General features: G+C 69.7%; 58 protein-coding genes, 1 pseudogene and 1 riboswitch (1 of these 60 running past the window's edge). Of the genes and pseudogenes, 33 read left to right on the top strand and 26 right to left on the bottom strand.

Translation table 11 applies throughout. The annotated features are described in order from the left end of the window. The 3 genes from IE172_RS25400 to IE172_RS25390 all read left to right on the top strand — a co-directional run. Window positions 1-513: the 3' portion of a peptidoglycan recognition protein family protein gene (locus IE172_RS25400; RefSeq protein WP_190099617.1), read on the top strand. Its footprint begins 255 nt before the window's first position; 513 of the gene's 768 nt are visible here — the last part of the coding sequence; its start codon lies off the left edge, out of view; its stop codon occupies window positions 511-513. A gap of 280 nt (window positions 514-793) precedes the next feature. After that, window positions 794-1651 (top strand): caspase family protein, encoded by an 858-nt coding sequence (locus IE172_RS25395; RefSeq protein ID WP_190099616.1) that lies wholly within the window; start codon window positions 794-796, stop codon window positions 1649-1651. A gap of 140 nt (window positions 1652-1791) precedes the next feature. Then, window positions 1792-2229: a VOC family protein gene (locus tag IE172_RS25390; protein ID WP_190099615.1), complete on the top strand. Its 438-nt coding sequence runs from the start codon at window positions 1792-1794 to the stop codon at window positions 2227-2229. A 12-nt stretch (window positions 2230-2241) separates the two neighbouring features. Here the strand turns inward: IE172_RS25390 and IE172_RS25385 are convergent, their stop codons facing one another. From IE172_RS25385 to IE172_RS25375, 3 genes are read right to left on the bottom strand one after another with little or no spacing between them, the layout of a single operon-like run. Next, the gene (locus IE172_RS25385) at window positions 2242-2937 is read right to left on the bottom strand and encodes a response regulator (RefSeq protein WP_190099614.1); all 696 of its coding nucleotides are present in this window, start codon (window positions 2935-2937) and stop codon (window positions 2242-2244) included. After that, the gene (locus IE172_RS25380) at window positions 2934-4061 is read right to left on the bottom strand and encodes a sensor histidine kinase (protein WP_190099613.1); all 1128 of its coding nucleotides are present in this window, start codon (window positions 4059-4061) and stop codon (window positions 2934-2936) included. Before IE172_RS25380 ends, IE172_RS25385 begins: the two co-directional genes overlap by 4 nt. Before the next feature lie 47 nt (window positions 4062-4108). Beyond that, window positions 4109-5332, bottom strand: a complete 1224-nt coding sequence (locus tag IE172_RS25375) for an RNA-guided endonuclease InsQ/TnpB family protein (protein ID WP_190099612.1) — start codon at window positions 5330-5332, stop codon at window positions 4109-4111. A gap of 27 nt (window positions 5333-5359) precedes the next feature. Here IE172_RS25375 and tnpA point away from each other — a divergent pair. From tnpA to IE172_RS25360, 3 genes and pseudogenes are all read left to right on the top strand, one after another. Then, window positions 5360-5691 (top strand): annotated as a pseudogene (gene tnpA / locus IE172_RS25370) (IS200/IS605 family transposase). 295 nt (window positions 5692-5986) lie between these two features. Then, window positions 5987-6358 (top strand): DUF6223 family protein, encoded by a 372-nt coding sequence (locus IE172_RS25365; RefSeq protein ID WP_190099611.1) that lies wholly within the window; start codon window positions 5987-5989, stop codon window positions 6356-6358. A gap of 464 nt (window positions 6359-6822) precedes the next feature. Further along, window positions 6823-7107 (top strand): hypothetical protein, encoded by a 285-nt coding sequence (locus tag IE172_RS25360; RefSeq protein WP_190099610.1) that lies wholly within the window; start codon window positions 6823-6825, stop codon window positions 7105-7107. A 38-nt stretch (window positions 7108-7145) separates the two neighbouring features. Here the strand turns inward: IE172_RS25360 and IE172_RS25355 are convergent, their stop codons facing one another. Continuing rightward, window positions 7146-8102 (bottom strand): zinc-binding dehydrogenase, encoded by a 957-nt coding sequence (locus IE172_RS25355; protein ID WP_190099609.1) that lies wholly within the window; start codon window positions 8100-8102, stop codon window positions 7146-7148. 299 nt (window positions 8103-8401) lie between these two features. On the opposite strand from IE172_RS25355, the gene IE172_RS25350 reads away from it, so the two are divergent. Both IE172_RS25350 and IE172_RS25345 read left to right on the top strand, forming a co-directional pair. After that, complete coding sequence (locus tag IE172_RS25350; RefSeq protein WP_190099608.1) at window positions 8402-8935, top strand: 2'-5' RNA ligase family protein; 534 nt, start codon at window positions 8402-8404, stop codon at window positions 8933-8935. Between the two features lie 128 nt (window positions 8936-9063). Further along, window positions 9064-9642, top strand: coding sequence for a dihydrofolate reductase family protein (locus IE172_RS25345; protein ID WP_190099607.1), 579 nt, complete (start codon window positions 9064-9066; stop codon window positions 9640-9642). Here IE172_RS25345 and IE172_RS25340 read toward each other — a convergent pair. Then, the gene (locus IE172_RS25340; RefSeq protein WP_190099606.1) at window positions 9624-10334 is read right to left on the bottom strand and encodes a helix-turn-helix domain-containing protein; all 711 of its coding nucleotides are present in this window, start codon (window positions 10332-10334) and stop codon (window positions 9624-9626) included. The genes IE172_RS25345 and IE172_RS25340 overlap by 19 nt on opposite strands. 189 nt (window positions 10335-10523) lie before the next feature. Then, window positions 10524-11309 carry an HAD family hydrolase gene (locus IE172_RS25335; protein ID WP_190099605.1) on the bottom strand — a complete coding sequence of 262 codons (786 nt, stop codon included), beginning with the start codon at window positions 11307-11309 and terminating at the stop codon, window positions 10524-10526. Between the two features lie 535 nt (window positions 11310-11844). Between IE172_RS25335 and IE172_RS25330 the strand changes: the two genes are divergently transcribed. From IE172_RS25330 to IE172_RS25300, 7 genes are all read left to right on the top strand, one after another. Then, entirely contained in the window at window positions 11845-12558 is a 714-nt protein-coding gene (locus tag IE172_RS25330; protein ID WP_190099604.1) for a ScbR family autoregulator-binding transcription factor, read from the top strand. 312 nt (window positions 12559-12870) lie between these two features. Next, window positions 12871-13920, top strand: a complete 1050-nt coding sequence (locus tag IE172_RS25325) for a zinc-binding dehydrogenase (RefSeq protein WP_190099603.1) — start codon at window positions 12871-12873, stop codon at window positions 13918-13920. Window positions 13921-14045: 125 nt separating this feature from the next. Further along, a complete protein-coding gene (locus IE172_RS25320) occupies window positions 14046-15032 on the top strand; it encodes an alpha/beta fold hydrolase (RefSeq protein ID WP_190099602.1) in 987 nt (328 codons plus the stop codon). 255 nt (window positions 15033-15287) lie between these two features. Then, the gene (locus tag IE172_RS25315) at window positions 15288-16742 is read left to right on the top strand and encodes a serine/threonine-protein kinase (protein WP_229886367.1); all 1455 of its coding nucleotides are present in this window, start codon (window positions 15288-15290) and stop codon (window positions 16740-16742) included. 252 nt (window positions 16743-16994) lie between these two features. Beyond that, complete coding sequence (locus tag IE172_RS25310) at window positions 16995-18047, top strand: PP2C family protein-serine/threonine phosphatase (protein WP_229886365.1); 1053 nt, start codon at window positions 16995-16997, stop codon at window positions 18045-18047. 141 nt (window positions 18048-18188) lie between these two features. Next, on the top strand, window positions 18189-19127 hold the full coding sequence (locus IE172_RS25305) for an ion transporter (RefSeq protein ID WP_190099600.1): 939 nt from the start codon (window positions 18189-18191) through the stop codon (window positions 19125-19127). 75 nt (window positions 19128-19202) lie between these two features. Further along, window positions 19203-19550 carry a VOC family protein gene (locus tag IE172_RS25300; protein ID WP_190099599.1) on the top strand — a complete coding sequence of 116 codons (348 nt, stop codon included), beginning with the start codon at window positions 19203-19205 and terminating at the stop codon, window positions 19548-19550. A gap of 68 nt (window positions 19551-19618) precedes the next feature. Here the strand turns inward: IE172_RS25300 and IE172_RS25295 are convergent, their stop codons facing one another. Continuing rightward, window positions 19619-20020 (bottom strand): alpha-amylase inhibitor, encoded by a 402-nt coding sequence (locus IE172_RS25295; protein WP_190099598.1) that lies wholly within the window; start codon window positions 20018-20020, stop codon window positions 19619-19621. Between the two features lie 407 nt (window positions 20021-20427). Here IE172_RS25295 and IE172_RS25290 point away from each other — a divergent pair, with 407 nt between their 5' ends. After that, window positions 20428-21018: a VOC family protein gene (locus IE172_RS25290; protein WP_190099597.1), complete on the top strand. Its 591-nt coding sequence runs from the start codon at window positions 20428-20430 to the stop codon at window positions 21016-21018. Here IE172_RS25290 and IE172_RS25285 read toward each other — a convergent pair. Both IE172_RS25285 and IE172_RS25280 read right to left on the bottom strand, forming a co-directional pair. Further along, window positions 20979-21590 (bottom strand): hypothetical protein, encoded by a 612-nt coding sequence (locus IE172_RS25285; RefSeq protein WP_190099596.1) that lies wholly within the window; start codon window positions 21588-21590, stop codon window positions 20979-20981. The genes IE172_RS25290 and IE172_RS25285 overlap by 40 nt on opposite strands. Window positions 21591-21835: 245 nt before the next feature. Next, complete coding sequence (locus IE172_RS25280; RefSeq protein WP_190099595.1) at window positions 21836-22834, bottom strand: helix-turn-helix transcriptional regulator; 999 nt, start codon at window positions 22832-22834, stop codon at window positions 21836-21838. 158 nt (window positions 22835-22992) lie between these two features. On the opposite strand from IE172_RS25280, the gene IE172_RS25275 reads away from it, so the two are divergent. From IE172_RS25275 to tpg, 6 genes are all read left to right on the top strand, one after another. Then, complete coding sequence (locus IE172_RS25275) at window positions 22993-23415, top strand: VOC family protein (protein WP_190099594.1); 423 nt, start codon at window positions 22993-22995, stop codon at window positions 23413-23415. Window positions 23416-23794: 379 nt separating this feature from the next. Beyond that, on the top strand, window positions 23795-24751 hold the full coding sequence (locus IE172_RS25270; RefSeq protein ID WP_190099593.1) for an ankyrin repeat domain-containing protein: 957 nt from the start codon (window positions 23795-23797) through the stop codon (window positions 24749-24751). A gap of 349 nt (window positions 24752-25100) precedes the next feature. Beyond that, window positions 25101-25448, top strand: coding sequence for a hypothetical protein (locus IE172_RS34790; protein ID WP_229886363.1), 348 nt, complete (start codon window positions 25101-25103; stop codon window positions 25446-25448). Beyond that, window positions 25445-25642, top strand: a complete 198-nt coding sequence (locus IE172_RS25260; RefSeq protein WP_190099591.1) for a hypothetical protein — start codon at window positions 25445-25447, stop codon at window positions 25640-25642. The genes IE172_RS34790 and IE172_RS25260 overlap by 4 nt, the downstream gene beginning before the upstream one ends. 685 nt (window positions 25643-26327) lie before the next feature. Beyond that, on the top strand, window positions 26328-28583 hold the full coding sequence (gene tap, locus IE172_RS25255) for a telomere-associated protein Tap (RefSeq protein ID WP_190099590.1): 2256 nt from the start codon (window positions 26328-26330) through the stop codon (window positions 28581-28583). Between the two features lie 11 nt (window positions 28584-28594). Then, window positions 28595-29152 (top strand): telomere-protecting terminal protein Tpg, encoded by a 558-nt coding sequence (gene tpg / locus IE172_RS25250; protein ID WP_190099589.1) that lies wholly within the window; start codon window positions 28595-28597, stop codon window positions 29150-29152. Here the strand turns inward: tpg and IE172_RS25245 are convergent, their stop codons facing one another. Beyond that, the gene (locus IE172_RS25245) at window positions 29153-29830 is read right to left on the bottom strand and encodes a helix-turn-helix transcriptional regulator (RefSeq protein WP_190099689.1); all 678 of its coding nucleotides are present in this window, start codon (window positions 29828-29830) and stop codon (window positions 29153-29155) included. Window positions 29831-29914: 84 nt separating this feature from the next. Between IE172_RS25245 and IE172_RS25240 the strand changes: the two genes are divergently transcribed. After that, on the top strand, window positions 29915-30352 hold the full coding sequence (locus IE172_RS25240; protein ID WP_190099588.1) for a DoxX family membrane protein: 438 nt from the start codon (window positions 29915-29917) through the stop codon (window positions 30350-30352). A 126-nt stretch (window positions 30353-30478) separates the two neighbouring features. On the opposite strand, the gene IE172_RS25235 is transcribed toward IE172_RS25240, so the two are convergent. The 5 genes from IE172_RS25235 to IE172_RS25215 form a co-directional block, all read right to left on the bottom strand. Next, entirely contained in the window at window positions 30479-30718 is a 240-nt protein-coding gene (locus IE172_RS25235) for a hypothetical protein (protein ID WP_190099587.1), read from the bottom strand. Continuing rightward, window positions 30715-31137 (bottom strand): DUF1622 domain-containing protein, encoded by a 423-nt coding sequence (locus tag IE172_RS25230; RefSeq protein WP_190099586.1) that lies wholly within the window; start codon window positions 31135-31137, stop codon window positions 30715-30717. Before IE172_RS25230 ends, IE172_RS25235 begins: the two co-directional genes overlap by 4 nt. 165 nt (window positions 31138-31302) lie before the next feature. Beyond that, on the bottom strand, window positions 31303-32967 hold the full coding sequence (locus tag IE172_RS25225) for a RecQ family ATP-dependent DNA helicase (protein WP_190099585.1): 1665 nt from the start codon (window positions 32965-32967) through the stop codon (window positions 31303-31305). A gap of 158 nt (window positions 32968-33125) precedes the next feature. Beyond that, a complete protein-coding gene (locus IE172_RS25220) occupies window positions 33126-33962 on the bottom strand; it encodes an alpha/beta fold hydrolase (RefSeq protein ID WP_190099584.1) in 837 nt (278 codons plus the stop codon). 259 nt (window positions 33963-34221) lie between these two features. Next, complete coding sequence (locus IE172_RS25215; RefSeq protein ID WP_190099583.1) at window positions 34222-34737, bottom strand: ATP-binding protein; 516 nt, start codon at window positions 34735-34737, stop codon at window positions 34222-34224. A 194-nt stretch (window positions 34738-34931) separates the two neighbouring features. On the opposite strand from IE172_RS25215, the gene IE172_RS25210 reads away from it, so the two are divergent. The 7 genes from IE172_RS25210 (at window position 34932) to IE172_RS25180 (ending at window position 41621) form a co-directional block, all read left to right on the top strand. After that, window positions 34932-35153 carry a hypothetical protein gene (locus IE172_RS25210; protein WP_190099582.1) on the top strand — a complete coding sequence of 74 codons (222 nt, stop codon included), beginning with the start codon at window positions 34932-34934 and terminating at the stop codon, window positions 35151-35153. Between the two features lie 332 nt (window positions 35154-35485). After that, on the top strand, window positions 35486-36466 hold the full coding sequence (locus tag IE172_RS25205; protein WP_190099581.1) for a ferric reductase-like transmembrane domain-containing protein: 981 nt from the start codon (window positions 35486-35488) through the stop codon (window positions 36464-36466). 25 nt (window positions 36467-36491) lie between these two features. Next, window positions 36492-36682: riboswitch (cobalamin riboswitch) on the top strand. 42 nt (window positions 36683-36724) lie between these two features. After that, window positions 36725-37129, top strand: coding sequence for a (2Fe-2S) ferredoxin domain-containing protein (locus tag IE172_RS25200; protein WP_190099580.1), 405 nt, complete (start codon window positions 36725-36727; stop codon window positions 37127-37129). Between the two features lie 293 nt (window positions 37130-37422). Continuing rightward, on the top strand, window positions 37423-38178 hold the full coding sequence (locus IE172_RS25195) for a (5-formylfuran-3-yl)methyl phosphate synthase (RefSeq protein ID WP_190099688.1): 756 nt from the start codon (window positions 37423-37425) through the stop codon (window positions 38176-38178). A 5-nt stretch (window positions 38179-38183) separates the two neighbouring features. Continuing rightward, window positions 38184-39587, top strand: a complete 1404-nt coding sequence (locus tag IE172_RS25190) for an aldehyde dehydrogenase family protein (protein ID WP_190099579.1) — start codon at window positions 38184-38186, stop codon at window positions 39585-39587. A 2-nt stretch (window positions 39588-39589) separates the two neighbouring features. Continuing rightward, window positions 39590-40696, top strand: a complete 1107-nt coding sequence (locus IE172_RS25185) for an NAD(P)-dependent alcohol dehydrogenase (protein ID WP_190099687.1) — start codon at window positions 39590-39592, stop codon at window positions 40694-40696. Window positions 40697-40715: 19 nt separating this feature from the next. Further along, the gene (locus tag IE172_RS25180) at window positions 40716-41621 is read left to right on the top strand and encodes a class I SAM-dependent methyltransferase (protein WP_190099578.1); all 906 of its coding nucleotides are present in this window, start codon (window positions 40716-40718) and stop codon (window positions 41619-41621) included. A 105-nt stretch (window positions 41622-41726) separates the two neighbouring features. Here IE172_RS25180 and IE172_RS25175 read toward each other — a convergent pair whose 3' ends face one another. Then, on the bottom strand, window positions 41727-42260 hold the full coding sequence (locus IE172_RS25175) for an EF-hand domain-containing protein (RefSeq protein WP_190099686.1): 534 nt from the start codon (window positions 42258-42260) through the stop codon (window positions 41727-41729). A gap of 842 nt (window positions 42261-43102) precedes the next feature. On the opposite strand from IE172_RS25175, the gene IE172_RS25170 reads away from it, so the two are divergent. The 3 genes from IE172_RS25170 to IE172_RS25160 all read left to right on the top strand — a co-directional run bounded on the left by IE172_RS25170 (window position 43103) and on the right by IE172_RS25160 (window position 47040). Continuing rightward, a complete protein-coding gene (locus IE172_RS25170; RefSeq protein WP_190099577.1) occupies window positions 43103-44734 on the top strand; it encodes a multicopper oxidase family protein in 1632 nt (543 codons plus the stop codon). A gap of 239 nt (window positions 44735-44973) precedes the next feature. Continuing rightward, on the top strand, window positions 44974-45780 hold the full coding sequence (locus tag IE172_RS25165; RefSeq protein ID WP_229886360.1) for a hypothetical protein: 807 nt from the start codon (window positions 44974-44976) through the stop codon (window positions 45778-45780). Window positions 45781-46134: 354 nt separating this feature from the next. Continuing rightward, window positions 46135-47040 (top strand): MerR family transcriptional regulator, encoded by a 906-nt coding sequence (locus IE172_RS25160; RefSeq protein ID WP_190099684.1) that lies wholly within the window; start codon window positions 46135-46137, stop codon window positions 47038-47040. Between the two features lie 19 nt (window positions 47041-47059). On the opposite strand, the gene IE172_RS25155 is transcribed toward IE172_RS25160, so the two are convergent. The 10 genes from IE172_RS25155 to IE172_RS25105 all read right to left on the bottom strand — a co-directional run bounded on the left by IE172_RS25155 (window position 47060) and on the right by IE172_RS25105 (window position 55008). Continuing rightward, entirely contained in the window at window positions 47060-47656 is a 597-nt protein-coding gene (locus IE172_RS25155) for a hypothetical protein (protein ID WP_190099576.1), read from the bottom strand. Further along, window positions 47653-48903 carry a hypothetical protein gene (locus IE172_RS25150; protein WP_190099575.1) on the bottom strand — a complete coding sequence of 417 codons (1251 nt, stop codon included), beginning with the start codon at window positions 48901-48903 and terminating at the stop codon, window positions 47653-47655. The genes IE172_RS25155 and IE172_RS25150 overlap by 4 nt, the downstream gene beginning before the upstream one ends. 56 nt (window positions 48904-48959) lie before the next feature. After that, a complete protein-coding gene (locus IE172_RS25145) occupies window positions 48960-49754 on the bottom strand; it encodes an ATP-binding cassette domain-containing protein (protein ID WP_190099574.1) in 795 nt (264 codons plus the stop codon). A gap of 23 nt (window positions 49755-49777) precedes the next feature. Beyond that, a complete protein-coding gene (locus IE172_RS25140) occupies window positions 49778-50578 on the bottom strand; it encodes a zf-HC2 domain-containing protein (RefSeq protein ID WP_190099573.1) in 801 nt (266 codons plus the stop codon). Then, entirely contained in the window at window positions 50575-51123 is a 549-nt protein-coding gene (locus IE172_RS25135; RefSeq protein WP_190099572.1) for an RNA polymerase sigma factor, read from the bottom strand. Before IE172_RS25135 ends, IE172_RS25140 begins: the two co-directional genes overlap by 4 nt. A 228-nt stretch (window positions 51124-51351) precedes the next feature. Further along, the gene (locus IE172_RS25125; RefSeq protein ID WP_190099570.1) at window positions 51352-52242 is read right to left on the bottom strand and encodes a DUF1963 domain-containing protein; all 891 of its coding nucleotides are present in this window, start codon (window positions 52240-52242) and stop codon (window positions 51352-51354) included. Between the two features lie 139 nt (window positions 52243-52381). After that, window positions 52382-52810, bottom strand: coding sequence for a hypothetical protein (locus tag IE172_RS25120; RefSeq protein WP_190099569.1), 429 nt, complete (start codon window positions 52808-52810; stop codon window positions 52382-52384). 171 nt (window positions 52811-52981) lie between these two features. Beyond that, the gene (locus tag IE172_RS35485; RefSeq protein WP_435804259.1) at window positions 52982-53572 is read right to left on the bottom strand and encodes a zinc ribbon domain-containing protein; all 591 of its coding nucleotides are present in this window, start codon (window positions 53570-53572) and stop codon (window positions 52982-52984) included. Then, the gene (locus tag IE172_RS25110) at window positions 53508-53939 is read right to left on the bottom strand and encodes a VOC family protein (RefSeq protein ID WP_190099568.1); all 432 of its coding nucleotides are present in this window, start codon (window positions 53937-53939) and stop codon (window positions 53508-53510) included. Before IE172_RS25110 ends, IE172_RS35485 begins: the two co-directional genes overlap by 65 nt. Before the next feature lie 256 nt (window positions 53940-54195). Beyond that, a complete protein-coding gene (locus tag IE172_RS25105) occupies window positions 54196-55008 on the bottom strand; it encodes an alpha/beta fold hydrolase (RefSeq protein WP_190099567.1) in 813 nt (270 codons plus the stop codon). Window positions 55009-55804: the final 796 nt, after the last annotated feature.

Raw genomic sequence — 55804 nt, 5'->3', positions numbered from 1 at the left:
GTCGAGAGTGCCTCCGACACAGAGAACAGCGACCCCTGGACTCCCCGTCAGGTCGACACGCTGGTCGGGATCATGGTGTGGGCGCACCGGACGCACGGCATCCCGGCGCACGTCTGCCAGTCCGACACCGACCCCGGTTTCGGGATCCACCGCATGTTCAGGAAGTGGTCCCTCGACGGGACCGAATGCCCGGGAAACGCACGCGCCAGGCAATTCACGGGCACGGTGTTCCCCCAGTTCTTGGAGTCCTTGGAGGGCACCCCCGTGTCCGCCGTCCCCGCCGTGGAACTGGCGAACCTGAGCTACGGACAAACCAACGGAGACGTCGCCGATCTCCAACGGGCCCTCCTCGAAAAGGGGGAGAAAATACCCGCCGGAGTGACCGGGTACTACGGGGACCAGACCAGGGCGGCCGTCGCTTCGTTCCAGAGGAAGCAAGGCTGGACCGGTTCCGACGCGGACGGCATCCCGGGCGTCGAAACCTGCGTACGTCTTGGTCTCAGGGTGGTGTAGTCAGGGCAGGCAGCTGAGTGGGTACCGAGGGCAGCATGACGCCGTTGGAAATCGGCTACCGATAGGTGTTGAACGTTTCAGTGGCGACTTTTCCCATCACGGATCTCCTTGCCTTGCATCCGGTGAGATCACCCCTCTCACCAGACTCGGCCGAGCGGAGTGCCGGCGCGCGTCAACAGCGCGGGAGGGACGCCAATCGGGGAGAAAATGGTTAGAATTGGAGCGAATGGATTGTCAGTTCAGGCTCGGGGATCCGCTCCGCCAGGAAGGGGACCATCCCATGGCCCACGGCATGTCACTCCACATCGGACTCAACCGTGTCGACCCCGCCAAGTACGGAGGGTGGGACGGAAAACTCAACGCCTGCGAAAACGATGCTCGCGACATGGAGGAAATCGCCAGGACCACCGGCTTCGACGACCGCACGATCCTGCTCACGGCAGAGGCGACAGTCGACAGCGTGACCGCGAAACTGCGTGAGGCGGCCAGGACCCTGACCGCCGACGACATCCTGCTCCTCACCTACTCGGGCCACGGCGGACAGGTGCCCGACAGGAACGGACCCGAGGACGAGCCCGACCGCCTCGACGAGACCCTGGTCCTCTACGACCGCGAGTTCATCGACGACGAGCTGTACAAGGAACTCGAAGGGTTCGCCGAAGGGGTCCGCATCTCCGTCTACTTCGACTGCTGCCACAGCGAAACGGCTGTCCGAGCGGTACGGAACCTCCTCACCTCGGACGCGATGGAAGATCAGTACCAGACACGCGACCCGGACCGGATCGAAGTCACCTCCCGAGTCATGCCGCCGGACACGCAGCATGAGACATACGAGAGGGACCAGACCCTCTACGACACGATCCAGCGCGACCTGCGGCCGAAGGACAGCCTCGACCTGTCGGCCGGCGTCCTGCTCATCTCCGCCTGCGCGGACAACCAACTGGCCGCGGACGGCTGGGAGAACGGGCTCTTCACCGGCACGCTCCGCGAGGTGTGGAACGAGGGCAAGTTCACCGGCGGACACAAGTCGTTCCACCGCGAGATCCTCCGCAGGATGCCGCCCAACCAGAGCCCCGGCCTGTTCGTGACCGGCAGGGCCAACAGCGTCTTCCTGCGGCAACGCCCCTTCACCGTCTGAGGTGGCCCCGCTCGGCCGTACGCGTGGCGCGCGCCGGCGAGGAGCATGCCGGGCCGCACCGGCCGGGGGCGGGGGCCGACCGGCTGGGCGACAAGCCCGAAAACGCCGATAGGCAACGGGCAAGCTCTAGCATGCGACGCATGGCCATCAAACTCGAGAACGTCGGCATCGCCGTTCGCGACCTGGAAGCAGCGATCTCCTTCTTCACCGATCTCGGCCTTACGGTCGTCGGCCGGGACACGGTCAGGGGTGAGTGGACCGACACCGCCGTCGGGCTGGACGGCAACCATGCGAACATCGCGATGCTCCAGACGCCGGACGGCCAGGGGCGCCTCGAGCTCTTCGAGTACATCCACCCCGAAGCGATCGAGTCGGAGCCCACCCGTCCCAACGACATCGGCATGCACCGCGTCGCCTTCTCGGTCGACGACATCGACGAAGCCCTGAAGACCGCCGCACGACACGGATGCCGTCCGCTGCGCGGTGTGGCGACCTATGAGGACGTCTACAAGCTCACCTACCTCCGCGGCCCCAGCGGCATCCTCGTGATGCTCGCCGAGGAGCTGAAAAAAAGCTGATGGGCTGATCGGTCAACCGGTCTCACGCTCGCCCGAAGCGTCCGCAAAGGTGGGGCGCGGGACTGCCAGGCCGGTTTCGTAGGCACGCACCACGAGTTGCGCCCGGTCGCGGGTGTGCAGCTTGGCCATGGCCCGGTTGATGTGCGTCTTGGCTGTCGCCGGGCTGATGACCATGCGGTCGGCGATCTCGTCGTTGGACAGGCCCTGGGCGGCGAGGGCGACCGCCTCACGCTCGCGGCTGGTCAGTTCCTCGAGCGCGCCACCGGTGCGGGTGAAGGGCGGCTGGGTGACATACCGGTCGATGAGCTTGCGGGTGATCGCGGGGGCGAGCAGGGCGTCGCCACGGGCGGCGACGCGTACGGCGTGCAGGAAGTCCTCCGGCAGGATGTCCTTGACGAGGAACCCGGCGGCACCGGCACGCAGCGCGTCGAAAACGTACTCGTCCATGCCGTAGTTGGTCAGCATGACGACGTGCACGCCGGCCGACGCCGGGTCCGCGGCGATGCGCCGGGTCGCTTCGATGCCGTCCATGACGGGCATCTGGATGTCGATGAGCGCGACATCGGGCAGATGCTGTGCGACGAGGGCCAGACACTCCTGGCCGTCGGCGGCCTCGGCCACCACCTCGATGTCGTCCTCGAGGTCGAGCAGCGCGCGGAAACCGCTGCGGATGAGCGGCTGGTCGTCGACCAGCAGGACCCGGATCACGTAGCTCCGTTCGTGGGAAGTTCGGCCTGGACGGTGAAGCCACCGGTGCCGCGCGGTTCGGTTCGCAGACGCCCGCCCAGGGCGGTGACGCGTTCACGCATGCCGAGCAGTCCCAGACCGGGCGTCGGCGGGGGGAGCGGGGGCGCCATTCCGTCGTCGTCGACGCGGATGGCGAGGGTGTCCGGCCGGTAGTCGATCAGCACCGTGGCGGAGGTGGCGGCGGCGTGCCGGGCGACGTTGGTGAGTGACTCCTGAACGATGCGGTAAGCGGTCCGGCCCACCGCGGCCGGCACGGCGTGCCGCTGACCCTCGACCGTCAGCGTCGTCTCCAGACCGGTTGTCCTGAACCGCTGCACCAACTGCGGGATGTGGTCGAGGCCGTGCGGTGGGGCGGTGTCGTCGTCGCGCAGGGCCTGAAGGGTCACACGCAGCTCGCGGCTCGCTTCCCGGCCGGCTTCCTGAATCGCCAGCAGCGCCTGCGGCACCGGCTCGCCTCGCCGCCGCGCCACGTGGACGGCCACCTCCGCCTGCACTTTGATGACGGAGATCTGGTGGGTGAGCGAGTCGTGCAACTCCCGCGCGATACGCAGCCGCTCCTCGTCCGCCCGGCGACGCGCGGTCTCCTCGCGGGTGCGCTCGGCTTCCGCCGCCCGCTGCTCGGCCTGCCGCACCGCCTCCCCGGCGGCGAACGCGGCGATCAGCCAGGCGATCTCGAGCGTGCTCCGGGCCTGGGCCAAAACCTCACGCGCGGGCCCGCCCCCCGTCAGCAACGCGGTGAGGGGGAGCGAGGCCAACAGGCCCACGGACGCGGCCACTACGGTCCTGCGGTGCCCGGAGCGCACCGCGCCGTAGACCGCCACCAGATAGGAGACGGCGAGGACGTCGAACCCGGCCGCCTGGTGGCCCACCGCGGCCAGCCCGGTGACGACCAGGACCACGAGTGGAGCCCGTCGGCGAGCGGCCAGTGCCAGCCCGCCGGCCGCCAGAAACGCGGCGCCGACCACCTCGCGACCCCCGGCGGGGTGCGGCCCGGACAGCCCGGTGCCCAGCAGCAAGGCCGCCACACCCGCGGCGACCGCCCAGTCGGTGACCCCCGCCGGGACAGGGAACCGCCGTTTGTCCATACGGGCACCTTGACGTGCTCCCCGGTCTCAAGTCCAGGGTTTCCGGCCTAGGTCGTGTGACCTTTCCGGGGGCTTCCTGCTTCACCGCGCTGTGCGGGCACATGTGCCCGTCTTACCGGCGCTCCACAGGCGTTTATCGTCTCCGCCCGTCCGGCGGCGACGATTCGGCGTCCCTCGAACAGGACGTTGCGGGCTGCGTTGTGGTCGCGGTCGTGCATGATGCCACATTCGCCGCACGTCCACTCCCGGACGTGCAAGGGCTTGGGGCCGTCCGGGAATCCGCAGGCCGAGCAGACCTGGGACGACGGGAAGGCCCGGTCGACCCTGGCGAAGGTACGGCCGTGCAGAGCCGCCTTGTACTCCAGCATCCGTACGAACGCGGACCATCCCGCGTCGTGCACGGACTTGGCGAGCCGGGTACGGCCGAGGCCGGACACCGCGAGGTCCTCCACATACACCGCTTGGTTGTCGCGAATGATCTGCGTGGAAGCCTTGTGGTGCCAGTCCCGGCGCCGGTCGGCCACCTTGGCGTGCTGGCGTGCGACCTTGATGCGGGCCTTGGCCCGGTTCTTCGACCCTTTCTGCTTGCGGGACAGCTCCCGCTGACGGCGCTTGAGCTTCTTCTCCGCCCGACGCAGGAAACGCGGGCTGTCGATCTTCCTGCCGTCGGACAGGACCGCGAAGGCGGTCAGTCCGAGATCGATACCGGCGTCGGTCTCCACCCCGGGGAGGGTGTCCGGTTCGGTGTCCACGACGAAGCTGACGAAGTACCGGCCGGAGCTGTCCTTGGTGACGGTCAGGGACGTGGGTGCGGCCGGCAGCGGGCGGGACCACTTGACCTTGAGGTTGCCGACCTTGGCCACGTACACCGTGCCGTTCGCCGTCAGGGTGAAGGCGTTGGTGTTGAGCCGGATCGACTGCCGGGTGTCCTTCTTCGACTTGTAGCGGGGAGGACCGACTTTGCGGCCCTGCCGTTTGCCCTTGACCGAGTCGAAGAAATTTTTGAAAGCGGTGTCGAGGTCCCGGAGCGACTGCTGGAGGACGACCGCCGATACGTCGGCGAGCCAGGCGCGTTCGGCGGTGCGCTTGGCCTGGGTGATGCGAAGCCGGGACAGCTCCGCCGACGTCACATACGGCAGCCCCGCCGCGTGTGCTTGTTTCCGGTCGCGCAGGCAGTCGTTCCACACCACGCGGGCGCACCCGAATGCACTGGCCAGCGCACCGCGCTGGGACGCGTCCGGGTAGGCCCGATAGTTGTAGCGGAGCTGCACATCCGAAATCCTACTCGGATTAGTCTCATGGAGGGACCGAACGATTACAGGCGTGGAAGACACATAGTTTCGGCGGTACATGTGCACTTGATCTGTGTGCGGGGCTGAAGGAATTCAACGGCGAACGCGATCACGTCCACCTGTTGGTGCACCAACTGCCCAAGTTCGCCGTCTCCGAGCTGGTCAACAGCCTCAAGGGCGTCTCCGAGCGCCGGATACGGCAAGAGTTCACCGGCCGGATCAACCGCGCCATCCTGCCTGGGCACCTGTGGTCGCCCTCATACTTCTCGGCATCGTGCGGCGGAGCACCGTCGGTGATCGTCCGCCAGTACATCGAGCAGCCAAAGCGTGCCCTCTGACGTGCACGTCAGTGCAGTCTTGAGATGCATTCATCCCCGACGTGAACGCCGGAGCTTTCTGCAAGAGCACGGTAACCGGGCGCAGCCGCGGGCGAGTCCGGCTCGTGGACGAGTTGCCGGCTACTGCGAGTGCGGTACTCCCGGGCAGCCTGCGGCGTCCGCGGTATCCGGATCCCGCGGCGGCGGCAGCGGGAAGTGCCCGCGCCTGCTGGACGACCGCCAGGGGCACCGGCGCGCATGCTCGACGGCACATCGAACCTCACCCGGATCAGTGACGGAAATGGACAGGAGCAGCATGAGCGCAACTACAGTGCTGATGGCGGCCGCCGAGGGCGGGATCATTGGCGACGGGCGGACCGGGGCCAACCTCGCCCTGGGCGTGGGGCTGGCCGGCCTGGCCCTTGGTTGGTTGGCCCGGGCCCGTGCGGGCGGCCGCATCACGGGCAACGCGCGTGTCGGCGGGTGGTCGGCCATCGCGGTGGGGCTTGCCGGCACGGTCCTCGCCGCGCTGCACCTGGCCACCGCCGACGGAGGGCCGGGCACCGGCAACGGACTCGTCGGCGCCATCGTGGCCCTTCCCCTCGGACTGGGCGCCGTGCTGCTCGGCCGCCGGGCGCTGACCCGTGACCACAGCGCCGACCGGACGACCGATCAGACCACCGCCTGACCGACGTGTTCACCACATCCGCCTACGCCCGCCGGATCGTCGTCCTCGTGACGCGCGACCAGGACCCTTGCTCCACGGCCACGCACTGCACCGCACCGAGCACGCCGAGAACGACTACCCCCGCCTGCCGGTCCGCACCGGAGAGGACGTCCGGGTCCGGTTCGGCCCGTCAGAACCACCGCCCTGGCCGAACCGACGACTACGGCTGGAACCGGTCACGGCCCGGTAGTTCCCAGCACCTCGTCCGAGCGTGGGGGGCGGCAGCCGCCACCTGGAGAACGGCGTCCTGGCATCCCGGAGGCTCCTGGCCGAGGACGGGCCGGCCAGGAGGGCCGGAGACCGCCGTTCGGATCACCCGAGGTGGCCCTTCAGGTGATTGCCGGACGCCTCCTGAGCCGAACAGCCTTCGCACGGGTACGACGTCTCGGCGAGAACGAACCCGGAGCGCCGTGAGGAGCATGAGGATGTACGCAGCAGTCCGCCGGTACGAAGGGGTGACCGACACCGCCGAGGCGGCACGGCTGGTGAACGAGGGGTTCGTGCCGCTCATGCGCCAAGTCGCCGGCTTCGTGGCCTACTACTGGATCGATGCCGGCGACGGCGTGATGGTCTCGACCAGCGTGTTCCAGGACCGGGCCGGGGCCGAAGAATCGATCTTGAGAGCCGCGGGCTTCGTGCGGGACAACCTCGCGTCACTGCTTCCCAACCCTCCCGAGATCGCGGCCGGGGAGGTGGTGGCGACCGCGTGACGGCGTGGGGACCAGCCGCGTGAGGAGGCCGGTCGCCGTCACTGCTCGTACAGGGCGATGATGCGGCCGACGACCCCGCCCTTGCGAAGCCTCTCCAGTCCCTTGGGGATCCGGTCCGGTGTGATGCTGTTCAGCGGCGGGTTGAGGTCGCCCGAGCGCATGAGGTCGTAGAGCTCCTCGAGATCCTGCTTCGTGCCCGACTTGGAGCCGAGGACCCGAAGCTGTTTCAGGATGATCGCCCCGGTGCTGATCGTGGCCTCGAGGCGGCCCATGCCGACCTGCACCAGGGTGCCGAACTCACCGAGAGTCTCGAGCGCCTCGGCGGTGGTGGTGCCGAAGCCCGCGTAGTCCACGATCAGTTCGAGGTTCCCGTCCGCGAACTCGGTGATCGACTCGGCGACACCCGTCAGGCCGATCTCGGCGGCGAGCTCCCGAGTGGCCGGGTTCACCTCGGCCGCGTACACTTCGGCGCCCTTGAGGATGGCGGTGCGGGCGCCGATGTAGCCGAGGCCACCGAGGCCGATCACACCCACCCGCATACCTTGCTTCGCCCCGCCGAGCGTGACCATCGCGTGGTACGAGGTGAGGCCCGCGTCGGTCGCCATCGCGCCCAGCTCGAAGGACACCTCGTCCGGCAGTCGCACCAGATTCGCATCGGTCGCGCGCACCTTGGGTCCGTAGCCGCCGTCCCAGGCGCCGTAGCCGATGGCGTCGCCGTCCGGCATCATCGGAGAGAGGCCGACGCGGTCGCCGATGTTCCAGTGGCCCATTCCCTCGCCGACCTCGCTGATCACGCCGGCGTTCTCGTGCCCGAGCGTCATCGGGATGCGCGGGAACATCGACATCCAGCCGGCGTCGTCCAGCGCGCTGACGTCGGAGTGGCACAGCCCGGCGGCCTTGACGTCGACGACGACCTCACCCGGTCCGGCGTGCGGCGCTGCCACCTCCTCCAAGGTGAGCGGTTGGTTGGTTCCGTGGAAGCGCCAAGATTTCATGGTGTCGCTGTCCTTGCCTACGTGCGCCGGGGGCGATGCAGGGTGACGCCGTCCGCCCGGGCGGAAGGGGCTTTCTCCGACCCGGCACCGCACCGTGGCGACCTATTCCCGGAAAGCCCGACTCAGGTCGTTTCCTCCTCATATGCTATGTCGGCGTTTCGTCCCGCGGGAACTCGGACCGAGGGGATCGCGCATGGCCGGACGTCGTCGGCCTTGCCACTGTCTCCCCGCCACGCTCCTGGAGCCGTGCTGCCTGTCGGACGACGTGCTCCCTCACAGAGGGCCGGTAGGCTGCGGCGGTGCGCACGGTCGAGCTTCTGTTGGACGAGGCGGCGGATCTGGTGGTTCGGGAGGCCTGGCGGCGCCTTGCGGACGCCGGGCTGCCCAGTCAGGCACGTCACCCCTCACCGACCAACAGCCCGCACTTGACCCTCGCCGCCTGCCCGGAGCTGACCGCCCCGATCCGCTGGGAACTCGCCGAGGTGGCGGCCAGTCTGCCGCTACCGGCGCGCATCACCGGCTTGGTTCGCTTCGAGCGGCCCACGACGGTGCTGGCCTGGTCGCTGGAGCTCGACTCCGTGCTGGCCGGCCTGCACCGCCGGGTATGGGAGGCGGTGGCCTCGGACAGCCCGCCCGGCAGCCTCAGCCCTTTCCACGAGCCCGGGCGCTGGAGCCCTCACATCACCCTCGGTCGTACGCGGCGGGCGGGCGCGTTCGCCGGCCGGCGCGTCCCCGAACTGCTGCCGACGCCGCCGTTGTCGGTCCGGCTCGCCACGCTGCGCAGCTTCGACACGGAGACAGGCGCCCTGGAGGTATGGGAAAACCCCTCTTGAGAGGTGCACGTCCGTCGTCCGGCGGTCACCGGTCGTTCGCACCGGCTGTCGTTTTCGTCCAAGACGGCCGTCGTGGCCGCGGCTTACGGTTCGATTGGCAGCTTGCGAAGGCACGAGGAGACAGCACCATGCGTGACTTGGTCTACACCGGTTTCATGTCGCTCGACGGCGTCGTGGACTCGCCCGGCGGCGGGCCGGGGGAGGAGCACCGCGGCGGTGGCTGGGTGTTCAAGGACCTCGAGTTCGTCCCGGAGGCATGGTCGCTCAAGGGCGAGGAGCTCACCGACACGACGGCGCTGATGTTCGGCCGCCGCAGCTACGAGGCGTTCGCTCCCGTCTGGCCCGGCTCGGAGGATCACGCCGGCTACAAGGAACTGCCCAAGTACGTCGTGTCGACCACGCTGACCGACGACGCCCTCGTCGACGGGTGGGGGGCCACGACGATCCTGCGCTCGACCGAGGACGTCGCCGCGCTCAAGGACGGCGAGGGCGGCGCGATCTTCATCCACGGAAGCGCGGAACTGGCCCGGCGGCTGTCGGACGCGGGCCTGATCGACCAGTACAACCTGCTCGTCTTCCCCGTACTGCTCGGCGCGGGAAAGAGCCTGTTCGGGCGGGCCGACCGGGACAAGCAGATGCTCACCCTGCGAGAGTCGGAGAGGTACTCGAACGGCATCATGAAACTGATCTACGACGTCGAGCGCTGAAGCACGTCGAGGGAGAGCGCGCCGCCGGTGCCGTCACGCAGCTGCCCGGCGGTCCGTCCGACGTAGCGGCGCAATGCCCGCGCCAGGTGTGGCTCGTCGAAGTAGCCCAGGCCGGCGGCGACATCCGTGGCCGGAGCGCCGGCGGCCAACAGTTCCGCCGCCGTTCGAGCCCGCTCGATCTGCCTGATGCCGCCCCGCGTCAGTCCCGTCGCGGCCCGGAACCTGCGCTCGACCGTGCGCCCCGACACCGCCGGGCGATGACCGCGCAGGACCTCGGCGACGAGCGGGTCACGAACCACGACCCCGGCCTGGACGAGCCGCTCGACCAGGCTTTCGGCGTCGTCGGGGCCGGGCGTGGGCCAGCGCGCGCCGTCCAGCCGGAAGGTTCGCCGTGAGGTGTCGGGGAGCACGATGCCGCCGTCGGTCAATGCCGGCGCGGGGACGGTCCGCAGGTGCGTTCCCACGGCGAAATCGATGCCCGTGAAGATCGCGCCCTCCGGCACCGGGGCCGTCCCGGCCCGGGTCTCGGGACCGGTGACAGCCGCGTGAGCCCTGCCGTCCCGCTCCCAGAACACCAGGCCCCAGCGCACCCCCGCGACGGAGGTCATCGCCGTGACCTGCTCGCTCGTGCACGTCCACACGGTGTCGACCCATGGTGAGTCGGAGAGGCGCGTCTCGAACTGCAGTCCCACGGGACGCAGGATAGCGACTGATCCAGAACGCTGCCCGCCTGAGCGTCGGCAACGTGGAAGGTATCCCGCTCGACGAGTACGTGCTCCCTTCCCGTCGCCGGTGTGCAGTGCTGACGCCACCGATGGGCAGTGCCCACGCCACCTCCCCACCGGCCGCGACATGGCCCGGACGAAGCGCGAGGCGAACTCTCACAAGGGATCGTGGCGTTCGCGATCCCGTCCGGCGCCCGGTGACGAGGCGCTCAGCCAGCCCTGCACCCACCCCAGCACCTCCTGGCGGTCCAGAGCCATGACCCAGGCATCCGCATGCCCGGTGTTGTCACCGTCCGGCAGCGGACCTACGCCGAGCACCCGTAGGCCGGCCCGCCACGCCGACTCGATCCCGGTGAGGGAGTCCTCGACGGCCAGGGCGGCTTCCGGGCGGACTCCGCACAGACGCGCCGCCGTGGCGTACACGTCGGGCCACGGCTTGGGCCGTACCACCTCCGACCGCTCGCCGTCCTCCACCCGTTGCGGGGCGTCCGGCTTCTCCGGCGGCTCCGTGGGTACGACGATGTGGCTGAAGTGCCGGCGCAGTCCGGCGCGGCGGAGGCTTTCCTCCACCACCTCCAGCGGGCAGTTGCTGGCGACGGCCAGCGGCAGCCGCCCGGAGAGGAGACGTACGAACTCGGGGGCGCCCGGCATCGTCAGCGGGGCCTCCGCCACCAGGGAGAGGAAATGTCCGAGCAGCGCCGCGGTCAGATCCGCGGCCAGTTCGGGCTTGTGCGTCTCCTCGGCCATCAGGCGGCCGCAGTCGACGTAATGCACGCCTTTGGCGCGCTCGGCGAATCCCGGCGGAGGCATCAGCCCGAACTGACGGAAGGCGCGGTTACGTGCATCCTGCCAATGGCGTTCCGTGTCCATCAGCGTGCCGTCGCAGTCGAAGACGACGGCTTCGGGCAACCAGTTCGACAGGGCTTCGGGCGTAGGCGTCATGGAGGCCTCCTGGGGGGAGAGAAGTGCGGTCACGCGCGTCGTGGGAGCGCGGGGGCGGGCTGAATGTGGGTGCGGCCCCGATGACGGGCCGCAGGGGAAGTCGGCGTTCCTCCGCCGGTTCCACCGACAGGGCGGCTCGCATTTCAGGGCATCAGCCGCAAAGAGAAAACATTGCGACGGCTACGATATTTAGGCCCGGAAAAGCGGCGCAATCACTACTTCGAGTACTCGACCATCAGGTGATCAAGGTGTAAGCGGCCGCCTCGGCAGACCGCCACCGTTCGCTGACACGCCACCACTACTGCCTGCACAGAGCCGCATTTCGGCATATCCGCCCGGCAAGAAAGTCGAGCATCGGCACAGGGTGACGACTTCGGCAGGCGAACCAGGAACGCCACTCAGGAAGCCAATTTCCACTCGTGGGTGTTCAGATTCGAAAGAAATGTGCAATCACCGCGCGAGGCCGACGATTCATTGCTCCAGGCGTACGCGGGCGCACTACATTTTGGGTCGTTCACTACGGAGCCGAACTGAGGTGCACGAGATCTTGCAGGAACGGGCCAGAGCAACCCGCAGATCACTCCTGGAGGCAGCCGCCTGCCTCTTCGCCCAGCAGGGTTACGCGGGCACGAGCGTCAACGACATAAGCGCCCGGTCCGGAAGAACCAGCGGGTCCGTCTACTTCCACTACGCCAGTAAGGAAGGCATCGCCCTGGCGGTCGTCCGCGACGGCTTCGCCACCTGGCCGGCCCTCGTCACGCGGTACGGCGACCGGAGTGTGCCGCCACTGGAACGTCTGGTCGCGCTGAGCCACGACATCGCCCGCGCTCTCGCCGAAGACTCCCTGACGCGTGCGGGTGCCCGCCTGTGGGCGGAGCGCCACACCATCAACGTGGATCTTCCCGACCCCTTCGTCCTCTGGACGACCGCGGCCACACGTCTGCTCGCCCAGGCCCAAGCCGGGGGCCACCTGGCCGCCGAGGTCCGCCCGGCCCCCACCGCCCGCACCCTGGTCCGGGCCTTCTACGGCTTCTGCACGCTCACGGAGGCGCTGGAGGGCCCCGCCGCTCTCCCCGGCCGCCTCTCCGACTGGTGGCGGCTGGTTCTGCCCTCCCTCCAACGCGACCCGCGCTCCCGTCACATCCCGGAGCAGCCGACACCCGTCACTCGTCCTGCGGAAGACGGAACCAACCGCACGGTGGCCGACCGGGCCGGTGCGGCCGGTGACCGGGGCCGGACGAAGTGCTAGGCCACCTCGTTGGCGGCCCGCCGGGACGGGGCCGGAGCGCTTGAGGACATACCGGCTGTCCGGCCCGGCCCGCCCGACGTGAGACCCGTCGACGGCGTCGACCGGATGCCGGCCCGGGGAGGGCGAGGATAGCCTCCTGCCAGGGTGCGCTGCGGGATCACACCGATGGATGCGGTTCGCAACGATCGGACGGACGCCGTCCAGCGCACGGACACGTCAAGCACCCGGCATGTGTCGGGTAGGTGGCAGCAGGCCGCCGAGCGCACGCAGACCGACGGGCGACGGCACCCCGCCCGTGCGGAGGCACGAGTGGTGGCAGTACCCGACTCCATGCGCGCGATGCGCATCACGGCGCACGGCGGGCCGGAAGTCCTCGAACCGGCCGAAGTGGCCGTGCCCGTCCCACAGGCGGGCGAGGTGTTGGTCAAAGTCAGTGCCGCGGCGTTGAACAACACCGACCTATGGACCCGGGAGGGGGCGTACGGCCGTCCGGGAGAGCCGGGGGCGCTGTCGGGCTGGCGAGGCCCGATCGACTTTCCGCGCATCCAGGGCGCCGACGTGGCCGGCGGCATCGTGGCGCTCGGTGCCGGCGTGGACCCGCGGCTTGCCGGGCGCCGCGTCGTCATCGATCCAGCGATCTACGACGCCGAAGGGCCCCATGCCAACCCGGTGGGCCTGATGGGGAGCGAACGCGACGGAGGATATGCCGAGTACGTGACCGCGCCGGTGGAACGCGTGCACGACATGACGCAATCCCCCCTCACCGATGATCAGTTGGCCGCGTTGCCGACGGCGTACGGTACAGCGCTGGGCATGATCGAGCGGGGTCGGCTGCGCAAGGGGGAGACGGCCCTCGTCTCGGGGGCGTCCGGCGGTGTCGGCCTCGCGCTGGTGCAGATCGCCGTTGCGCGCGGAGCGCGGGTGCTCGCCATCAGCAGCGGGCCCAAGACCGCTGCCGTGCGCGCAGCGGGCGCACACGAAGTCCTGGACCGGGCGCGGGACTTGACCGGCCAACTGCGCGCCGCCGCCCCGAGCGGCATCGATGTCGCACTCGATGTCGTTGCCGGGGACACCCTCACCGAGGGTTTGCCGTTGCTGCGCGAAGGTGGCCGGTGGGTCGTCGCCGGGGCCCTCGGCGGCTATGACGTGGCCTTCGACGTGCGCCGCCTCTACCTGCACAACATGCAGGTGATCGGCTCCTCGATGCACACTCCCACGCACTTCGCCCTGCTCATGGACATGGCCCGCCGGGCGGAGGTCCGGCCCGTCGTCGCCGCGACCTTCCCACTGGACCAGGCCGCCCGGGCGCAGGAGGAACTCGCCGCCAGGAGACACGTGGGCAAGATCGTCCTGTGCCCCTGAAGGCCTTGCCCCGTGCGGCGGCTGATGCGGCGTTTGCCGTAACGGCAACACCGATCGCGTGGGGCGGGTGTCGGGCCGCATGATCGATGGGCACCTCCGCATCCGCCGCGACCGAGGAGAAGTCTGTGCAGCCCGAGTCGACCGCCGAGCTCCGCCACCGCACCGTCGAGGCCCCGGCCGGGCGCCTGCACCTGGTCGAGCAGGGCACCGGACCGCTGGTTCTGCTGGTCCACGGCTTTCCCGAGTCCTGGTACTCCTGGCGTCGCCAGCTCCCGGCCCTCGCCGCGGCCGGCTACCGGGCGGTGGCGATCGACGTGCGCGGCTACGGACGCTCCTCCAAGCCCGCGGCGATCGAGGCCTACCGGATGTTCGACCTGGTGGCGGACAACGTCGCCGTGGTCCACGCCCTCACCGAGGAACGCGCGGTGGTCATCGGCCATGACTGGGGTTCCAGCATCGCCGCCGCCTCCGCCCTGCTCCACCCGGAGATCTTCCGCGCCGTCGGCCTGCTGAGCGTCCCCTACGCACCGCCCGGCGGCCCCCGCCCCACCGACGTCTTCGGCCGGATCGGCGGCCCGGAGCAGGAGTTCTACGTCTCCTACTTCCAGGAGCCCGGCCGTGCCGAGGCAGAGATCGAGCCCGACGTCCGCGGCTGGCTGGCCGGCTTCTACGCGGCGCTGTCCGCCGACACCATGCCCGCCCACGGCGAGCCCGACCCGCACTTCGTGGCCCGCGGCGGCCGGCTGCGCGACCGCTTCCCCGCGGCGACTCTCCCGGCCTGGCTGACTGAGGACGACCTCGACGTCTACGCCGGAGAGTTCGAGCGCACCGGGATCACCGGCGCACTCAACCGCTATCGCAACATGGACCGCGACTGGGAAGACCTCGCCCCGCACCGCGGAGCCCCGATCGAGCAGCCGTCCCTGTTCATCGGCGGTGCCCTGGACGCCTCCACCACATGGATGTCCGACGCCATCGACGCCTACCCCGTCACCCTCCCCGGCCTGTCGGCCTCCCACCTCCTCGAGGGCTGCGGCCACTGGGTCCAGCAGGAGCACCCCGACAAGGTCAACCGCCTGCTGACCGAGTGGCTCATGACCCTCCGGGGCTGAACCACGCGAACCACCTGGGCCGGCGGCCCTGCCCTGCGAACGCCGGCTCGCCCAGCGCCTCACTGCGCTTCCAGGTTCCCGCACGAGTGCGGCCCACGTGCCCTGGCCGCTTCGTTTTCCCCGGTGCAGGCAGGAGTGGTTCCGTCCGGTCCGGCGAACCCAAGCGTTGTCCGGCTTCAGAGGGGTACGTGTGTCCGGCACCCCGTGGGCGACGAGCGCCCGTACGGACACCTCTTCGAAGCAGTGGGAGATGACGTGAGGCTCCGCGAGTCGGCTGTGGCACTGGCCTCCCGGTATTCCGCCGACGTACTGGCCGGGCGGTACCGCCTGGACGCGTTCATCGGCTCGGGCGGTGCCGCCGATGTCCACCGGGGTTTCGACCTGCGTCTACGACGACCGGTGGCCGTCAAGGTCTTCCGGCCGGGCGCCGACGGCGACATGGAGGCACGCTTCCACAGCGAGGCGGTCATCCTGGCCAGGCTGCAGCATCCGGGGCTCGTCACGGTCTACGACGCCGGACGGCACAACAACCGTGCCTACCTGGTCATGCAGCTGATCGAAGGCCCCACGCTGAAAGGCCGCATCGCCGAAGGTCCGTTGTCCTCCGAGGAGACGGCCGCGCTCGGCGCCGGCCTTTCCAAGGCTCTCGCCCACGCGCACGAAGCGGACATCGTCCACCGTGACGTGAAGCCGTCCAACATCATCCTGGACCCGTCCGGGCGTCCTCACCTGACCGACTTCGGCATATCCCGGCTGATCGATGCCACCACGCACACCGCCACGGGCACACTCATCGGCACGGCCGCCTATCTGTCCCCCGAGCAAGTACTCGGCCAGCCCGTCAGTCAGGCAGTCGACATCTACGCTCTCGGTCTCGTTCTCCTCGAATGCCTCACGGGCAGGCTCGAGTACGGCGGCGGCCCACTGGAGGCCGCGATCGCGCGCCTTCACCGTCAACCCGAACTGCCCGTCTCCCTGCCCGGGGACTTCGCGGACCTGCTGCGGGACATGACCGCCCTGGACGACTCGAACCGCCCGTCGGCATACGAGTGCGCTCGGGCTCTGACCGCTCTCACCGGTCAGAGCGGTCGGACCGGTTCGGCGAAGCCCGTATCCATCCCTTCTGCCGCCCGGATGCCGGGCGCCGCACCGAATCCGCAGCCGGCGCGGGACGCCGAGGCCACGCACCTGAACCCGTTGCCCGCGGTCGGCACGACCGGGCCGAAAATCGCGGCCTCACGACGCCACGCGGTGATGGCCGGCGGAGCTGCCGCACTCGCGGCCGTCCTGACCACCGCCCTTGCCGTCTCCGACAGCTCTTCACACCAAGGAGACGTCGACAAGGCGACACACTCCGTCAACCGCCCCTCCGCGGCGGCCGACCCACCGCACACCGCCGCCGAACGGAAGGAGGCGACACCGGCGGCCCCCTCCTCGTCCCTTCCCGACGCCCCGGCCGAGGCTCCCCGCGTCGCACCTCCGGAACGGGACACCCGTTCCGTCGAGGTGGACCCGAACCGGAAGCCGGCCACCGACGCAACCCCACGAGGCACCGCTGCCTCCACGCCACGCCCCGATCCGCGTGGCACTCAGAAGGACCTGGCCAGGGGCTTCTCCGATCCGAGGAACAAGACGGGACCGAAGGGCCCGCGCAGCGAACGCGGCAAGCCCGAGGCGCCCGGGGAGAACGGGAACAAGGGGAGGCGCTGACTTTCCGCCGCTGCAGGGGCCCGCGGGAGCTCGCTCAACTGCCCTGTCAGGTCCGGCAGCGCCGTCAGGGAGCCACTCCACCCGCCCTGCTGTTCCGCCGCGCCGGAGGTCTGTGCGACCGGATGATCGCCGGACAGGACCACCTGCGCTGTCGCGAGTCCACGTCCGTATCCTCCCTATAAGCTCCTGTATGTGATTCGGTCAGGAAGGCTCCGGCGTCGCCATCGTCCCCGCGGCGGCCAGCGCGAGGCCGTGCTGCTGTCACCCGTGCTCATCACGATCCTCATCACCGGCCTGGCGGCCTCCACGCCGAGGGAGATCGCTTTCAGCCGCCTGCTGCCCGCCGCCCCCGCCCTCGCCGCCGCACTGTGGCCAGTGCTTCCGACGGTCCTGCTGGGGACGTTCTGCCTGCTGGTCATGGTCGGTCTCAGCTTCATCTACTCCGACCTGGGGACGCCGTACACGGCCGCCGCGATCGGCGCCGTCACCTTGGCGGCCGCGTACGCGAGCCACCTGCGACTCCAGCGTGAAGAGACCCTTTTCCAGGTCCGGCTCGTAGCCGACGCGGCGCAGAAGGTCCTGCTGCGGCCGTTGCCGCACCGAATCCGCAGCATCGAGATCGAGTCGCTGTATCTGGCGGCCCAGGAGCAGGCGCGGATCGGAGGCGACTTCTACGAGGCCGCAGACACGCCGTACGGCGTCCGGCTGCTCATCGGCGACGTGCGAGGAAAGGGCCTGTCAGCGGTGGGGGCAGCCTCCGCGGTGATCAACTGCTTCCGGGAGAACGCGTACGACCAGCCCGACCTCGGAGCCGTCGTCCGACGGATCCAGATCACCGTGTCCCGCTACAGCGCCAGTGTCCCCGCCGACGACCAGTCGGAGCACTTCGCCACCGCCCTGATCGCCGAGATCCCGCCCGGCGGCACACACATCAGCATCCTCAACTGTGGGCATCCGCCCCCGGTGTTCCTGCGCGGCGGGGAGGTCCAGGTTCTCGAGCCGACCCTCACCTCGACCCCCCTCAATCTCTCGTCCCTCCTGGGAGACCACTACCACGTGGACACCGTCGCGTTCGCGCCGGGCGACCAGGTGCTGCTCTACACCGATGGGGTGACGGAGACGCGCGACCGGGCAGGCGAGTTCTTTCCGCTGGCGGACTGGGCGCGACGCCACAACCAGGCGCCGCCTCGGGAACTGCTGGACCGGCTCCACGCGGACCTGTTCCACTACGCCCGCGGAACGCTCGACGACGACATCGCGGCCCTCGCCGTGCGCTGTCGGGACGCCGACGTTCTGGGGCGGTAGCCCCGATTCACCGGGGTGCTCGCCCACGGGTAACTACAGTGTTGTAGAAGTCTCATCTGGAGCATGATCGTTCAGCGGTCCCGTCCCGGCCGACCCGGCCGGGACGGGCCGCCGCAGGCACGGAAGAGACATGGCAGCAGCATGCAAGACGACATAGCCGAATCCACCGCCCCGTCCGGGCGCCGACGACTCGCACGCCGCTGCCGTGACATCACGGAGGCCCGCTGGTTCGCCCTCACCGTCTTCACGTTGATCCTCACCAACGCCGCCCTCCTGGGCCTGGAGACGTACTCCGGTGTCCTCGAGCAATGGCACCGCTGGTTACGGCTGGCCGAGCACACCTGCCTGGCCGCGTTCACCGTCGAGATCCTGCTGCGCATGGCCGCGCACGCCGATCGCCCACGGGACTTCGCCAAGGATCCGTGGAACCTCTTCGACCTGGCCGTGGTCCTGTGCGCCTTCCTGCCCGTCGTCCGTGAGAACACCACGGTGCTGCGACTGCTCAGGCTGGCCAGGGTTCTGCGCACAGCCCGCTTCCTGCCCCAACTGCGCGTCGTGCTCGTCGCGGTCGCCCGCAGCCTGCCCGGCACCCTGAGCTTCCTGCTCGTCGGCGCACTGCTGCTGTACGTGTACGCCATGGTCGGCTGGGTCTTCTTCGGCCACCACGATCCCGAGCACTACGGCTCCATCGGCCGCGCCGTCCTCACCCTCTTCCTCCTGATGATGCTCGACGGAATCGGCGACGCGATCCACGCCGGCCTGGAAATATCGCGCTGGAGCCTCCTCTACTACGCCTCCTACGTCCTGCTCGCCTCCTTCGTCCTGGTCAACGTCCTCATCGGCGTCGTCCTCACCTCCCTCGAAGAGGCCAGGGACCTGGGCGAGGAGGCAGAGGAGACGCCGACGGCACGCCACCCGGCCGTGCACCGGCCGGACCAGCAGGATCTGCGCCGACGCATCGATGCGGCCCGCAGGGCCCTGGACGACCTGGAGCGCGACCTTGCCGCCCGGGCAGGGCTGCCCGGGCGCGACGAGACAGAACGGGGCCGCGCGGCGCAGAACACGGAGCCTCACAACTGAGTCCTCGGGCGCATCACAGCGCCTTCCGGGAGAATCAGGGACACGTCCGCCGTCGTCTGTCAGCAGGAGGAGCCCGTGTCCGTCCGCCGGGTCGTGCCCGACATCCGATCAGAGGCCATGGAGGAGAGCCGGGACTTCTACGGCCTCCTGGGTTTCGAGGAAGTCATGAACCATGGTTGGGTCGTGACGCTCGCCTCCGCTTCCCGCCCCACCGCGCAAGTCACCTTCATGAGCCACGACAAGACCGCGCCGGTCGTACCCGACTTGAGCATCGAGGTGGACGATGTGGACGCGGCCTATGCGGTGATGCGCGAGAACGGCGCGGAGATCGTGCACCCCTTGCAGGACGAGGAGTGGGGGGTGCGCCGCTTCTTCGTCCGTGATCCCAATGGCCGGGTGGTCAACGTGCTGGGCCACCGATGAGCCCACGTGCGTTCAAGCAGGTCCGGGACCGGGTTTCCTGCTCGCGGGCGCTGCCGGGCCGACAGGGCTCACATGGCATCGGACGGCAGGACAGCCTCATCCGCTCGGCGTAGTTCCCCGGCTGCCGCGACGGCGACACCGTCAGCCGAGGTGGGCGAGGCGCAGACGGCGACGTGACGCAGGTGCCCGTGCCGGCCGAGGTATCCCTCGCCGATGGTGGTGACGTCGCCGGGCCGCACGGTGTGGCACGGCCCCTCGGCACCGTCCTGGTGGACGACCTTCACGGTCACCGTCCCCGCACAGGTGTTCTCGGCCTGCGTGTACCGCCAGCTCTCGTACACGACGACGCAGGAGGGGGCGGGCTCCGTGGCCGGCACCGCGGCGGAAGCCGGGTCGGTAGCCACGAGCGCCAGGAGGAGCGCCCCTCCCGCGCCTGCGACGGCCCTTCGAGGAAGGTCTTGCTCACGCATGACTGATTGTTTCCTTCTCCGATGAAGTGTCACTTCCTGTACGCACTCGCGCATGTGGAGTGCGCTGTGCGTTCAACAGTCGAAAGTTCTCAGGATGAGGGGAAGGACGCAACCAGCTGCCCCTGCTTCCAGTCAGGTGCGGGATGACAATCCCGCACCCAACTGACCGGCATGAACGCGGCGCGGACAGGGGACCGGTCAAGGTGACCGTTCAACCATTTCGTGTACACAAGAAAGACATGCGTGACAACCCGCAGGTCGCGACGTCGTATGCGGGCAAGGAGCCGTCAGGTTCTGCAAGAAATCGGGTGATGCATCAGTCCGGTTCTCTCTGTGCGTCCGCCCGGGCAAGCCGGCTTCCCCCGCGTGTTCCGTTCGGGCTGGGCCCGGCCGGGCACCTGACGTCCATGACCGACGACGCAAGCCGCATCCGCATGGTGCAGACCGTGCTCCACAGCACCGACGCCCGCCGACTCGCGGAGTTCTACCGGTCCCTGCTGGGGTTCACCTACGCCGAGGGCGATGAGCCGCCCCCGGCCGGTCAGCCGGACGAGCACGGCAGGGACTGGCTCGTCCTGCGCGATCCCCGTGGGGAAGCACAGCTCGCCTTCCAGCAGGTGGAGCGACTGCGTGCACCTGACTGGCCCGACGGCCCGGTGCCCCAGCAGATGCACCTCGACCTGAGCGTCGACTCGCTGGAGGAACTGCGCAACCAGCACGAGCGCGTGCTTGCCCTCGGCGGCCGCCTGCTCGACGACCGGGACCGGCCGGATCCCGACGACGACGAGCGCTTCCGCGTCTACCGGGATCCCGAAGGGCACCCGTTCTGCGTCTTCGTCGCGGAACGGGACCATGGACACCCTCGCCGCCCTGAAGGACGGCTGTTCCCACCTACCCGTGGTGTCGGTGGGTTCCTGCTTCGCCGCCCGGTGCCGGGTGAGGTCTCCCGGGCGACGAGCTACAGCCGACGGCCGCATCCACCCCAGTGCGCGGGGTGATGTGATGACATCAGGTGAGTGGCGGAGCGCGCCCGCTGCCACATGCCGTGCATCTGCTCGATCGGGCGCTGCTGTTCGCCGTGCAGGGCGTTGAGGACCACCAGGCATCCGGTCAGGGCCGGTACCGCCCACTGCGCGTACGCCAGTTGCTGGCGAGTCTTGTCGAGGTCGATCGGGTGCTTGTCCGCCTTCTCGGCGTCGGCGGGGTCGGAGGACGAGGCCAGCTCGACCTTCTTGCCGAGAACGCGGGCGTAGGCGGTGGCGGCCAGGGCGGCGGCCGTGACGAGGGTCTTGGCCGTGGTGGATGCGGCCACGCCCTGCTGTGTGGCGACACGCTTGGCGTTCACGGCGAGCAACCCGCCGCCGCCAAACAGATGCGCGCCGATGGCGGCTGCGTTCACCGGCGTCCACTTGCTCCAGCCCGCCGAAGAGATCCGGTCTCGGGTCGTCTCCGTACCGCCTTCGGCCCGGGCCGCCCCGTTGAGGCCGATCGCTCCCATCAGCGAGCCTCCGAACCAGGCGGCCAGGCCGAGATCGTGCAGGCTGCGGATGGCGGTGTTGCGTTCAGACATGGTGAACCCCTTCGCGGGAGGTTGGTTGACCTGGACGGGGCAGACGCCGATCCCGCCCTCCACCCTCACCGGACTTCCCGCGCCTCGCCATCACGGCAGGCCCAGACGGGTGCATGTCGTGAGGCGTCCTTCAGGCGGTCGGGCTCCAGGGGGCGGGATGACCAACCGGCCGGCGAACGGGTGGGACGGGCATGCGGGTCAGCGCTCTCTCAGGACCGCACCGGGCGGGGCCGGCCGCCAGGGAGCTACCAGCGATCACCCAGCCGCACGCATGAGGACTCCGCGGCGCGGGCGTAGCGGGCCGCGAGGTCCGCGCATGCGGTGACGAGCTGGGGCGGGCCGATGACGTCGATGTCGGTGTCGAAGCGGCCGAGGGAGGCGGCGAGTGCGGTCCACGACCAGGAGCCGAGGGTGAGGCGACAGTGGTGGGGGCCCAGTTCTTCGACGATTGCTTCTTCGGCGTGGGGGGCGACGTCCGCGGCGGGGAGGGGGAGGATGACCTCGCCTTGGCAGGGCCAGTCGGTGGAGGTGCCGTCGTTGCCGCGGAACCGGCCGGTGACGAACTTGGAGACGTCGCCGCCGGGCAGCCGGCGTGGGGTGAAGCGGGGGCCGGTGGGTGTGCGGGGGCGGATCCGGTCGACGCGGAAGGTGCGCCAGTCCTCGCGGTCGAGGTCATAGGCCACCAGGTACCAGCGGTGGCGCCAGGTGACCAGGTGGTGAGGTTGCACGCGGCGGGGGGCATCGGACGAGGCGCTGGGGCCCGAGGTGTGGTCGAGGCGTAGTTCATGGCGGGCGTGGATGACGCGGCTGAGCTCCATCAGGACCTCGGGGTCCACCTCGGAGGTGTCGCCGGCCGCGGGTGGTCGGACGGCGGTGACACGCAGGAGGTCGATGCGGTGACGCAGGTGGGCGGGCATGACCTGGCTCAGGGTGGCCAGTGCGCGGGCGGCGTCCTCGGCGACGGCGGTGCCCGTGGCGGCGGTCCGCAGCGCGACGGCCAGGGCGACGGCTTGACCGTCGTCGAACAGCAGGGGCGGCATGCGCGTGCCGGCTTCCAGCCGGTAACCACCGGCCGGCCCCTTGACGGTGGTGATCGGGTAACCGAGGTCGCGCAACCGGTCGATGTCGCGGCGCACGGTGCGCGAGGCGACGCCCAGACGCCGGGCCAGATCCCTACCGGACCAGTCACGGGGGGTCTGGAGCAGCGAGAGCAGCGTGAGCAGCCGGGAGGACGTTTTCTGCATGCGACCCATGGTCCCCGAAGTACAGGACGCATCCTGTCCGGTACTCCTGACACTGTGGCGAGCGAGCCGGTCAGGAGGCATCACTCCTGGTCACGGCAGCCGCCACCCGGATCGGCCGGGTCGGCGGCGCATCCATCGGGCTGAGCAAGGAGCACACCATGTCCGTCACGACCACCACGCACCTGAACTTCCGGGGCGCCGCACGTGAGGCACTGGACTTCTACCGGTCCGTCTTCGGTGGGCGCGCTGTCGCGGTCACCTACAAGGACGCGGGCGCCGTGCGGAACGAGAGCGAGGCGGACTGGGTGATGTGGGGCGAGGTGGCCGGTGACAACGGCTTCCACGTCATGGCCTACGACGTCCCCTCGCACCTGCCCTGGAACCAGGGCGAGAACCCGTTCTTCGTCTCCGTGCGCGGGGACGACGCCGAGGAGATCAGCTCCCTGTGGGGCAAGCTCGCCGAGGGTTCGGCCGTCGTACGTTCGCTGGAGCCCGCGCCGTGGGCGCCCCTGTACGGCATGCTCACGGACCGTTTCGGCGTCACCTGGGTCCTGGACGTCACCGCCCCGTACAACGGCTGACCGGGCCGGCACGACATGATCCGCGCCGTCCGGGCCACCGCGGCACCCTGTGCGGCCCGGAGGGCAGCGTCCCGCCAGTGGCGATCAGAGCGGAGCGGACCCGGCCCTGATCGCCCGCGGGGTCACGGATTCCAGGACGTGGTGGCGTGGACACCGGTCGAAGCGCGCCACGGCCGGGTCCTGCCGGGCTATCAACCATGAGGAGAGGGCCATCTCCAGGCCGTCGATCGTCCTCGACGGGTGTACCCGCCGGGATGCGGAAGGGTGACCACCGCCGAGCTGACCGGAACTGCTGCGCGCACGCGTGCACCACCGCCCCGTCTGTCAGACCCGTGTGCGAGCGTGTCAGGCCGACGATCCTGGGACACAAGGAGGAGCGATGGCGCCGGAAAGCGACGGCTGGAGCGGCATGGGGTGGGACTGGACGGACGTGGCCGAAGTCCGTCGGCGTCTCGACCGGGGCGCTGATCCGGAGCACTGGGGCGGGGGACGCCCGTTGCACCGCGCCGCGGCGTTCGGGTCCCCCCAGGTCGTCGCCGAGTTGGCAGACCGGGTCTCGGACGTGGACGCGACCCAGCACGGCGTGACGGCACTGTGGGAAGCCGTGGTCTCCCGGAAGCCCGACAACGCCCGGACGCTCGCCGCCGCCGGAGCCGACCCCTGGCGCCCGTCCCCCGGCGGCTGGTCACCGGGGCGGCTGAGCCTGGCCGGTCCGACACCGGACCTGTTCCCGGTGCCGGACGGCGAGTACCTGACCGACGCCGAGCGCACGGTGGCGCAGGAAGCCCATCGGCTCATTACGGCGCTGGGCACGTTCTACTACGACGGCACCGGGCTGGCCTGCGTCGCCGGCATCGACGCGGCCGAGGCGGTCCGGCGTATGGAAGCGGTGCCGGTGGCGGACGAGGTCATCGCCGAACTGCTCGAAGACGTGTACCGGTACGACGCCGCCGAGAGCCTGCGGATCGTCGGCGTCACCTCGGTGCCGGGCGGCTGCGTCGTCACGCAACCCTGGGGATACGCACCGCACATGCCGGGTGTTCTGACCCGCCTGTCCACCGGCACCGTCTGCTACGGGATGTACGCCAATCCCAAGAGCGGCAACCAGGGCAGCATCGTGCGTGATGGCACCGTAGAGGGATGGGACCTGCACCCGGGCGGCGGACCGGACCCGTACGACACCCCCGAGCAGATACTGGTCTCGTACCTCTACCAGGGCAACCCCGTGGCCTATTGCTGCGCCTTCGCGGGCCTGCGCCCGACCGACGCACGCGGGGTGGTCGGGCCCCCCGACATCTGGGTCCAACTGCCCCGGCGCGACTACTGGAATCACTGACGCCGGCGGGAAGCCGTCGTGCGACGTCTTCCCCGTGCGACGGCAGGGGTGCCGGCGGCCGACTGGGGTACCGGTCCAAGACACGGGAGACATAGGAGGGCTGGGCATGCCCGGAACTGCCGGTGCGGCGCGCACAGGTGCGGGACGCACGAGCACGGTGGGGCCCCTCCTTGCCGTGTTGCCGGCAGCGGCAGCGGCGGGCTTCCTGCTGGGGTCGGTCATCGGTGACGACGAAGTCGACGCGCATCGAGGACTACTGTTTGCCGCGGTCTTCCTCCTGCTGAGTCTCGGTGCGGCCGCCGGAGCACTGTGGTGGACCCGGCGCCGTGCGGCTGAGTTCGGACTGGGCGTGAGCCGGTATCTGCGGGTGGGCCGCGGCATCCAGCGGGGCGAGCTGCCGGAAGACCCCGCTGAACTGCCCGCCGCGATCGACATCGTCGCCCGCCGGCGTCGCGCCCTGAACAACCAACAGCGCCGGTGGGTGCGTTGGATGACGGGAGCCGCCGTGCTGCTGTGGCTGGTGAGTGCCGTCATCCAACTCCTCACCGCCCACTACGGGTACGCCTGCTGGCACCTCCTCGCGGCCTGCGGATTCCTGGCCAGCCTCCTGGGCGCACGCCGGCAGCGGCGGCGCCTTGAGGCTGTCGAACAGGCCCTCCGCGACCAGCAGGCGCCGCAGGACGCCCCGCGAGGGTGAGGGAAGGGCCACTCGGAGTCGCGGCCTCCGGCACCGTCGACCCCGCCATGGAAGGGGCGGGGCAGCCCTCCGTCACCGCGGGCTGTGTCTCCTACTTCCTGCGCCCTGTCGACCGGTGGCTGCGTTGGCCGGAGTGCGCCTTGGAGGAGGAGCCGGCCTGGGCGTCCCGTTGCCTGGACGACTCGGGGGACTGAGGTGTGCCTGCGGGGCGTGACCTCGAGTGCTGGGCGATCAGTGCCTGCGTCTCTGCCGGGATCTGCCAGTTGGACACAGCGACCTGCCCGACTTGGCCGGCTTCGACCTGAGCCTGTCGTTGTCGTGAACCCGCGTCCAGGAAGGCGAGAGGGTTGGGTGCGCCCGCGTACGCCGGCGGCTGATCGGTTCGTGATCGCGCGGGCGCGTCTTGTGTCATGGGGTTGATCTGCCCGCGTTCGATCTCTGCCTGGCGCTGCCGGGACTCCGGATCGAGGAACGTCAGGGGGTTGGGTGTGCCCTCGTACGCCGGCGGCTGTGCTTGTGCACGCTCGATCGATTCGTGCAGTCCCCGCGATTCCGGGTCGAGGAAGGACAACGGATCGGGGACATGGCCTTCGTAGGGCGGCGGCTGCTCGTTCCCGGACGACGCTCCGGATGAGCCGTGGTCTGGCACCTTGATACCTCCGTCTCTCGGGTGGCAGGGGCTCCGTGGTCGTTCCCCGCCAGCAGTCAGCAACGGGCTGGACTCCGGGACGGTTCAAAGATCGACGTCTCGCCGTTCGCGTCGACGGTGTTCCGGGGACCGATCGGTGTACTCCGTGAACGCGCATCGCACGCTTTCCGTACGCTGAATGTCCGCCGTCAGTGCGGTTGTGGGTTAGGCTGCTGCTCAGGAGGTGCCGCATGTCCGAGTTGTTCGACGCGGTCGACGCCCTGGTGGCATCCCGTGCTCCGCTGCCGTCGGCGCAGGAGCGCAAGCGGCTGCGCACGGCGCACGGTCTCACGCTGGACGAGGTGGCGGGCGCGCTGGGGGTGCGTCGGGCGACGGTGTCGGGCTGGGAGTCGGCCAAGAAGACGGTGGAGCCGCGTGGCCCGGAGCGTGAAGCGTATGCGCGACTGCTCAGCAAGCTCGCCGAGCTCTACCCCGCTCCCGCGGCGCCGGAGGAGCCGGCCGTGCGGGCGCCGGCCTCACGTGCGGGTGCGCCCGCCCCGCAGAGGGCGCAGACCGTGTCTCCGAGCCCGGAGCCCGAACCGGCGGACGGGACAGCACCTGAGGACGCCCGGACCCATGCGCCTGCGTCCGCCGCCGCGCCGGCGGACGCGCCGCGTTCGGCGCGTCCGGCCAGGTCGTCCTCGGTGTCGCGTCGGGCAGGTGTGCAGAAGGCGGCCCCGGCCGCGACCTCGGTGGCCGCGCCGACGCGAGGCAGCGACCCACGCTTCGCCAACGGCCCGCTGGCGGTCGTCGATGTCGACGCCGACGGCCAGGTGTCGGCGTACTGCACGGGCGGCCTGGTCCTGGAGGTGCCCGCCAAGTCCCTCGCGGCTCTCGTGGAATGGGCGCTGAAGGAGGCGAAGCTCGGGCAGCCGAGACTGTCCGGTCCGGGTAAGGACGCCGACCCGCTCCTGGTGCTCTGCGAAACCGCGCTGGAGCGTTACGGCCTGCCCGCCACCCTCACCGACGAGGAGCGGCACGCCGGACGGATCCCGGAAGGCCACAAAGTCGTCAAGCAGTTGACGCGTGCCCAGTGGAAGCTCACGAAGCGCGGGTTGGGGCCTTGGGCACGGATCTACCGTCCCGCGCAGGGTGGGGAGCGGGCCTGCGTGCAACTGTGCATCCCGTCCTGGAACGCTCTCGATGCCCGCCACTGGGGCCACGCCGCGCAGCTTCCGCCGGCGGAACTCGCCCGGGTGCTCGGGCTGTACGCCTCCCGCGTGATGACCCCGCGCGGCTCGACCGCCGTGACCGGTCTGGAGCTGATGACGGCACTGCACCCGCCGACCCGCGCGTCCCGGCCCGACGCCGACGGCAGGAGGCACTCCGAGCGCAACCCCGGCTCGCTGGGCAAGGACCCGGTCGACCCGGCGCCGTGCGAGGCACCCGACGGGCACCCGCTGCTGGCGGACTTGCCGCGCTTCCACGTCCGGGGCCCCGACGAGAAGCTGTTCGAGGAAGCGTACGACTGGGCGCGGCCCATGACGGATGGCGAGTGCACCCTGCGGCATCTGGTCGGCATCGACGTGAACATGGCCTTCGCCGCCGGAGCCAACGGCCTGCTCGTCGGCCTGGGAGCACCCACCCACGTCAAGAATCCCGCGTTCGACCCGAAACTGCCGGGGAGCTGGCTGGTGGACCTGTCCCACGTCGACCTGTCGAGAGTGAAGGTCGGCAAGGAGTGGGCACGGCTGGACGGCAGCCTGTTGCCCAGCCCGTTCACGCCGAAGGGCGAGCGTCCCGAGGGACCGGCCTGGTATGCGACGCCGACGGTCGCCTACGCCGTCGAGCTCGGCTACGAGGTACGTCCACTTGAGGCGTACGTCCGGTACGAGAACGGCCGCTACCTGGACGGCTGGTACCAGCGGCTGCGAGACGCCTACCTCGCCACGATGGCCGACCTCGGTGTCCGCACCGACCTCGCTCCGGCGGACTTCCTCGCCGCCATGAACGGTCACAAGGAAGGCGACCCCGAGCTGGCGATCGTCGCCTCGGCGATCAAGGCGACCGTCAAGGGCGGCCTGGGCAAGCTGCGCGAACGCCCGCGCGGGGAGGGCTGGCGGCCCGGACAGCCGTGGCGCGCGCTGTCCCGCCCGACGTGGCGGCCCGACATCCGCGCCGCGGTCATCTCCCGCACCCGCACCAACCTGCACCGCAAGATCGTCAAGCACGCGGCGTTCACCGGCCAGTACCCGGTCGCGATCCTGTCCGACTGCGTCGTCTACGCGGCCGGCGGACCCTCGCCGCTGGACTTCCTGCCCTACCGGGAGGACAAGCCGCTGCCGGGCGGCTTCAAGCTCGGCATCAACCCCGGCCTGGTCAAACACGAAGGAACCCAGACCGTCCTGTGGGGCGAAGAGGTCCGCGAACGGTTCGACGCCCCCGACCTCAACCTCGCCCGCTACATCAAGGACGGCACCGTCACCGACATCGACAACGGAGAGTAGGCGAGGCGACGATGAGCGTGTTCGGAGACGGCCTGGACGCCGCGGTGCAACGCTCCTTCACCCGCCCGGCACCCAAAAGCGCACCCGCCCAGATGCGCTACCTGGTCAGACAGCTCAAAGGAACCCGTGCCGTCGCGCAGATGCTGCGCATCTCCCAACGCACCGTCGAACGGTATGTCAAGGACCAGATCAGAAAGCCCCGTCCGGACCTCGCCGCGCGCCTGGACCGCGAAGTGAAGAACCGATGGCAACCGCAGGTCCGGGCCAGAGCCCGCCAGAAAGCGGCCACCACCGGCGGCATCGTCATCGACACCCGCGCCCGCCTCGGCTACACCGCCCCCATCGGGTCGACGGACGAGTCCCGCATCCGGCACCTGACCGTCGCCCTGCCCCCGCAGCACGCGGCCCGCCTCTTCGACGCCCAGCAGGCCGGTGCCGACGACCGACAGCTCCAGCAGATCACCGCCGAGGCGCTCAAGGACGTGTACTTCCAGGACGGCGGCCGCCGCGCGGGGAGCCTGGAGGAGGTCCGCTTCACGGACATCGAGCACGTGGAGTTCGAGCTGTAGTCAGGAAGCCGGATCCAGGCGGACGCAGCAGTGACCGGGCCTGGGCGCCAGACGCGCCTCGAGTCCGGACTCGGCGAGCCCGTCCAGCACGCCGCGCAGCAGGTGAAGGTTCATCCCGCACACCGTCTGCGTGTGTTCACGGGCGAGTGCGTGGAAGGGACAGTTGCCCAGAACGACGGCCTCACCGTCCCGGCGAGGTTCGAAGCCGTTCGCTTCCAGCACGGCGAGCGCATCCGCCTGCTCCGGTCCGGCGAGCCGCGCGCCCCGTTCGTGAGCCTTTCGGTGCAGGACGGAACGCACCGGTTCACCGGTGGCCTCGGATTCCTCGATCGCCTGGGCGAGGAGTCGTCCGGCCAGTTCGTAGTGTCGTTCGGGCAGGCTCACGGCCACCTGCTTGGTGGAGCGCTTGTAGAGCTTGGCCGGCCTGCCCGCGCCGGGGCCGGTGCGTCCGCTGCGCCGTTCGTAGACGACGTCGAGCAGCGATTCGTCGGTCAGGCGGTCCAGGTGAAAGGCAGCGGTCTGGCGGGCGAGACCGAGGGCCTCGGCGGCCTCGTCGCGGCTGACCGGCCCCGGCTGACGCACCACGTGCTCGTAGAGCCTTCTGCGGTTCGGCTCGTCCAGCGCGGCGACGGCGGAGATGTCGGCACGGGGTGCTTCCTTCGAGTGGTCCACGAACACCAGTGTAAAACCCATGGCGATTGACTAAAGAGGGGCGGGCGCGCTTCTATTGTCAATGAGAGTTGTCGATAGAAGGAGGGCGTCATGTCGTCCCCAACCTCCACCACCCCGTCCGTCGCCTCCCGGCGCGCCGTACTCAGCGACCCCGGCTACCAGGCGTTCGTCATCCTGCGCGCCGGGTTCGCCGTGGCGCCCATCCTGTTCGGGCTGGACAAGTTCGCCAACCTGCTCGTGGACTGGCCCGCCTACCTCGCGCCCTGGATCAACGACATCGTGCCCGGCAGCGCCCAGCAGGCCATGTACGCCGTCGGAGTGGTCGAAATCGTCGCGGGTCTGGCCGTCGCGCTCGCCCCGCGCCTCGGGAGCTGGCTGGTGGCCGGCTGGCTCGCGGGCATCATCGTCAACCTGCTGACCATCCCGGGCTACTACGACATCGCGCTGCGCGATGTCGGCCTGCTGCTCGGCGCCGTCGCTCTCGCCCGGCTGGCCCAGCGCTACCACGGCAAGCGGCAGACTCACTGACGGCAGGCGACAGCCACGGCAGGTGGCGAGGCAGGTGGGCTTATCCCTCGGCCCGCCTGCCGGGTGTGAGGGGGTTCCTCCGTCCCGACCGTCGGCCGCGGACCACTCGCGTTCCCTCGCACCGCCCTACCTGGAGAGGCGCAGGCCCGCGGTGACGAGCTTGCGGACGGCGATCACGGCGGCGGCTGCCGCCACGGCATCCCAGCTCGGCTCACCCGTCAGCCGCAGCAGCCCCGCGGCGGTGAGGAAGTCCAACAGGACGGCCAAGGCGGCCCGCGGCCGTCTCGCCGCCACGAGTACCACCGCGGAGGCGACGAGCCCGAAGGCGGTGGTGGCGAGGGCGGCCAGGTGCAGGGCAGCGGTCACGCCGACTCCGCCCGAGGACGGATGTCGTCCGCCTCCTTGTGGCGCTCGCGCTCGATCTCGGCGCGCTCTTCGGCGATCTCCCGGCTGAGGAAGTAGTTCAGGGCCGTACGGATCGCGGCGATCGCGGCGAGCTGCCCGATCTCGGTGAAACTGGGCGCGATGGCGGTGCGCAGCACGTCTCCGGCGAGTTGGAACTCCAGGCCCAGCGCCAGGAACCGGCCGAGGGAGAGCCGGATCTTGTTGAACTCACGGCCCACACCACCGCCGCGGACCCCTACCAGGAGGAAGCGGCCGAACGCCCAGACGGCTCCCAGGAAGATGATCAGGGCCCCGGCCGCCTCCACCAGTCTCACCATCAGGTCCACCACGTCACGGAGCGTGGACTCGGACAGCACTTCCACCGACAGGAAAAGGTTCATGGCCGGCTGTGTACCCCACCTGACCTGGCACGCACGGCAGGCGCGAGCACCGCAGGCAATCGTTCACACCGCCCTGCAACCGGGCGGCGAGCAGCGGAGCCGGTTCGGGCCGCTCAGGGCCTGCTGATCAGCCCGGTCACGGCCTGCCCCGACAGCCGGGGCGCATCAGGTGCCGGTGAGCAAGTCGCTCTCCTGCACCGCTGTCAGCGACAGTGTCTTGTAGCCGACCTGCTCGAACAGCACGACGAGGCGGTCCTCCCCCGTGCGCATCACGGTGCCCGCACCCCACTCCGCATGGCTCACCCGGTCGTTCGGCTCATAGGGCCCGCCGATCCCGGGCGGGGGAGCGGTGTCCTGGTGCCGGGCCCCGGTGCCGGGGCGCACCTCCCCGCGGTCACACACGTCGCACCGTCCGCACGGTGTGTCCAACTGCTCGCCGAAATAGCCCAGAAGGAACTGGCGGCGACAGGTGGGCGTCTCGGCGTAGCCGCGCATCATCTCGATGCGCGAGCGGTCGACGCGCTGCCGCCGTTCGAACACCTGTGCCGCCTCTTCGGTGGCCTGGTCCGTCGTGCGGCCGGGCAGCGCCCGGACTGCGCGGCGCCTGCCCTCGACGGTCACCGCTCCCGCCTCTTCCAGCAGGTTCAAGAGCTCGCTGGTCTTCCGGCGCGACAGGCCGCACAACTGGGCGGTCCGGCTGCGGCTCTGCGGGGCGTCCTGGTCGCGCAGCGTGGTCATGACGCGGCGCAGCGCGTCGACGTCCAGGGTCCGGGCCGTGAGGAACTTCTGCAGTCCCAGATCCTCGGGGCGGTAGAACAGCACCGCCCGGGCCGGCTCCCCGTCCCGGCCGGCGCGTCCGATCTCCTGGTAGTAGGAGTCCAGCGCCTCCGGCACGGACGCGTGGGCGACGAACCGTACGTCCGCCTTGTCGATGCCCATCCCGAACGCGGACGTGGCCACCACCACCGCGGGAGCGCCTTTCATGAAACCGTCGTGGATCCGGCGGCGGTCGGCTGCCTTCACGCCCGCGTGGTACGCCTCGGCGTCCACTCCGTCCTGCCGAAGTCGCTCCGCATACGTCTCGGCGTCCTTGCGCGTGGCGGTGTAGAGGATGCCCGGGGCGCCCGCCTCGGCCGTCCAGCGCGCGACAGCCTCGCGCTTGGCCGGGTCGTCGGTGAAAGTGCGCACCTCCAGATGGATGGTGGGCCGGTCGGTCCCGGTCGTCACGACGTGGGCCTCACGCATGTTCAAGTGCTCGAGGATGTCCGACCTGACGGGCGCCGCGGCCGTCGCCGTCAGAGCGAGTACCGGCGGACGGCCCAGCCGTTCGGCGGCCTCGCCCAGGTTCAGGTAGTCGGGGCGGAAGTCGTGTCCCCACGCGGAGACGCAGTGAGCCTCGTCGACGACGAACAGCGAGGGGCCCAGTTCCCTCAACTCTTCCACGACACTGTCCTTGGCCAGTTGCTCGGGGGACAAGAAGAGATATTCGGCATCACCGTCCCGGATCGCCTGCCAGCCCTTGTCGATGGCCGACCGGGGCTGTGCGGAGTTCACGGCCACGGCGTCCGGTGCCGCGCTCTTCCGCAGGCCGACGACCTGGTCCCGCTGCAGGGCGATCAGCGGCGACACCACGACCGTGGGGCCACCGAGCATGACGGTCGGCACCTGATAGATCGCCGACTTCCCGGAACCGGTCGGCATGACGACGAGCACGTCGCGACCCTCCAGCAGTGACTCCATCGCCTCCGTCTGCTGGGCAGCCAGATCGTTCCACCCGAACCGCTCCCGGGCGACGCGGCGCAGCTCCGCGATCCGGTCGTGCACGCCCATCGCGACGCCCCCTTCAGTGGCCCGGCACTCCTCCGACCCGGCCCGTGTACCCCGGGGGGTCGGCCGCGATGCGGAGGGGCGCGCGACAGTCGTACGGGGCCGGGATTCCACCCGTCCCCGTGTCCGGCGTTCGACCTCGCAGAGACCGGCGACAGGCTTCAGCCTTGAAGGGCCTCGGCTATGTGGGGGGCGACCTTCTTCGGTGCCATGACGACCGCGCTGTGGTTGAGGCCGGGCAGGGTGCGGTGGTCGGCCCGGGGCAGCAGATCGGTCAGGGCGCGGGCGGCACGCTGGAAGGCGACAGGACTCCTGCCTCCGGTCAGCACCCGGGTGGGCGCGTGCACGCTCGCCCACTCCGCGGCGTCGAGAGGCTTGCCCTGCTGGGTGTCGCCCATGACCGCGATGTCGTAGGGGAGGGTGCGGGCCAGCCGGGTGAGACCGGCCCATACCTTCGGCATGAGCTTCATGACGAGCACGGCGATACCGGGCATGCCCTGCACCTCGGTCATGAAGTACTTCACCGCGTCGCTGTCACGTCCCTCCTCGAGCAGCGTGGTGACCTGCCGGGCCAGGTCCCGGGGCGGGCAGTCATCGGTGGTGGCGACCACGAAGGGCGGCTCGTACAAGGCCAGGCGATCGACGCGCAGTCCGGCGGCGGCGGCGCGCAGAGCGAGCACGGCTCCGGAGGACGAGCCGAACAGCGACACCGAGCCGCCGCTGTGCGCGATCAGTGCGGCGATGTCGTCGATCTCGCGGCCAACCGAGTAGGTATCGGCGTCACCGCTCGCGCCACGGCCACGGCGGTCGTAGTTGATCACCGTGAACCGCTCGCTGAGCAGGGCGGCAAGCTTCGCGGTGTCGGAGCGGTCGGCCAGCGCCGACGCCACCAGGATGACTACCGGTCCGCTGCCCGACTGCTCGAACGCGATCTCTGTCCCGTCGGCGGAGACGACGCGCCCCCCACCACCGACTGCCTGCTCCTGCCCAGCGGACATGTCCTTCTCTCCCCACGTAGCCGGCGACCGTACCGACGCGGTACGGACTGCTGACCTTGTGACCGGGGTGAAGCATGGAACTCATCGGGACCCCTTCGGCGCCCTGGGCCTTACGCCTGCCGTACCGGCACCTTCACTTGGGTCCGCTGCGAGCCCGGCCGCCCCTGAACAGCGTCGACGCTGTTCAGGGGCGGCCGGGCCCCGCGCCTGCTCTCGCGCGGGTTCGCGGGGTGTGATCGAAGCCGCGGTCGTACGGCTCCTATCTCAGGATGTCGTCCGCTTCCCCGTCGCCGGAGTACGAGTCGGAACCGGCGGGCGTACGGGCCTCTTGATGGAGAGGGACGTCGGCTGTGATCTCTTTGCCGTCGCTGGTGTGCTCGACGACGAGGCGGCTGCTGAGGGCTTTGACGATCTCCAGGCCGTGTCCGCCGATGCGGCGGGGGTCGGTCGGCCGGGGGAGGGGGATGGCAGGGGAAGAGTCCCGGACGGTGATCCGCACGATGCGGAATCGTTCGGCCGTCCGGAGCTCGAGGTGGCCAGGGCCGGGGGCGTGTCGGACGGCGTTGGTGAGCAGTTCGCTGACCACGAGTCGGACGTCGGCGGCGGCGCCGGACGGAACCACGATCTGGTGGGTGCGGTGCAGGGTGGACAGCAGCGCGTCGGCTTCGGCCCGTCCCTGGGCGGCTGTGGGCGGGGATCCGCTCCAGGCCAGGTGCCGACGCAGCGCGTGGTCCGGTCCCTGCCCGTCCGCCTGCTTCATAAGCGGTCGAGACATGGAGATCGTCACTCTCAGTTGTATAGGTCTGTGTTTCCTGTCCCGTCTGGCGGGCTGAGCACCGTCTACCCGCCCCGGTCGACGTTATGGAAGCCGCCCCTCTGCACGGAGCCTGCAGGTGGGGCCGGTCCGCCGGGTGGGAGAAGGCGTAATCCGGTGGCCACCTTCCTCCCAGCGACCCTAGGGTCGCCGGGGTGGCACATAAGACGGTTGACCCGGCGACGATCACGCCGGAGATGGCTGCTCGGATCCGCACGTGGCGATGCGATGAGGACTACTCCTGGCGCGCTGTGGCCCAGGCCGCGTCCGACCTCTGGGGATCCGCATGGGGCAGCAACCAGATCTTCGGTGAAGACCTCTGCACGGCCGCAGCCGAGCTGCTGGGCGAAAACCCCTACCAGGAGCCGTGGAACTGACGCTCGTCGGATGGCTGCTCCCGGATCACCGAGCGGTCCGGCCCGCGATGTGGAGTCCCGCCGGAACACGGTGGCGGCCTGCTCAAGGCAACTGGCCGGGCCGCGCGTTGGTGCAGCGCGGCGGACGGCGTTGTGCTGTTTGTGCGGGGTACGGCCCCACGGTGACTCCCCGTGGCAGTGGACGGGCCGCGCATCCAGGTGTGCTCCGCGCATTCCTCGTGGTGGCTCTGGCCGGATAACGCCTTCGGGGATCACCGTCACATCAGCCAGACTTGTTGCCTCACGACACATGCGCACCGTTGCTGCGGTGGCTCGTGCCCGGGAGGCCCCTGATGACGTCAGACGCGAGGCCGGACGAAGACGGGGCGGTAGCCCCTCCCGGACGGCGACGACCCCCGAATGACCGCGTCGCGTTGCGCGGTGACCTGCGGTCCGCCCTGCCCGACGCCACCGCGGCGGTGGTGGTCACGGTGCTCGTGTTCGCTCTCCTGTGGGCGCGCATGGAGTCGGGTGAGTCGGACACGGTCGCGGTCATGCCGTTCATGGATGATCCCGGTACCTACTGGATGTACCTGCTCAGCCAGGCGTTCGGGTGGTCGGGACTGTTGTGGGCGTGGGGCACGGTCATGCTCGGCCTGCTGCTGTCGGGGCCGCGTCCCGCCCGGCTGCCGGTCGCCCGGCAGGTGCTGGAGCGCTGGCACCGCACCACGAGCCTGACGACGACGGCGCTGATGTTCGCCCATGCGCTGATGTTCGCGGCCGAACTCGTGCGCTACGAGACGAAGGTGGCGTGGGCGGAACGGTTGTGGGTGGCCTTCGCGGACACCTTCGTACCGGGCTGGTACGACTCCGGAACCGGAAGGATCGCCATCCCGCTCGGTCAGGGTGCCCTGTACCTGGCGATTCCACTGGGGCTGCTGTTCTACGTCCGGCACCGCATCGGAGCGAACACCTGGCGGCGGCTGCACCGTTTCGTCATCGTCGTGTACGTGCTGAGCGTGTGGCACACGCTGCTGTACGGAACCAACGTCTGGTACGGGGAGTGGCCGCGCACCGTCCTGTGGCTGCTGCAACTGCCGGTCGCGGTGCTGTTGCTGCTCCGTCTGCTGAGACCTGCCCGGCGGGCCGAGCGGCTGGGCTCCCCCCGCGGGGGCACGGCCCGCTCGGGATGGTGGGTGCGGGCGGCAGGACGTGCCGTCGCCGGAGCGGTCGTGGTCGGGCTCGTCATCGTGGTGGTGTCCGGGCGTGACGGCGGACGGGACCGACCGACCCATCCGCCCGCGACGGCCCCCCACGCCCAGGAGACGGACTGACGGCGGCACCGGGCGGTCCGGACGGCGTTTCGGGATGGGATGATGGCCGGCGACAGGGCGACGGCGGAACGAGGAAGCCGGTGTGAATCCGGCGCGGTACCGCCACTGTGATCGGCGAGCGAGTCCCGACAGGAGCCACTGCCCGGCAGCGGGTGGGAAGGCAGGGACGAGCATCGACCCGAGAGCCAGGAGACTCACGCGGTCGCCTCCTCGACGGACCACCGGGGCGGATTTCCCCGGAGAGAGGGACGGCACCGCATGCCCGCAACGCCCCCCGGACGAACGACACATGACGCGGGGACAGAATGGGCGGCCGGCCCAGTGCCGTGCCGCCTCGTCGTGTGCCGCGACTGCTGCTGCGGCAGCGCCAAGGTGACCGGCGTCGACCACGCGGCCCAGACCGAACGCCTGCGTGCCGCGGCACCGGTACGCGTCTCCGACTGCCTCGACGTCTGCGAACACGCCAACGTCGTCGTCGTCCAGCCCTCCGCCGAGGGTCGCGCTGCCGGCGCCCGGCCCGTGTGGCTGGGGCTGGTCAACGACCCGGACGCGACCGAGGACATCGCCGCCTGGGCTCGCGCCGGCGGACCGGGCGTCGCACCCCGGCCGGACATCCTCGACCTGTACGCCATCACGCCGCCACGACGACGCCCGGCCTCCTGACCGGGCGGACGGAGAGGTCGGCCTGACCCCCCAATGCAACCTCGAGCAGGGGCGAAGGTGACGTGGAACCTCCACCGGTCTCCAGCGATTCGCCCATCAATCGGATTGTCGCTTATTTGGCGTTTTCCTCGGTATGTACGGCGCGCTGCACGTGGACGTGAGCGCCTGCGGACACTCTTTGCGCCCTACCGATTCCGCAGGGTGACGGAAATGATGAACGCACCGCACATGAGCCAGGCGATCCGCGGTCCCCCGTCCCTCGGCCGGGCGGACCGGCGGCGAAGGAGGTCATGGTGTTGCTGCTCATCTCCCCGGACGGTGTCGATGAGGCTCTCGAATGCGCGAAGGCGGCGGAGCATCTCGACATCGTCGACGTCAAGAAGCCCGACCAGGGCTCTCTCGGCGCGAACTTCCCCTGGGTCATCAGGGAGATCCGCGACGCGGTCCCGGCAGACAAGCCGGTATCCGCGACCGTGGGGGATGTCCCGTACAAGCCCGGCACGGTGGCTCAGGCCGCGCTCGGCGCGGTCGTCTCGGGGGCCACGTACATCAAGGTCGGCCTCTACGGCTGCACGACGTCCGATCAGGGCGTGGAGGTCATGCGCGCGGTCGTCCGGGCGGTGAAGGACCACCGCCCCGAAGCGCTCGTCGTCGCCTCCGGTTACGCCGACGCCCACCGCATCGGCTGTGTCAACCCGCTCGCCCTGCCCGACATCGCCGCCCGCTCCGGCGCCGACGCGGCCATGCTGGACACGGCGATCAAGGACGGGACGCGGCTGTTCGACCACGTTCCGCCGGACGTCTGCGCCGAGTTCGTCCGGCTGGCCCACGCTTCCGGTCTGCTCGCAGCCCTCGCCGGCAGTGTCAAGCAGGCCGACCTCGGTCCGCTGACCCGCATCGGCACGGACATCGTGGGCGTGCGCGGAGCGGTCTGCGAAGGCGGCGACCGCAATTCCGGAAGGATCCAACCGCATCTCGTGGCCGCCTTCCGGGCGGAGATGGACCGGCAGGCCCGGGAGCACACCGCCGGCGTCCCCGTCGTCAACTGAACGGCATGCCGACATCCGAGCCCGATCGCGTCCCCGGACACCAAGCTGCGCGTCTCGCCGTCGTCGACCCGGCCACCGGGGAGATCTTCGACGAGGCCCCCGACCAGCGGCCGGACGCTGTGGACGCCGTGGTCGACCGGGCCCACCGGGCCTGGCACGGCTGGCGCGCGGACCCCGCTGCCCGCACCACCGCGTTGCAGGCCGCGGCCGACGCCGTGGAGGCGGCCGACGACGACCTCGCCCGGTTGCTCACCCGGGAACAGGGCAAGCCCCTGGCCGAGTCGTACGCGGAGGTCGCCCGCACGGCCGCCCGCCTGCGCTACTTCGCCGACCTGACCCCCAGAACCCGGCGGATCACCGACGGCCGGCCAGTGCACAGCGAGATTCGCTGGCGCCCCCTCGGACCCGTCGCCGCCATCGTGCCGTGGAACTTCCCCCTCCAGCTCGCGGCGGCGAAGTTCGCGCCCGCGCTCGCGGCGGGCAACACCATGGTCCTCAAACCCTCCCCGTTCACGCCCCTCGCCACCCGACTGCTCGGCTCCGTCCTCGCCACCGCCCTGCCCGACGACGTCCTGACCGTCGTCACCGGCCGCGAACCCCTCGGCGCCCGCCTCGCCTCCCACCCGGGCTTCCGCCACGTCACCTTCACCGGCTCGGTGCCCACCGGGCGAGCCGTCGCCGAGGCGTCGGCGGCTTCCCTGGCCAGGGTCACCCTGGAACTGGGCGGCAACGACGCCGCCGTCCTGCTGGACGACGTCGAGGTCGACCGGATCGCGGACCGGCTGTTCTGGGCCGCGTTCCGCAACTGCGGGCAGGTCTGCATGGCGGTCAAACGCGTCTACGTCCCGGCCCGGCTCCACGCCGAGGTCGTCGAAGCCCTCGCCCAACGCGCGAAGACCGTCGCCGTAGGGTCCGGCCTGGACACCGAAACCAGGCTGGGCCCTGTCAACAACGCCCCCCAGCTGGCCAGGGTCGAGCAGGTCACGAAGCAGGCACTGGCGGACGGAGCCCGGGCGGCGGCCGGCGGCCACCGGCTGGACGGGCCGGGCTACTTCTTCGCTCCCACGATCCTCACCAGCGTCCCGCCCAGTAGCCCGGTGGTGACCGAGGAACAGTTCGGACCGGTCCTGCCGGTGCTGCCGTACCGGAGCCTCGACGAAGCCGTCGACGCGGCCAACGGCACCGGCTTCGGACTGGGCGGCTCCGTCTGGGCCACCGATCTCGACCGGGCCGAGGCGGTGGCCGACCGGCTCGAATGCGGCACGGCTTGGATCAACCACCATGGCGAACTGTCCCTCGCCCAGCCCTTCGCAGGCGTCAAGAACAGCGGTGTCGGCGTCGCGGGCGGGCCGTGGGGGCTCTACGGCAACCTCCGGCCGTTCGTCGTCCACCGCCCGCAGGAGGCATGACGATGAGGTTCCAGGCGGCCGTACTGCGCTCCTGCGAGGACCCCTTCACGGTCGAGGAGGTGACCCTGCGCACAGAACCCGCCGACGGCGAAATCCTGGTCGAGATCGCCGGATGCGGGATGTGCCGGACCGATCTCGCGGTCCGGCGATCGGCCGGCCGCAGCCCGCTGCCGGCGGTGCTCGGCCACGAGGGGGCCGGCGTCGTGGTGAAGACGGGCGGCGGCCCGGACGCCGCAGTCGGCGTCGGCGACCACGTCGTGCTCAGCTTCGACTCCTGCGGGCACTGCCGAACCTGCCGCGGCGCGGCCCCCGCCTACTGCGACTCCTTCGCCTCCCTCAATCTCTTCGGAGGGCGCAAGGAGGACGCGGCGCGGCTCACCGACGCGACCGGGGGAGCGCTGGCCCCCCGCTGGTTCGGCCAGTCTTCGTTCGCCGAGTACGCGCTCGTCCCGGCCCGCAACGCCGTCCGGGTCGACCCCGCACTGCCCGTCGAACTGCTGGGCCCGCTCGGCTGTGGCTTCCTCACCGGCGCCGGAGCCGTACTGAACACCTTCGGCGCCGGCCCCGGCGAGCCCTTCGCGGTCTTCGGCGCGGGAGCGGTGGGCCTGGCCGCCGTGATGGCCGCCACCGCCGCCGGGGCTGTGACCGTGGCCGTCGACCGGCATCCCGGGCGGCTGGCCCTGGCCGAACGGTTCGGCGCGATCCCACTGCCGGCAGCAACAGCCGGACTGCCCGAGCAGATCCGGCGCCTGACCGAGGGCGGCGTGCAGTACGCGCTGGACACCACGGCCTCGTCCCCTCTCATCAACGACGCGCTCCGGGCGCTGCGCCCCACCGGCAGCCTCGGCCTGGTGGCACGGCTGCACACCGCGCTGCCGCTCGACCCGGGCACGCTGGACCGAGGGCGCGGCATCCGCCACATCTGCGAAGGGGACGCCGTACCCGGCCTGCTGATACCCCGATTGACCGGGCTGTGGCAAGCCGGACGCTTCCCCTTCGACCAGCTGATCCGCACCTACCCACTGGCCGACATCAACGAGGCGGAACGCGACTGCGACGCGGGCCGCGTGGTCAAACCCGTACTGCTCCCGGAGCGAGGAAGCCGATGAACGAGCCAATGGAGGAAACATGACCGGCACGGCGCCGCGGCACACGGATGTGGAAGGTGTGGACGCAGGCGTGGGTCTGACCGCCCTCCTGGTCGCCGCGGCACGGGCGATCGAGACCCACCGCCACGACAGCCTGGCCCAGGACACCTATGCGGAACACTTCGTGCGTGCCGCCCCGGCGTGCGCGAACTGGCCGGTGCGCATCGCACAGGTGCCGGACGGGGACAGCGACCCGCTGTGGGGGCGCTTCGCCCGCTACTTCGGCTTGCGGACCAGGGTCCTCGACGACTTCGTCCTCCGGTCGGTCCGTACGAGCGCCCGCCAAGTAGTCCTGCTGGGAGCGGGGTTGGACACCCGCGCCTTCCGGCTGGACTGGCCGTCCGACTGCGTCGTCTACGAGATCGACCGGGCGGGCGTGCTGGCGTTCAAGCACCAGGTGCTCACGGATCTGTCAGCCACCCCGAAGGCAGAGCGTGTCACCGTACCGGTCGACCTGCGCGCCGACTGGGTCACCGCGCTGACCACGGCCGGCTTCGACCCGGCCGCACCGAGCGTCTGGCTGGCCGAGGGGCTCCTCTTCTACCTGCCGGGCCCCGCCGAGACCTACCTCATCGACACGGTGGACCGGCTGACCACCGAAGGCAGCACACTGGCCTTCGAGGCCAAGCTGGAAAAGGACCTACAGGCGTATCGCGACAGCCCGATCTACACGGCGACGCGTGAGCGGATCGGCATCGACCTGCTCCACCTCTTCGACGAGGGGCCACGTCCCGACTCGGCGGGCGACCTGACGTCCAAGGGCTGGTCCACCTCCATGCATACGCCCTTCGACTTCACCCGCCGATTCCGACGTGGCCCCCTGCCCGAGCCCAACGACGCGCTGGAGGGGAACAGGTGGGTGTTCGCGAACAAGCCCTCGTCCTGACGCCCGTGACGCTCACGGCGGCGTCCGCACGGAGGCTGAGGACGGGGCGGTCAGGTCACGTCGAAGCGGTGCCGCCCAGGCCGGGACGGCCGCTGACCAACCGTGTCAGGCGGCCCGCGCGGCCACCAGGTGGTCGCCCGGGATCCCGGCCATGTCCGGCGCGTAGTAGTCCTTGATACCGGCGGCCCAGGTAGCCACGGTGATGCGGTCCTCGGCGTCCGGACCGAAGGCGTCGAAGAGGGCGTGGATGTTCGCCTCCTCGAAACCGATCGCCGTCATCAGCGATACGAAGAGGGGGCGCTCGATCAGTCCGTCCCCGTCGGGGTCGCCGAGCGTGGAGAGGGCCTCGGCGAATTCGGAGATCGTGGGACCGAACAGCTCGGGGTCGAGCACGAACGGACGGAACTCGTCCACGGTGATCACACCGTCACCGTTGGCGTCCAGTTCAGTGACCAGCGCCGTCCAGTAGCGGCGGAACGCGGCCCGGATGGCGGCCTTGGCGCCGTCGTCCGAGGCGGCCGCCGCCTCGACCACACGGCCCGTCATCAGATCGAAGTCGTCGGAGTCGATGACTCCGTTGCCGTTGGTGTCGAAGAGGGAGAAGACCAGCTCGACCCGCTTGGCGGCCTCGTCTCGCATTTCCATCACCTGTCTTCTGCGACCCGACAGTTTCCGGGCCTGGGCCAATGAGTAGCTGCCATCACCCATGGAACCGCCGTGACGAGCCGCAGATTCTCGATCTTCGCTTCTGGTGACATAAGGGCTGCTGAATGAACGTGTATGACACGTCGGATGCCTCGCTTGTGACAATCAGGCTGCTTCGACCGATCCCATTCAGCAGTTCATCGGACTTTTCTGGTGACAACTTCTGCGCTTCTGTTCATCCGCGTGATGCTCTGCGGACTCAGGCCCGCCGTTGTCCTCCTGTCATGTGCCGGGACGGCGCCGACGCGCCGGCCAGTGAACCGAACATCTGAACCCAGCCTCTCCGGCATGTCCGGCAGGGGAAGTACGGCGAAGAAGTCGGCCAGGTGGCGATCGGGAAGTCGACGCCTCACCGCCTACCGCGCGCGAGTTCCCTATGAGGCACCCCTGCCGCCGTGTTCCTCGGGGCGAGCTGATCGCTTGACCGTGTCTTTGCTGGCCATATATGCAGAATGTATACCTGGCGGGGGTAGCGTGCCCACATGGTGACTGACCCGAGGGCCGGACGCGGGCGCGGCCTGCACGGACGGCAGCAGGTGCCGTCCGGCGCCCTGCCGCTCGGGATATCCGCACGGCCGCACTGAGCTGCGTTCCCGACACCGGCGAGGGACGCTCGCCGATCTCCCCACAGTAGGTTCCGCCGACCACCGGACGTGCTCACCGCCCCGTCGGGGCCCGTGAGAAGGAGCGCCTCCGGCCGTCCCGTCCTGTCCGGACGGTGGTGGCAGACCCACGCCTTCACCTGCCTTCTCCCGACCAGCGAGGTACACCCAGTCATGCGCACGGACCGCACCAACCAGACCTCCCCCACACGTCGCGCCGTACTCGGCGCCGGTATCGCGGCTGCGGGTTCCGGGCTGCTCGCCGCCTGCTCCGCCGGCTCGCGCGACGGCGGCCACCCGGGCGCGCCCGCGCCGGCCGGATCCCCTCCGAACGGCAGAGAAGCCGGCGGGGCACATCCGACCCCCGCCGAACCGCTTCGTAAGCACACCTTGAGGGCCATCCCGTCGCCGGTCGAGCTGGGCGCCGGACGTACCTTCAACTCATGGACGTACGAGGGGTTGCTGCCGGGCCGGGAGGTGCGGGTCACCGCAGGTGACACTGCGGCGTTGACGCTGGCCAACCACCTGCCGGAGGCGACGACCGTGCACTGGCACGGTATTACGCTGCCCAACGACATGGACGGTGTCCCCGGTGTGACGCAGCGGCCGGTCGAACCCGGTGAGACCTTCGACTACCGCTTCACCCCGACGCATCCCGGCACCTACTGGTTCCACCCTCACATGGGGGTGCAGGTCGACCGTGGACTGTACGCGCCCCTCATCGTCGACGACCCGAAGGAGCCACTCGGATACGACCACGAGTGGATCGTCGTGCTGGACGACTGGATCGACGGAGTGGACGGCTCCACCCCCGACGATGTTCTCTACCAGCTCCGTAAGGGCAAGCCCCCGGTGGGGCACGGCAACAGGCCGGGGGGACCCGTCGGGGCCGGCGGCGGGGCGTTGGCGGACGACGGGAAGGCACCCGGACGGGCACCCTCGCCGTCGCCGTACCGGCGGAAAGGGCCGAAGCGGCTGATGGCGGGAGCCACCAGCAAGCTGCTCGGCGGTCACGCGGGACACATCGCCTACCCCTACTACCTGATCAACGGGCGCACAGCGGACGACCCCACGCAGTTCAAGGCCAAACCCGGCGACCGGATCAGGCTGCGCATCATCAACGCCGGCGGGGAGTCGGCCTTCCGGGTGGCGCTCGGCGGACACCGGATGACCATCACCCACAGCGACGGCTTTCCCGTGCAGCCGTACAAGACCGACGCGCTGGTCATCGGTATGGCCGAGCGGTACGACGTGATGATCACCGCGCAGTCGGGTGTCTTCCCGCTGGTCGCGCTCGCCGAGGGAAAGGGGGGCCGGGCCATGGCCGTCCTGCGTACGGGCGCCGGAGCGGTCCCCAAGCCGTCCGCACACCCTGCGGAACTGGACCGTGAGGTGCTGGTGTCCGCCCGCCGGCTCGAGCCGGACGAGTCGGTGGCGATGCCCCGCCGCAGGTACGACCGGCTGCTCCGGGTCAAGCTGACCGGTGGCATGAAGGACTACGACTGGGGAATCGACCACGAGCCCTACAACCCGGACACGCTCCACAAGGTCGAACGGGGCGAGCGGGTGCGGCTGGTGGTCATCAACGCCACCCACATGTGGCACCCCGTGCACCTGCACGGCCACACGTTCTCCCTCGCCGGCGTGGACTCGAACGGTGCCCGCAAGGACACGTCGATCGTGCTGCCGCACAACAAGCTGGTGGCGGACTTCGACGCGGACAACCCCGGCCTGTGGATGCTGCACTGCCACAACATCTACCACTCGGAGTCCGGGATGATGACGACCGTTGCGTACCAGGGGTAAGACGTCCCTGCTCGAACGGCGAGGTGACGACCGGAGCCCCGTGACGCTGCCGGCGACCGCGGCCCGTCCGGCGGCGCGGGGTTCTTGAGCATTCCCGCCGAGAGCCCTGGAAGTGAACGGGTGGACAGCGCCGCATCCTGCTGGTGCCATCGGTTCCGAAGGTGACCACCTCCAGGCTGCCCGTATCGAGCACGAACCTGCGTGCGGCCTTGCTGGAATAGGCTGCGACTATTCGGCGGATGGGGCATGGCATGGGGCGGCGGGGGATTCGGACAGTAGTGCTCGGCGCGGCCCTCATGGTCCTCGCCGGCTGCGGTGCCAAGACCGCCGCAACCGACGAGGAGGCGACAGGTACGGCTGCGACCGCCGCCTGGACGCTCGCCGCTCCGATCCGCATCGATGGCGTCCGTACCGCCGAGGGCGGCCGGTCTCTGCTGGTCGACGCCGAAGTGCCCGACGGTGCGCGCGACTGCGTGCGCCGCCTGCGCGGTCAGCTTGACACCGTCGAGCACGGCACGGTGTACGTGATGGTCACCTACGAAACCCGTTCCCTCGACCGTGACTACGGCTGCACGGGGACGCAGCGGGTGCAAGCGACGGTGAAGCTGGACGAGCCCCTGGGCTCTCGCAGGGTCATGGTGAACAGTGCAGACGTATTCACTCCCGTCGGCGCCACATCACCACCCGCTCTGCGGCAGTGCGGTGAGAACGGCTGCGACCCCACGCCCCCGCGTTGCACCTCGTCTTCCTACCATCAGGCTGTCAATGACACGGACATCCCCCAGCACACGAGCTGGGTGGAACGTGGGTGCGACGACACGTGGCTGGTGCTGGACCTGTCGACCCGGACGGGGCCGGCGTGCGGTGACGTCGGCGACGGATGCTCCTCCTCCGATGTCTCCCAACGCTGGTTCTACCGGGCGGAGTCATCGGGCTGGCGCCCGGTCGCCACGAACGGCGCTGCTGGGTGCGTAGGCATCCACAAGGTCCTGCCGGAATTCCCCGAGCGCATGTGTGCGTCGCTGCCGCGGCTCGATCGCGGTTGATCTCCTCAGTCCACGGCGAGATCGAGTACAGGAGTAGCGAGGCACCTCACGCCTTCGAGGCTGGGCTCGCGGAATGGAACAACGGTGGGGGAGGGGCGGTGGCGCTGGCGCTCGGCAATGCCCGCGCCGTACAGCATCGTTGCGTTGCCGGCCGACGGGCTGGTTCTCGTACGGATGCAGCCGCACGCGTTCGATCTGCCCTGCCGCCGACCGCTCACTGCTCGTGGTGGTGCGATCGGTTCCCATGAATGCGTGCAGCTTGCGCTGCTCCTCGCCGGTGCGGTTGCACCTTCCGTAGCGGCATGTGGTCCGCTGGACTTACGTCCCGATGCCTTGAAGAGAGGTCCCCGGCTCATGCATGCGTCTTTCATGCCGCCCCGTCGCGTCAAGATCGGTGACGCGGCGGCCTTCGTCGGCAGCACGCCACGTGCGATTCGCCATTACCACGAGATCGGCCTCCTCCCCGAGCCTGAGCGGGGCGGCGATGACCGCCGCCGCTACGGATACGAGGACATGATCCGCCTGCTGTGGATTCGCAAGATGGCCGACGCCGGGATCGCCCTGGACGACATCCGTGACGCCTTCACCACCGGCACGGCTTCCGCCGGTGCGGACAGCGGAGAAGGTATCGCGGGCATCCTCGAGCGGTTGGAGGAAACTCTCGCCGAGCAGGAGGCGGAAGTGCGGCGGCAACGGACCGCCGTGCAGCGGATGCGCACCGAAGGCAGCCGGATGGGCCTGCTCTCCGACTTTGTCACCGAACGCCTCAAGAACCTGCCCGAGGGCTCCGTGCGTCAGGCGGACCTGGACAGTCTGCTGGTCACCGAACGGATCTTCGGTCCGCTCGGCGCGGCCGTCCAGGCCACCCGCTTCGTCGTCCTGGCCACGCATCCCACCCTGCGGGAAGATGCCGACCGTATCGATGACGCCGAGGAGGCACTCGATGACAGTGTCGCCGTCGATGATCCACGGGTAGCTCAAGTGGCCGCCGAGCGGCACGCCTTCGAGACCGCCCTGCAGGCCGTCATCGACAAGTCCGGCCTGGGTGAGGAAGACGACGCCCTCTTCGACGCCTGGGACACCATGCACCCTGCCGCCGCCGATGAAGGCGAGGCCGACCTCGGCTCCGGCAGGCGGGAGGCCGATACCATGAGCGCGTTCGAAGCCACCGGCAAGATGCCCTACGACCTCTCCCCAGCCCGCCTGCGCTGTATGGAACTGGCGGAAGAGCTGTCCGCCCAAGACTCAGCCGGTACTTAGTTGGTCGGTGGCCTCCTGCTCAGCCGTTCTCCGACGGTGTTCGGGGACGAGGGCCACGGCTCACGTAGACGATTGCTCCGGTGACGGCGAGCACTGTGGCGACCACGGCTGCGGGTCGGCTCCCGGACGCCTGGGCCTGCCAGGTCAGTGCCTCCCCCGCAGTGCCCGTGCCCGAGAACACCGCCGCGCAGAGCGTCCACCCGAGCGGTACGAACCACGACCGGGTGGCACCGACCGTGGCTGCGCCCAGTGCCGTCAGGCCCAGGAGGCCGACCGTGTCACGGACGACAGATCCGAACGGCCCGAATCGTGTGCCGGTGAGCAGCGTGGTCAGCAGGAGCAGGAGTACGAACCCCACGGCCGTGACCAGGTGGGACATCCGCAACCACGTCCACGGTCTTGCCGCCGTGCGGTCCAGGCTGTCGTCGGGGCTGCCGAGCGTGGCGGTGACGACAGCCACGAGGAGCAGCACCGTCAGATTGCGTACGGCGCTGCTCACCTCGTCCGCGTCACTGAAGGCCGCCGCCAGCAGCCAGGCGATGGCCATGCCCGCGACCGCCGCACCGAACGCCGCAGGAACCCGGCGCGAGCGGGCGTAGAGCGTCAGCCCTCTCATCGCGCGCTCCGGGTCAGGATGGTGGTGGTGTCCTGGCACTTCCGGGCGGCTTGGTAGACGGCGGTCACCCGGGCGTCGGCCTCGGCGCGCGGCAGTGCCTTCAGGCCCTTCCACAGCTTCTCGGCCTCCGGGTCCTCGAATTCGAGGCCCTTGGGACCGACGGTCGGCTCCCGGTCGAGCAGCCAGTAGGCCGCAGCGGTGGCCACCTGGAAGTTCCGGCTGTCTCCGCAACTGAGAGGGCCGGTGAACACGTTGGTGAGCATGGTCGCTTCGAACCGGTCCCGGTGGGCGAGGTGACCGTGCTTGTCGACCGTGATCGTCATCAGCGCGGTGTCGGCCCGCGGCCTCGGTGAGGTGGGAGGAGTGAACGTGGTGGTGTCCTCGTGTGCCGCGACGACCGGTGTTCCCGCCAGGAGCTCCAGTGCGTGCCGGGCTTTGGGCAGCACCTCCGGAAGCAGCCCTTCATGTGCCCGGCTGACGCAGACCCGCGGAGTGTCGTCAGTGCACACCAGTTCCTGGGCGACCGAGTCGAGCCGTTTGTGATCGTAGGCATCGCCGGTCGGCACGACCAGGACCGCGGCCGTGGCCCCGAGGGACAGAGGGAACAGTGCGGTGAACGCGACCTTGCGGTTGTGGGCGGCGAAGAGCACGACACCGGCCACCGCGACCGCGACCATCCACAGTGCCTGGGCGCCGCTGACCTCGCCACTGACGGTGTCGTAGTCGCTGAACATGCTCATCCCCATGACAGGGGAGAACGCTGCCGTGACTCCACCGTCCGGAAGGGCATGGGGCGCGAAGATCAGCAGCACGAAGCCGATCACGGCCAGCGCGGGTGCGGTGGCGAGCGCCGGTACCAGGCGTCCGACGGCCAGCCCGAGCCAGACCGAGGCGATCATCGCGGCCAGCCCGACGACCACGACGGCAAACGCGGCCGGCGGAAGGTAACGCGCCGTGTCCGCGATCCGTGGTGCCGCCGCGAGGAGCGTGACCAGGTACGCGCCGATTACCGCCAGGCCGGTCGCGAGCAGGATCGGCACGATGTGCTGCCGTCGCGGGCGGGGCACGGTGGTGAACAACTCGGCGACGTTCGCCCGGTGCCTGCGGTAGGAATCCCAAGCGCCTGCGGCCATCGCGAGCGGCGAGAGAATCGCGAGGTATTCACGCTGCGTACTGGCCAACGCCATCCACCCGCTGGACCATCGCCCCGCGGTGGCGTGGAGCACGATCGCGCCGGCGACGGCCATCAGGAGCGCGGCGCCGAGAGCGGCCGACCGCCGGAGCTCGATGGTGAGGATGCGGTTCATGCGTTGCTCCGGTGCTGACGCAGGATCGCGGAGTAACCGCGCTCCGCCGGACTGTCGCCCGCGTCGCCCTGCCCGCCGCGGGCGATCAGGTCGTCGGGGGTGCTCTGGAAGAGGAGTCGGCCTTCGTGCATGAGGATGACGTCGGTACAGGCGGCGACGACGTCCTCGATGAGGTGGGTGGAGACCAGCACACAGCTGTGGGTGCCGAGGTCACGCAGCAGGTCGCGGAAGGTGAGACGCTGTTCGGGATCGAGTCCGACGGTGGGCTCGTCGAGCAGCAGCAGTTCGGGGTCGTTCACGATGGCCTGCGCGATGCCGGCCCGACGCAGCATGCCGCCGGACAGCGCCTTCATCCTGGTGTCAGCCTTGGCGGTGAGACCTACTCGATCGATCGCACGTTGCACGGCGTCAGGTATCGCGGTCTTGGGCATTTCCTTGAGCCAGGCCATGTACTCGACGAACTCCCGGACGGTGAACCGCGGATAGAAGCCGAACTGCTGCGGCAGATACCCCAGGCCGCGGCGCACCTCGCGCAGGTCGGCACGGCCGTCCACCCGCGTGCCGAGCAGCGTCAACGAGCCGCCGGCGGGTTTGATGACGGTGGACAGCGCGCGCATCAGCGTGGTCTTGCCGGCGCCGTTCGGTCCGAGCACACCATGCACGCCGGCCTTCAGGGCCAGGTCGAGGCCGTCGACGGCCAAGTGGCGGCCGGCCCGGACACGCAGTTCTTCGGCGTGGACGAGAAAGGGATGAAGGGTGGGGGCCGTTTCGGCGGAACTCACCGCTCGCATGCGGATCTCCTGTGGATGAATAGTCAGTTGCCGCTGGTAAGGCGGTGGAAGTGAGGCGCGGCCGGCACGGTGCTCGCGGCAAGGGCCACGGTGATCACCGCCCAGACGGCGGTGCTGTCCGGCTGCAGTACCGGAGACAGGGATTGGGCCGCCACGCTCGGCACCAGGACGGCCGTGGACCAGGCTGCTCCGAGTCCGACAGCCGCGCGCCGCACGCCGATGAACGCGCCGAGCACCAGGGCGGCCGCAGTGAATGCCAGGCACGGCAGCAGAGACAGAGCCAGTGAGGTTCCGGTGCTCACGCCTGCCGCCAGCAACGCCGGAAGCACGACGACGAGCACCGCGAACGTGCGCCGCAGCACCATGGCCAGGCCGGCTGCGGGTGTGGTGGCGATCAGTTCCCAGACCGGGTTGCTCCGCCGGCTCCAGACCACCGCGACGCCGGGCAGCGGAGCCACCGGGGCGAGCAGCAGCACGAGTGAAGGCAGGCTCGGTTCGGCGAAGTTGAGGAGCACGCCGCACCCCAGCACCGCGACGGTCACCGCCAGCCAGGGCAGCAGCGTCCATGCCAGCCAGCGTCGGCTCACGGCCTGTGCCTGTGAGTGTTGCCGGGCCGGAGGCGGGCTCGTTGCCATCGTCCGGTCGAGCGAGACGGCGACACGGTCGAGCAGGTCCGCCGTGGCCGGGGTGACGTGTGCGACGAGTCCCTCACGGCAGTTCCCGCACGCGTCGAGATGAACCTCGATGGACCAGAGCGCGGCGTCGTCGAGTCCGCGCCCGCCATCCGCGTAACGGGCCAGCATCAGGGGGGTGGGATGAGTCATGACAGCGCCTCCCGCAACGCGATCCGGGCCCGCCGCGCGCGGGTCTTCACTGTGCCCTCCGGCATGCCGAGCAGTACCGCCGTCTGCCGGACCGACAAGTCGTCGAGCACCATCGCCTGCAGTACCTGGCGCAGCTCCGGTGGCAGCCGGAGCAACGCCTGTTCGAGGTTCTGGTCGACGCGATTCGCCATCACCTCGTCCTCGGCGGCCGGCGCGGTCGTCTCGACCAGGGCAATGGTCGGCACCCGCTCGTGCCGGGCTCGTCGGCGGAACGCATCGACGAGACGGTTCGCGGCGATCGTCCAGAGCCACCCCACCGCACTGCCCGCGGTCACGGAGCCTGCGTAGCTGCCGGCTGCCCGCCAGACCGCCAGGTAGGTCTCCTGGAGCACTTCGGCGATGACGTCGTCGTCAGCGCAGCGGCGACGCAGCCGCACCGCCAGCCAGGGCGAGGTACGCCGATACAACTCGTCGAACGCCGCCCGGTCGCCGCAGGCGATGCGACGCACGAGCTCTGCCTCGTCGGGGTCTGTCACGCTTTGCATGATCAGGAAGACGATGCGACCGTCGATTCAGGTTCTCGGGCGGGTGACACCGGGCGATCCCACCATGCGCGCCCCTGCACCCGGCATCCACGCGGACCAGAGCGACACCTGCCTCACCCCTCCCGTCCGAGACAGCAGGAACCCCGACGACCCGGGTGTGGACGTAGGTGCGGACGCCTGGACAGCCTTCACCGGCCCCCTCCCAGCGGTAGAGGTCGTCGAACCTGGTCACGGGGCCTCGAAAGTGGTCACGGCCAGCGCCTTGTCCACCCGGGCGGCGGCCAAGTGGTCGTGGCGGATCACAAAACTCGTGCAGTACTCCTCGTAGACCCGGGATTCACTGACGAGCGATATCCATTCGCTCGTCAACCGGTGCTTTTCCTTCTCCAGGTGGGAATACCATTTCCCGGTCGGGATGGCTGGGATGTCGCCTGCCTTCTCGCGTCCCGCCAGGCTCTGCTCCGCGATGTTGTTGATCACCTCGTCATCGGCATACCCGCCGATGGCAACGCCGGCGCCAGACGGCCAGAGGTCGTGGGCCAGAGCTCGAAGTGCGTCGAGGTGCGGCAGGTCACGTTCCATGTACCGGAACAACTGTTGCTGGAAGGGCGACATGTCCTCCCAATCGAGATTCTCCCAGAACTCGTGCCAGTCCTCGTCCTCGTCGCCCTCCTGGAGCCAGAGGGGCAGTTCCGCTTGGAGCTCGGCGCTGACGTCGACTTTTTCGCGGAGGCACTCGGAGCTGGGGGCTTCCGCGGCCGCGGTTCGGGTGCCGTCCGGTACATACACGACTCGCGCGTACCTCCCCGAACTGTCCTCATGGTCCATCTCCTGGTTCACGAAGAAGAGCAGCGTCCCGCCCGTCGGCAGGCCGAAGCCGTCAACTCTCGGCAGCGCCCCACAATCGACCGAAAGGAGCAACGGCAACGGAACGTCCCCGGCGGACGGCCACTCCATGCCCACCGGCAGCCGGGGCAACCCACCGAACTGCCCGACGGGAGAACCACCGCCTACGGACAATCCGATCGACAAACGAAGGTGCTGGCTGAACCTGCTGATCTCGTCGCCCGGGATGCCCAGCTCAAGCGCTGCCCGACGAAACTCTCCCTGATGATCCATGCCCGAGAAGATAAACCCCTCCCAACCGGGCAGTGCCGTCGGGGTGTTGGCGGGCAGGAGTTGTAGGGTTGCGTCGACCTCTGGTCTGCCTGGTGCTCCTTGAGCTGAATAACAGGTCGCCCCGAGATCCGGCAGAACATCAGATGTGATTACGGTGCAGGATGACGCGAACAGCGGCCTCGAACTCGCGCACCGCCACACCGTGCTCATCGCGAGCTGCGACCCAGGCCGAATCCTGCCCGTACGAATCCCGAAGCCGGTAGTACGCATCCATCAGACGGGAAGCCTGAGAGCGAAGCTGCTCACTACCCGGAGTCATGAAGAACTGGGTCGTCACTTCGTAGCGGAGAGGATCTGCAGCGGTCAGATCTGACGCTGCTACACCAGCTATGGAGGCGTCGAGGATCTGCCCACACAAGCGGTTGTACATCGAGGAGAGTCGCACACTCACTTCTACGAGACGATTCACTTCCTCTTTGCGTCTTTCGACTCTGCGTCGAATGACATCACCCAAGAGAACCAGAGTCCCACCGAGAATCGCTCCAAGCAGTGTCAGTACACTTTGCACTTCTTTACTCCGTAACGCATATATGTCGTCTCAAACTGAATCGCAGGCTGAAGTTTCGTTTGTGACTCTGGCCTGTAGCGCTTCAAAAAATGAGAATGTGGTCAAGCGGGTTCCGGCTGGCGAATCTGACTCCGTCACCTGCGAAGCTTCAGAGACTGAGCCGCACCCAACTTAACTGACTAGCTGGTCAGTTGACGCGGATCGCTGCCCACGGACCCGGGGCGCTGATGATGCTGTGCCGCTCGGACCGCCGCCGGTGCAGCGTGGGCTGCCAGGAGCCAGGAGAGGGCCGGCCTGCTGCTCGGCGGGAGCGGGCACGTGTGCCCGACTTACCGGCGCTCCACAGGCGTTTAGCGTCTCCGCCCGTCCGGCGGCGACGATTCGGCGTCCTTCGAAGAGGACGTTGCGGGCTGCGTTGTGGTCGCGGTCGTGCGCGGTGCCACATTCGCCGCACGTCCACTGCCGGACGTGCAAGGGCTTGGGGCCGTCTCGGAATCCACAGGCCGAGCAGGCCCTCGCGGCGAGGGAGCTACCGCCCCACGCGCAGGATGGAGGTCTTCGTGTCGCCCACCGCCGTATAGGAGTACGCCCCTCCTGGTCCCGCTGCCGGCCGGCGCCACTCCTCACGTGACGGTGCCGACGCCCCGCCCTGCTGACCGGCCCGGCCGCCCTTCGGGGCGGCCGAGGGGCGCGGCATCTAATCGAGGCAGAACTCGTTGCCCTCGATGTCCTGCATCGTGATGCACGACTCGTTGACGCCATCGGCGCGCTGCGTCAGTACGTGTTTCGCGCCGAGAGCCATCAACCGTGCGCATTCGGCCTCGAGTGTGGTCAGGCGCTCGTCACCCACGAGTCCGGCGCCGGCCCGCACACAGAGATGCACCCGGTTCTTGACGACCTTGCCTTCGGGAACTCGCTGGAAGAGCAGGCGTGGAGCGACACCGGAGGGATCGGTGCACGCGAAGTAGATCTCGTCCTCAGGCGGCAGCGAGCGGTGGTATTCCTCCCACGTGGCGAAGCCCTCCGGGACCGTGGGTACGACGTACCCCAGCACCTCGCACCAGAAAGCGGCGAGGCGCGCAGGTTCCGCGCAGTCGAAGGTCACTTGGAACTGTCTGATCGCTGACATCGGCGCACCATAACAGGAGTCCTGGCTCATCTCCCCGAAGACGTCCGCACATTGGCGCGGGAAGGGGGCCGGGCCCTTGCTGTCCACCGCTGTCTCGTGCGGTCCCAGGGACGCCCTGGCCGAGGACGGCCGTCTTGACCTCTCCACGAATGCACGCGCACTGCGTGATGCCTATCCGCACACTCCGGCGCGAGGCCCTCGATCACTGCTGATCTTGAAACGAGGCCCACGCTCTCAGGCTCGGGGTTTCTCGTGGTCACGCGGTGCGGGGCTCCGCCTCCCGCCAGAACACGTCGACGAGGGCGTTCCATTCGTCGGGGATCTCCTGGAACGGCTGGTGTGCTTCCTCCTCCATGACCGCGAACCGGGCGCCGGGGATGGCGTCGGCGACGGCGCGGCCGAGTTCGGGGCGGCTGGTGGAGTCGCGGCCGCCGGCGAGCACCAGTGTCGGCACTCCGATGTCCGGCAGACGGTTCGTCGTGTCGTGGTCGAAGACGGCGTTGAGGAAGCGCTTCAGGTTCTCGGCGGTCTGCTTGTGCGGGAAGGCAAGCGCGTCCTCGATGAACCGGTCGACCGTCCCGTCGTTGTGCGCCCGGGCCGTGTAGATGTCCAGGAAGAAGCTTTCGAGAAACGTGCGTTCGTCGGGGGCGGTCTCGACCAGCCGGCGGACGAACAGGCCCCACCGGCGCAGGTAGGTGTCCGGCACCGACCAAGTGCTCTGCAGGACCAGGCTGCGTACCAGGTGGGGGTGGCGAAGGGTCAGTTCCTGGCTGATGACGCTGCCGCCGGAGAAGCCGGCGACATGGGCGGAGGGGATGTCCAGTGCCCGCAGCAGCGCGGCGGCGTCATCCGCCATCGCCTCTACCGAGACGGGGCCCTCGGGCATGGCGGTCCGGCCCGCCCCTCGATTGTCGAAGGTGGTCAGCCGGTAGCGGTCGGCCAGCCCGTCGAGTTGGAACTGCCAGGACTCGACGGTGTCACCGAGCCCTCCGACCAGCAGGACGTCAGGCCCGGTGCCGACCTGCTCGGTCCAGACGTCCAGTGCGCCCGCACGTACGTACCGTCCCATCGTCCGCACTCCCTTCATGGTTCTTCAAGGGTCCACCCGCCGAGCACGGCACGCCAACCAGGCCCCGGCTCACCGACCTGGTGGGAGCAGGCCGGCCACCCGGCCGTGGACCAGGCCCTGCCTGGTGAGGGCCGTGTCTCGTCCGGTGAAACTCCGCTGCCGGCTGTCAGCGACCTCATCAAAGCGGCATCGAACCCGCCCGCGCCTTGGTTGCGGAGAGCGTGCGAGAGCGCCTGACGGCCTGGCTGCGCGCCGGCCCAGGGCAGGCGAGGACCCTCCTTGCCCGGATCTCGACTGCCGCCGACCACTGACGGCAGCCCACAGAGGAAGGCCGCCGACGTCACGTCGGGGCGAGTTGACCTACGTGGCATGGCCGTTGTGGAGCGAGACAGCCGCCCCGCGCCTGCCGAGGGCGTTCCGGGCCGCGTCCGCGGACGTGGTGATGCCGGAGGTCTGGGGTGTCCGTGGTCCGCCGCACCCCGTCCTGGTGGCCCCTGTCTCGGTGGCGGGCCGCATCGGCGAGATCCGGGTCCCTTCCCGACGCGGTCGGAAGGGTGGGGCAAACGGGGGGAGGACGGGACCGTCGTGCGGGTCCCGTCCTCCGTGGTGCGTCCGGGGTACGGTGCGGGGGTCAGGCCGAAACGAGGGTCTCGTCGCGCGTTTCCTCGGCCAGTCGGTGGTTCAGCTTCTCGCCCTCGATGTCGAGGTCGGGCAGGACCTTGTCGATGGGCTTGGGCAGCCACCACGCGGCGCGGCCGAGCAGGGACATCACTGCCGGGACCAGCGCCATGCGGAC

It is taken from the genome of Streptomyces griseoflavus (assembly GCF_014649995.1).
In the GTDB taxonomy this organism is placed as follows: Bacteria; Actinomycetota; Actinomycetes; order Streptomycetales; family Streptomycetaceae; genus Streptomyces; species Streptomyces griseoflavus.
This window is presented reverse-complemented; position numbering and strand designations above follow the sequence as displayed.

What these genes read in the sequence shown, in the direction of transcription:
- IE172_RS25395 (WP_190099616.1), top strand. Translation starts at nt 794, where the DNA reads ATGGCCCACGGCATGTCACTCCACATCGGACTCAACCGTGTCGACCCC.
- IE172_RS25390 (WP_190099615.1), top strand. Translation starts at nt 1,792, where the DNA reads ATGGCCATCAAACTCGAGAACGTCGGCATCGCCGTTCGCGACCTGGAA.
- IE172_RS25380 (WP_190099613.1), bottom strand. Translation starts at nt 4,061, where the DNA reads ATGGACAAACGGCGGTTCCCTGTCCCGGCGGGGGTCACCGACTGGGCG.
- IE172_RS25365 (WP_190099611.1), top strand. Translation starts at nt 5,987, where the DNA reads ATGAGCGCAACTACAGTGCTGATGGCGGCCGCCGAGGGCGGGATCATT.
- IE172_RS25360 (WP_190099610.1), top strand. Translation starts at nt 6,823, where the DNA reads ATGTACGCAGCAGTCCGCCGGTACGAAGGGGTGACCGACACCGCCGAG.
- IE172_RS25355 (WP_190099609.1), bottom strand. Translation starts at nt 8,102, where the DNA reads ATGAAATCTTGGCGCTTCCACGGAACCAACCAACCGCTCACCTTGGAG.
- IE172_RS25345 (WP_190099607.1), top strand. Translation starts at nt 9,064, where the DNA reads ATGCGTGACTTGGTCTACACCGGTTTCATGTCGCTCGACGGCGTCGTG.
- IE172_RS25335 (WP_190099605.1), bottom strand. Translation starts at nt 11,309, where the DNA reads ATGACGCCTACGCCCGAAGCCCTGTCGAACTGGTTGCCCGAAGCCGTC.
- IE172_RS25305 (WP_190099600.1), top strand. Translation starts at nt 18,189, where the DNA reads ATGCAAGACGACATAGCCGAATCCACCGCCCCGTCCGGGCGCCGACGA.
- IE172_RS25295 (WP_190099598.1), bottom strand. Translation starts at nt 20,020, where the DNA reads ATGCGTGAGCAAGACCTTCCTCGAAGGGCCGTCGCAGGCGCGGGAGGG.
- IE172_RS25290 (WP_190099597.1), top strand. Translation starts at nt 20,428, where the DNA reads ATGACCGACGACGCAAGCCGCATCCGCATGGTGCAGACCGTGCTCCAC.
- IE172_RS25285 (WP_190099596.1), bottom strand. Translation starts at nt 21,590, where the DNA reads ATGTCTGAACGCAACACCGCCATCCGCAGCCTGCACGATCTCGGCCTG.
- IE172_RS25280 (WP_190099595.1), bottom strand. Translation starts at nt 22,834, where the DNA reads ATGCAGAAAACGTCCTCCCGGCTGCTCACGCTGCTCTCGCTGCTCCAG.
- IE172_RS25275 (WP_190099594.1), top strand. Translation starts at nt 22,993, where the DNA reads ATGTCCGTCACGACCACCACGCACCTGAACTTCCGGGGCGCCGCACGT.
- IE172_RS25270 (WP_190099593.1), top strand. Translation starts at nt 23,795, where the DNA reads ATGGCGCCGGAAAGCGACGGCTGGAGCGGCATGGGGTGGGACTGGACG.
- tap (WP_190099590.1), top strand. Translation starts at nt 26,328, where the DNA reads ATGTCCGAGTTGTTCGACGCGGTCGACGCCCTGGTGGCATCCCGTGCT.
- tpg (WP_190099589.1), top strand. Translation starts at nt 28,595, where the DNA reads ATGAGCGTGTTCGGAGACGGCCTGGACGCCGCGGTGCAACGCTCCTTC.
- IE172_RS25240 (WP_190099588.1), top strand. Translation starts at nt 29,915, where the DNA reads ATGTCGTCCCCAACCTCCACCACCCCGTCCGTCGCCTCCCGGCGCGCC.
- IE172_RS25230 (WP_190099586.1), bottom strand. Translation starts at nt 31,137, where the DNA reads ATGAACCTTTTCCTGTCGGTGGAAGTGCTGTCCGAGTCCACGCTCCGT.
- IE172_RS25225 (WP_190099585.1), bottom strand. Translation starts at nt 32,967, where the DNA reads ATGGGCGTGCACGACCGGATCGCGGAGCTGCGCCGCGTCGCCCGGGAG.
- IE172_RS25220 (WP_190099584.1), bottom strand. Translation starts at nt 33,962, where the DNA reads ATGTCCGCTGGGCAGGAGCAGGCAGTCGGTGGTGGGGGGCGCGTCGTC.
- IE172_RS25215 (WP_190099583.1), bottom strand. Translation starts at nt 34,737, where the DNA reads ATGTCTCGACCGCTTATGAAGCAGGCGGACGGGCAGGGACCGGACCAC.
- IE172_RS25205 (WP_190099581.1), top strand. Translation starts at nt 35,486, where the DNA reads ATGACGTCAGACGCGAGGCCGGACGAAGACGGGGCGGTAGCCCCTCCC.
- IE172_RS25200 (WP_190099580.1), top strand. Translation starts at nt 36,725, where the DNA reads ATGCCCGCAACGCCCCCCGGACGAACGACACATGACGCGGGGACAGAA.
- IE172_RS25190 (WP_190099579.1), top strand. Translation starts at nt 38,184, where the DNA reads ATGCCGACATCCGAGCCCGATCGCGTCCCCGGACACCAAGCTGCGCGT.
- IE172_RS25185 (WP_190099687.1), top strand. Translation starts at nt 39,590, where the DNA reads ATGAGGTTCCAGGCGGCCGTACTGCGCTCCTGCGAGGACCCCTTCACG.
- IE172_RS25180 (WP_190099578.1), top strand. Translation starts at nt 40,716, where the DNA reads ATGACCGGCACGGCGCCGCGGCACACGGATGTGGAAGGTGTGGACGCA.
- IE172_RS25175 (WP_190099686.1), bottom strand. Translation starts at nt 42,260, where the DNA reads ATGCGAGACGAGGCCGCCAAGCGGGTCGAGCTGGTCTTCTCCCTCTTC.
- IE172_RS25170 (WP_190099577.1), top strand. Translation starts at nt 43,103, where the DNA reads ATGCGCACGGACCGCACCAACCAGACCTCCCCCACACGTCGCGCCGTA.
- IE172_RS25165 (WP_229886360.1), top strand. Translation starts at nt 44,974, where the DNA reads ATGGGGCATGGCATGGGGCGGCGGGGGATTCGGACAGTAGTGCTCGGC.
- IE172_RS25160 (WP_190099684.1), top strand. Translation starts at nt 46,135, where the DNA reads ATGCATGCGTCTTTCATGCCGCCCCGTCGCGTCAAGATCGGTGACGCG.
- IE172_RS25155 (WP_190099576.1), bottom strand. Translation starts at nt 47,656, where the DNA reads ATGAGAGGGCTGACGCTCTACGCCCGCTCGCGCCGGGTTCCTGCGGCG.
- IE172_RS25150 (WP_190099575.1), bottom strand. Translation starts at nt 48,903, where the DNA reads ATGGCCGTCGCCGGCGCGATCGTGCTCCACGCCACCGCGGGGCGATGG.
- IE172_RS25145 (WP_190099574.1), bottom strand. Translation starts at nt 49,754, where the DNA reads ATGCGAGCGGTGAGTTCCGCCGAAACGGCCCCCACCCTTCATCCCTTT.
- IE172_RS25140 (WP_190099573.1), bottom strand. Translation starts at nt 50,578, where the DNA reads ATGACTCATCCCACCCCCCTGATGCTGGCCCGTTACGCGGATGGCGGG.
- IE172_RS25135 (WP_190099572.1), bottom strand. Translation starts at nt 51,123, where the DNA reads ATGCAAAGCGTGACAGACCCCGACGAGGCAGAGCTCGTGCGTCGCATC.
- IE172_RS25125 (WP_190099570.1), bottom strand. Translation starts at nt 52,242, where the DNA reads ATGGATCATCAGGGAGAGTTTCGTCGGGCAGCGCTTGAGCTGGGCATC.
- IE172_RS35485 (WP_435804259.1), bottom strand. Translation starts at nt 53,572, where the DNA reads ATGGCGTCAACGAGTCGTGCATCACGATGCAGGACATCGAGGGCAACG.
- IE172_RS25110 (WP_190099568.1), bottom strand. Translation starts at nt 53,939, where the DNA reads ATGTCAGCGATCAGACAGTTCCAAGTGACCTTCGACTGCGCGGAACCT.
- IE172_RS25105 (WP_190099567.1), bottom strand. Translation starts at nt 55,008, where the DNA reads ATGGGACGGTACGTACGTGCGGGCGCACTGGACGTCTGGACCGAGCAG.